Source organism: Paenibacillus sp. sgz302148 (assembly GCF_056120465.1).
The window spans coordinates 172090-229760 of the sequence record NZ_JBVYOJ010000004.1; the positions used below are offsets into that span (position 1 = coordinate 172090).

At 52.3% G+C, this 57671-nt stretch carries 48 protein-coding genes and 1 other annotated feature (2 of these 49 only partly in view); of the genes, 11 read left to right on the forward strand and 37 right to left on the reverse strand.

The features are described from left to right. From priA to AC0LWM_RS07960, 7 genes are all read right to left on the reverse strand, one after another. Positions 1-2009: the 5' portion of a primosomal protein N' gene (gene priA, locus AC0LWM_RS07930; RefSeq protein WP_474674545.1), read on the reverse strand. Its footprint begins 580 nt before the window's first position; the window shows 2009 of its 2589 coding nt (coding positions 1-2009); the start codon lies at positions 2007-2009; the stop codon falls past the left edge of the window. Then, positions 2009-3256 carry a bifunctional phosphopantothenoylcysteine decarboxylase/phosphopantothenate--cysteine ligase CoaBC gene (gene coaBC / locus AC0LWM_RS07935; protein WP_474674371.1) on the reverse strand — a complete coding sequence of 416 codons (1248 nt, stop codon included), beginning with the start codon at positions 3254-3256 and terminating at the stop codon, positions 2009-2011. Before coaBC ends, priA begins: the two co-directional genes overlap by 1 nt. Before the next feature lie 81 nt (positions 3257-3337). Further along, positions 3338-3535 carry a DNA-directed RNA polymerase subunit omega gene (gene rpoZ, locus AC0LWM_RS07940; RefSeq protein WP_474674372.1) on the reverse strand — a complete coding sequence of 66 codons (198 nt, stop codon included), beginning with the start codon at positions 3533-3535 and terminating at the stop codon, positions 3338-3340. 2 nt (positions 3536-3537) lie between these two features. Beyond that, a complete protein-coding gene (gene gmk, locus AC0LWM_RS07945) occupies positions 3538-4146 on the reverse strand; it encodes a guanylate kinase (protein ID WP_474674373.1) in 609 nt (202 codons plus the stop codon). Positions 4147-4173: 27 nt separating this feature from the next. Next, positions 4174-4434, reverse strand: coding sequence for an extracellular matrix/biofilm regulator RemA (gene remA / locus AC0LWM_RS07950; RefSeq protein WP_027084220.1), 261 nt, complete (start codon positions 4432-4434; stop codon positions 4174-4176). A 22-nt stretch (positions 4435-4456) separates the two neighbouring features. Continuing rightward, positions 4457-5341, reverse strand: coding sequence for a YicC/YloC family endoribonuclease (locus tag AC0LWM_RS07955; protein WP_474674374.1), 885 nt, complete (start codon positions 5339-5341; stop codon positions 4457-4459). Positions 5342-5370: 29 nt separating this feature from the next. Continuing rightward, positions 5371-7296 carry a bifunctional homocysteine S-methyltransferase/methylenetetrahydrofolate reductase gene (locus AC0LWM_RS07960; RefSeq protein ID WP_474674375.1) on the reverse strand — a complete coding sequence of 642 codons (1926 nt, stop codon included), beginning with the start codon at positions 7294-7296 and terminating at the stop codon, positions 5371-5373. A gap of 163 nt (positions 7297-7459) precedes the next feature. Between AC0LWM_RS07960 and AC0LWM_RS07965 the strand changes: the two genes are divergently transcribed. The 4 genes from AC0LWM_RS07965 to AC0LWM_RS07980 are packed head-to-tail and all read left to right on the forward strand — an operon-like array spanning position 7460 to position 11833. After that, positions 7460-8470 (forward strand): ABC transporter transmembrane domain-containing protein, encoded by a 1011-nt coding sequence (locus tag AC0LWM_RS07965; RefSeq protein WP_474674376.1) that lies wholly within the window; start codon positions 7460-7462, stop codon positions 8468-8470. After that, the gene (locus AC0LWM_RS07970) at positions 8439-9245 is read left to right on the forward strand and encodes an ABC transporter ATP-binding protein (RefSeq protein WP_474674377.1); all 807 of its coding nucleotides are present in this window, start codon (positions 8439-8441) and stop codon (positions 9243-9245) included. The genes AC0LWM_RS07965 and AC0LWM_RS07970 overlap by 32 nt, the downstream gene beginning before the upstream one ends. Continuing rightward, positions 9232-10935, forward strand: a complete 1704-nt coding sequence (locus tag AC0LWM_RS07975; protein WP_474674378.1) for an ABC transporter ATP-binding protein — start codon at positions 9232-9234, stop codon at positions 10933-10935. The genes AC0LWM_RS07970 and AC0LWM_RS07975 overlap by 14 nt, the downstream gene beginning before the upstream one ends. 19 nt (positions 10936-10954) lie before the next feature. Continuing rightward, positions 10955-11833 (forward strand): phosphotransferase family protein, encoded by an 879-nt coding sequence (locus AC0LWM_RS07980; protein WP_474674379.1) that lies wholly within the window; start codon positions 10955-10957, stop codon positions 11831-11833. 490 nt (positions 11834-12323) lie between these two features. Here AC0LWM_RS07980 and AC0LWM_RS07985 read toward each other — a convergent pair whose 3' ends face one another. The 3 genes from AC0LWM_RS07985 to AC0LWM_RS07995 form a co-directional block, all read right to left on the reverse strand. Continuing rightward, on the reverse strand, positions 12324-12872 hold the full coding sequence (locus AC0LWM_RS07985; protein WP_474674380.1) for a superoxide dismutase family protein: 549 nt from the start codon (positions 12870-12872) through the stop codon (positions 12324-12326). A 179-nt stretch (positions 12873-13051) separates the two neighbouring features. After that, positions 13052-13885, reverse strand: coding sequence for a diaminopimelate epimerase (gene dapF, locus AC0LWM_RS07990; protein WP_474674381.1), 834 nt, complete (start codon positions 13883-13885; stop codon positions 13052-13054). 139 nt (positions 13886-14024) lie between these two features. Continuing rightward, positions 14025-16808, reverse strand: coding sequence for a calcium-translocating P-type ATPase, SERCA-type (locus AC0LWM_RS07995; RefSeq protein WP_474674382.1), 2784 nt, complete (start codon positions 16806-16808; stop codon positions 14025-14027). A 306-nt stretch (positions 16809-17114) separates the two neighbouring features. Between AC0LWM_RS07995 and AC0LWM_RS08000 the strand changes: the two genes are divergently transcribed. Then, on the forward strand, positions 17115-18917 hold the full coding sequence (locus AC0LWM_RS08000) for an Rqc2 family fibronectin-binding protein (RefSeq protein ID WP_474674383.1): 1803 nt from the start codon (positions 17115-17117) through the stop codon (positions 18915-18917). A 74-nt stretch (positions 18918-18991) separates the two neighbouring features. Here the strand turns inward: AC0LWM_RS08000 and galU are convergent, their stop codons facing one another. The 9 genes from galU to AC0LWM_RS08045 all read right to left on the reverse strand — a co-directional run bounded on the left by galU (position 18992) and on the right by AC0LWM_RS08045 (position 27014). After that, positions 18992-19876, reverse strand: coding sequence for a UTP--glucose-1-phosphate uridylyltransferase GalU (galU, locus tag AC0LWM_RS08005; RefSeq protein ID WP_474674384.1), 885 nt, complete (start codon positions 19874-19876; stop codon positions 18992-18994). 27 nt (positions 19877-19903) lie between these two features. After that, on the reverse strand, positions 19904-20761 hold the full coding sequence (locus tag AC0LWM_RS08010; RefSeq protein WP_474674546.1) for a PHP domain-containing protein: 858 nt from the start codon (positions 20759-20761) through the stop codon (positions 19904-19906). 24 nt (positions 20762-20785) lie between these two features. Beyond that, on the reverse strand, positions 20786-21709 hold the full coding sequence (locus AC0LWM_RS08015; protein WP_474674385.1) for a selenium metabolism-associated LysR family transcriptional regulator: 924 nt from the start codon (positions 21707-21709) through the stop codon (positions 20786-20788). Between the two features lie 113 nt (positions 21710-21822). Then, a complete protein-coding gene (locus AC0LWM_RS08020; protein ID WP_474674547.1) occupies positions 21823-22260 on the reverse strand; it encodes a hypothetical protein in 438 nt (145 codons plus the stop codon). A 224-nt stretch (positions 22261-22484) separates the two neighbouring features. Next, positions 22485-22748 (reverse strand): YlbG family protein, encoded by a 264-nt coding sequence (locus tag AC0LWM_RS08025; protein ID WP_474674548.1) that lies wholly within the window; start codon positions 22746-22748, stop codon positions 22485-22487. 61 nt (positions 22749-22809) lie between these two features. Then, on the reverse strand, positions 22810-23256 hold the full coding sequence (locus AC0LWM_RS08030; RefSeq protein WP_474674386.1) for a YlbF/YmcA family competence regulator: 447 nt from the start codon (positions 23254-23256) through the stop codon (positions 22810-22812). A 5-nt stretch (positions 23257-23261) separates the two neighbouring features. Beyond that, complete coding sequence (locus AC0LWM_RS08035; protein WP_474674387.1) at positions 23262-25109, reverse strand: helicase-associated domain-containing protein; 1848 nt, start codon at positions 25107-25109, stop codon at positions 23262-23264. Positions 25110-25272: 163 nt separating this feature from the next. Then, positions 25273-25716 carry a CBS domain-containing protein gene (locus AC0LWM_RS08040; RefSeq protein ID WP_474674388.1) on the reverse strand — a complete coding sequence of 148 codons (444 nt, stop codon included), beginning with the start codon at positions 25714-25716 and terminating at the stop codon, positions 25273-25275. A 110-nt stretch (positions 25717-25826) separates the two neighbouring features. Further along, on the reverse strand, positions 25827-27014 hold the full coding sequence (locus AC0LWM_RS08045) for an amidohydrolase (protein ID WP_474674389.1): 1188 nt from the start codon (positions 27012-27014) through the stop codon (positions 25827-25829). Between the two features lie 284 nt (positions 27015-27298). Here AC0LWM_RS08045 and AC0LWM_RS08050 point away from each other — a divergent pair, with 284 nt between their 5' ends. Both AC0LWM_RS08050 and ftsW read left to right on the forward strand, forming a co-directional pair. Further along, positions 27299-27643: a YugN family protein gene (locus AC0LWM_RS08050; protein ID WP_474674390.1), complete on the forward strand. Its 345-nt coding sequence runs from the start codon at positions 27299-27301 to the stop codon at positions 27641-27643. Positions 27644-27658: 15 nt separating this feature from the next. Then, a complete protein-coding gene (gene ftsW / locus AC0LWM_RS08055) occupies positions 27659-28852 on the forward strand; it encodes a putative lipid II flippase FtsW (RefSeq protein ID WP_474674391.1) in 1194 nt (397 codons plus the stop codon). Positions 28853-28926: 74 nt separating this feature from the next. Here ftsW and AC0LWM_RS08060 read toward each other — a convergent pair whose 3' ends face one another. Then, positions 28927-29313: an Asp23/Gls24 family envelope stress response protein gene (locus AC0LWM_RS08060; RefSeq protein ID WP_474674392.1), complete on the reverse strand. Its 387-nt coding sequence runs from the start codon at positions 29311-29313 to the stop codon at positions 28927-28929. A 135-nt stretch (positions 29314-29448) separates the two neighbouring features. On the opposite strand from AC0LWM_RS08060, the gene cax reads away from it, so the two are divergent. Beyond that, positions 29449-30507, forward strand: a complete 1059-nt coding sequence (cax, locus tag AC0LWM_RS08065) for a calcium/proton exchanger (RefSeq protein ID WP_474674393.1) — start codon at positions 29449-29451, stop codon at positions 30505-30507. A 270-nt stretch (positions 30508-30777) separates the two neighbouring features. Beyond that, entirely contained in the window at positions 30778-35421 is a 4644-nt protein-coding gene (locus AC0LWM_RS08070; protein WP_474674394.1) for a glycerophosphodiester phosphodiesterase family protein, read from the forward strand. Between the two features lie 129 nt (positions 35422-35550). On the opposite strand, the gene AC0LWM_RS08075 is transcribed toward AC0LWM_RS08070, so the two are convergent. The 5 genes from AC0LWM_RS08075 to AC0LWM_RS08095 all read right to left on the reverse strand — a co-directional run bounded on the left by AC0LWM_RS08075 (position 35551) and on the right by AC0LWM_RS08095 (position 40500). After that, the gene (locus tag AC0LWM_RS08075; protein ID WP_474674395.1) at positions 35551-35838 is read right to left on the reverse strand and encodes an Fpa/YlaN family protein; all 288 of its coding nucleotides are present in this window, start codon (positions 35836-35838) and stop codon (positions 35551-35553) included. A 158-nt stretch (positions 35839-35996) separates the two neighbouring features. Beyond that, a complete protein-coding gene (locus AC0LWM_RS08080; RefSeq protein ID WP_474674396.1) occupies positions 35997-36236 on the reverse strand; it encodes an HPr family phosphocarrier protein in 240 nt (79 codons plus the stop codon). Between the two features lie 123 nt (positions 36237-36359). Beyond that, positions 36360-37475: an aminopeptidase gene (locus AC0LWM_RS08085; RefSeq protein ID WP_474674397.1), complete on the reverse strand. Its 1116-nt coding sequence runs from the start codon at positions 37473-37475 to the stop codon at positions 36360-36362. Between the two features lie 74 nt (positions 37476-37549). Beyond that, entirely contained in the window at positions 37550-38362 is an 813-nt protein-coding gene (locus AC0LWM_RS08090; protein ID WP_474674398.1) for a hypothetical protein, read from the reverse strand. A 176-nt stretch (positions 38363-38538) separates the two neighbouring features. Further along, complete coding sequence (locus AC0LWM_RS08095; protein ID WP_474674399.1) at positions 38539-40500, reverse strand: sensor domain-containing diguanylate cyclase; 1962 nt, start codon at positions 40498-40500, stop codon at positions 38539-38541. Positions 40501-40916: 416 nt separating this feature from the next. Here AC0LWM_RS08095 and rpsD point away from each other — a divergent pair, with 416 nt between their 5' ends. Next, positions 40917-41516, forward strand: coding sequence for a 30S ribosomal protein S4 (gene rpsD / locus AC0LWM_RS08100; protein WP_474674400.1), 600 nt, complete (start codon positions 40917-40919; stop codon positions 41514-41516). A 102-nt stretch (positions 41517-41618) separates the two neighbouring features. Here the strand turns inward: rpsD and tyrS (AC0LWM_RS08105) are convergent, their stop codons facing one another. Continuing rightward, positions 41619-42872 carry a tyrosine--tRNA ligase gene (gene tyrS / locus AC0LWM_RS08105; RefSeq protein WP_474674401.1) on the reverse strand — a complete coding sequence of 418 codons (1254 nt, stop codon included), beginning with the start codon at positions 42870-42872 and terminating at the stop codon, positions 41619-41621. Positions 42873-42969: 97 nt separating this feature from the next. Further along, the gene (tyrS, locus tag AC0LWM_RS08110; protein WP_474674402.1) at positions 42970-44223 is read right to left on the reverse strand and encodes a tyrosine--tRNA ligase; all 1254 of its coding nucleotides are present in this window, start codon (positions 44221-44223) and stop codon (positions 42970-42972) included. A gap of 65 nt (positions 44224-44288) precedes the next feature. Beyond that, positions 44289-44552: a binding site (T-box leader), on the reverse strand. Positions 44553-44659: 107 nt separating this feature from the next. Here tyrS (AC0LWM_RS08110) and AC0LWM_RS08115 point away from each other — a divergent pair. Then, entirely contained in the window at positions 44660-47788 is a 3129-nt protein-coding gene (locus tag AC0LWM_RS08115; protein WP_474674403.1) for a transglycosylase domain-containing protein, read from the forward strand. Between the two features lie 175 nt (positions 47789-47963). On the opposite strand, the gene AC0LWM_RS08120 is transcribed toward AC0LWM_RS08115, so the two are convergent. From AC0LWM_RS08120 to acsA, 10 genes are all read right to left on the reverse strand, one after another. Beyond that, complete coding sequence (locus AC0LWM_RS08120; RefSeq protein ID WP_474674404.1) at positions 47964-48206, reverse strand: hypothetical protein; 243 nt, start codon at positions 48204-48206, stop codon at positions 47964-47966. A gap of 6 nt (positions 48207-48212) precedes the next feature. After that, positions 48213-49178: a D-alanyl-D-alanine carboxypeptidase family protein gene (locus AC0LWM_RS08125; protein WP_474674405.1), complete on the reverse strand. Its 966-nt coding sequence runs from the start codon at positions 49176-49178 to the stop codon at positions 48213-48215. A gap of 203 nt (positions 49179-49381) precedes the next feature. Beyond that, a complete protein-coding gene (locus tag AC0LWM_RS08130) occupies positions 49382-50470 on the reverse strand; it encodes a sensor histidine kinase (protein ID WP_474674406.1) in 1089 nt (362 codons plus the stop codon). Further along, a complete protein-coding gene (locus AC0LWM_RS08135; protein WP_474674407.1) occupies positions 50460-51149 on the reverse strand; it encodes a response regulator transcription factor in 690 nt (229 codons plus the stop codon). The genes AC0LWM_RS08130 and AC0LWM_RS08135 overlap by 11 nt, the downstream gene beginning before the upstream one ends. A 111-nt stretch (positions 51150-51260) precedes the next feature. After that, positions 51261-52100, reverse strand: a complete 840-nt coding sequence (locus AC0LWM_RS08140; protein WP_474674408.1) for a PRD domain-containing protein — start codon at positions 52098-52100, stop codon at positions 51261-51263. A gap of 23 nt (positions 52101-52123) precedes the next feature. Beyond that, positions 52124-53548, reverse strand: coding sequence for a PTS transporter subunit EIIC (locus AC0LWM_RS08145; protein WP_474674409.1), 1425 nt, complete (start codon positions 53546-53548; stop codon positions 52124-52126). Positions 53549-53619: 71 nt separating this feature from the next. After that, positions 53620-54465, reverse strand: coding sequence for a carbohydrate ABC transporter permease (locus AC0LWM_RS08150; protein WP_474674410.1), 846 nt, complete (start codon positions 54463-54465; stop codon positions 53620-53622). A 12-nt stretch (positions 54466-54477) separates the two neighbouring features. Then, positions 54478-55392, reverse strand: a complete 915-nt coding sequence (locus AC0LWM_RS08155) for a carbohydrate ABC transporter permease (RefSeq protein ID WP_474674411.1) — start codon at positions 55390-55392, stop codon at positions 54478-54480. A 77-nt stretch (positions 55393-55469) separates the two neighbouring features. Beyond that, complete coding sequence (locus tag AC0LWM_RS08160) at positions 55470-56795, reverse strand: ABC transporter substrate-binding protein (protein WP_474674412.1); 1326 nt, start codon at positions 56793-56795, stop codon at positions 55470-55472. Between the two features lie 260 nt (positions 56796-57055). After that, positions 57056-57671, reverse strand: the 3' end of a protein-coding gene (gene acsA / locus AC0LWM_RS08165; protein ID WP_474674413.1) for an acetate--CoA ligase. 1109 nt of this gene lie beyond the right edge of the window; the window shows 616 of its 1725 coding nt (coding positions 1110-1725); its start codon lies beyond the right edge, outside the window; the stop codon is at positions 57056-57058.

Genomic DNA, 57671 nt, shown 5'->3' on the forward strand with positions numbered 1-57671 from the left:
TTGGCGACCATTTGCGTGCCCAATAGGACATCCGCCTGGCGGTTGCGGAACAGCTCCAGCCATTTTTCGTGCGAGCCCTTCTCCGTTGTCGTATCGACGTCCATCCGAATGACGCGAATGCCGGGAAACAGCTTGCCTAGCTCCTCCTCCACGCGCTGGGTGCCCGTTCCGAAATAACGGATATGCTCGCTGCCGCAGTCGGGGCACGTTTCCCTTTCCCGCTCGGCATAACCGCAATAATGGCAGCGAAGCGCCCGAGATTTCATATGGTAGGTGAGCGAGATGTCGCAGTGCGGGCAGCCGGCGACGTAGCCGCAGGACCGGCACATGACGAAGGTGGAGTACCCTCTGCGGTTGAGCAGCAGCACGGTTTGTTCTCCCTTGGCGAGCCGATCGGCGATCGCCTGATGCAGCGGTCTGCTGAACATGGAGCGGTTGCCGCCTTTCAGCTCCTCCCGCATGTCGACGACTTCGACGCTAGGCAGCGGACGGCCTTCGACGCGCGACGGCATCGGCAGCAGCTCGATCGGACTTGCCCCCTCGAGCAAAATTCGCGCCGGGTCGGCCTGTGAATCATAATACGTCTCGAGCGAAGGCGTTGCCGAGCCTAAGACGACGGCGGCGTTGTTATATCGAGCGCGCCAGATCGCCACATCCTTAGCGTGGTATTTCGGACTTTCGTCCTGTTTGTACGAAGTTTCGTGCTCTTCATCGATAATAATCAACCCGATGCTCGTAAAAGGCGCAAAAATCGCCGAACGCGCCCCGATCGCCACCTTCACGCGCCGTTCCTGGATTTTCCGCCACTCGTCGTATCGTTCGCCATGGGACAAGCGGCTATGCAGCACCGCAACCAAGTCGCCGAAACGGCCCTTGAACCGTTCCACCATTTGCGGCGTCAATGAAATTTCCGGCACGAGCACGATCGCCTCACGCCCAAGATCAAGACAACGCTGAATCGCTTGCAAATACACTTCCGTCTTGCCGCTTCCCGTAACGCCATGGAGCAGAAAAACGCGATGCTCCGCGCCGTCGATCGAAGATTGCAGACACGCATATACGGATTGCTGTTCCGGCGTAAGCGGCAGCGGCGTTGTCGGGCGGAACGTCCGGCCCGCGTAAGGGTCTCGGAACACTTCGACTTCCTTCAAGCTGATCCAGCCTTTCTCCGCCAAACCTTTGACCGTTCCGGCGCCAACCTCGAGCGTAACCATCAGATCGGCTAGCCGAACCGGCTCCGGATGCTCCAGCAAGTACTGCAGCACTTCCTTCTGCCTCCGGGACTGTGCCGACAATCCTTCCATCCGTTGCCTTAACAGCACATGATCTTCCGGCGGAAATACGGTCAGCGCCTTTTTCTTCGCCAGCCGGTCTTTGACCGTCTGCTGTTCCACGAGTTCGCCCCGGCCGATCATCTGTTTCACGAGAGGAGCATCTTCCGCAAATCGGCTCAGCAGCGATTCCAGCAGGACAGGGGAATGCTTGCGCACGTAGTCCAAGATCGTCGGGCGGCTATCGATCTCCAAAGTCAACTGGACCTGCGCGAGCACCGATCGTTGGCTTTCCCGTTCTTCCCCTTCGATCGCCGCTGCGATCTCTTGGATCGCGGGATTTTCTTTGCCGTTCTCCGAGTCGTTCAATGCTTCCGGATCGTCAGGCAATGTAATATACCGTTCGTATTTCGCTTTCAGTGCGCTCGGAATCATCGCCTGCAGCGTCGCGATATCGTTGCATACATACGTTTCGCTCATCCAGCGCGACAAAGCGACAAGCTCCTTCGTCAGCGGCGGATGAACGTCGAGCACTTGCTCGATCGGCTTCATTTTGCCGGAGGCGACCTCAGGCTCGTCGTGCAATGCGACGACGAAACCTTGAACCGTCCGCGGTCCGAACGGCACGCCGACGCGGCTGCCGACCTCGACCCAATCGCGCAGCCGATCCGGCACGATATAATCGAAAGGACGATTCGTCTGCTTGGCAGGAACGTCCACGATAACTTTCGCGTAGATCAATATGCGTCCCCGCCTTTGCCGCCCGTTGTCGTACCGCTATTGTCCCGGGCTGCCAGACGGTCTGCTACGATGTGAAGCAGCTTGCGCGCCACGTCCTGCTTCGACATCTGAGGCAGCGCCGCAACCAGTCCGTTGCGGTCGTAAATGGACACGATGTTCGTCTCGGTGCCGAAACCGGCGCCGGGCTGCGTAACGTCATTCGCGACTACAAGATCGCAATTTTTGCGGGCCAGCTTGTCCCTCGCGTGTTTCTCGACTTCGTCGGTTTCCGCTGCGAAGCCAACGACAAACTGTTTTGTTTTCCGTTCGCCGATCGATTGCAAAATATCCCGCGTCCGCACCAGCTGCAGGGTCAGCGATTCGCCGCTTTTTTTGATTTTGCGCTCGGCGATTTCCGCCGGGCGATAATCGGCGACCGCGGCCGATTTCACGACGACGTCGGCCCATTCGAGCCGATTCATGACCGCTTCGTACATGCTGTCGGCGGACGTCACCTGCACCGTCTCGACGCCTTCCGGCTTCCGGCTTACCTGATTGCTGCCGGCAACAAGACATACGTTCGCGCCCATCGCCCGAGCCGCCTCGGCGATCGCGTATCCCATTTTGCCGGAGGAATCGTTCGTAATGTACCGTACCGGATCGATCCGTTCGATCGTTGCGCCAGCGGTCACCAGCACGTTTTTGCCTTGCAGCGGCCTGGACGGAAACAGCATGTCCACGATGCGTTCGAAAATCTCTTCCGGCTCCGCGAGCCGGCCCTTGCCGACATAACCGCACGCCAGCTGTCCGACGCCGGGCTCGACAAATTGAACGCCCCGTTCGCGAAGCTGCGCCATATTGTGTTCCACCGCAGGGTGTGCGTACATATGGACGTTCATCGCCGGCGCGATCAACACCGGCGCCGTCGCCGCGAGCAATGTCGTGCTGAGCATGTCGTCGGCGATGCCGTGCGCGAGCTTGGCGATCGTATTGGCCGTTGCCGGCGCAACGACGACAAGATCCGCCGAATCGGCCAGATTGATATGCGATACGACCGACGGATCGCGTTCGTCGAACGTATCGGTGTATACCGGATTGCGCGAGATCGTCTGCAATGTCAGCTCCGTAATAAACTTCGTCGCCGATTCCGTCATGATGACGCGGACGTCAGCCCCGCTTTGCGTCAGCTTGCTGCATAACGACGCCGCCTTATACGCGGCGATGCCGCCCGTTATGCCGAGAATGACCGTTTTTCCTTGCAGCATGCGGATTCCTCCTTTGGACAAAGCCCCTCTTAGAAAAAAATAACAACCACGCGGGTTGTTACTGTCAATTCGGTCGATAAATTATTTAACCCGTTCGAATCTCACGATATCGTGATAAATTTCTTCGAGCGCTACGCCGACATATTTGTGTGCTTTTGGGGAGCGAAGCTCGCTCTTGGCGCCGTCTCTCAGCGCTCTCGCCCGTCTCGATGCGGCAACGACAAGCGAATATTTGCTGTCCACTTTGTTCATCATTTCGTCAATCGAAGGATATAACATCGTTACACCTCTTTCAGCCAATGGTTTAGAATCGGTAATACGCGTTCTCTTCGGCAATGCTCCGCCGTAATAATGGACCGGATTCGATCGCATGCGCATTCGATCTGGTCGTTGACGACGGCATAATCGTAATGGCGCATTAAATTGATTTCTTGGGCGGCAACCGACATCCGGTCGTTGATCGTATCCATGCTTTCCGTACCGCGTCCGACGATCCGGTTCTTCAGCTCGCCGAGCGAAGGCGGCATCAAGAAAATGAAGATGCCTTCCGGGAACGTTTCCTTTACCTTCAGTGCACCCTGCACTTCGATCTCCAGAATGACGTCCTTGCCTTCAGCAAGCGTCCGGTCGACGAACTCCCGAGGCGTCCCGTAGTAATTGCCTACGTACTCCGCCCATTCCAGCAGTTCGTTATGTTCGATCATGTTCAAAAACGTTTCTTTGCTTTTGAAAAAATAGTTGACGCCCTCGACCTCTCCTTGTCTCGGCTTGCGTGTCGTTGCCGATACCGAATAGACGAGGTTGGCCATTTGTTTCCTTAACGCGGAACATACCGTGCCTTTGCCGACGCCGGAAGGTCCGGATAATACAATGAGTAAACCTTTTTCCATGGTACGCTCCAATACGATTGTTGTTCGTTATTCGTCGTGTTCGTCGTCTTTAGTGGACAAGCGGTGAGCTACCGTTTCCGGCTGCACGGCGGAAAGAATGACGTGGTCGCTGTCCGTGATGATGACGGCGCGCGTGCGTCTTCCGTACGTGGCGTCGATCAGCATATGACGATCTCGGGCTTCTTGAATAATCCTTTTGATCGGCGCGGATTCCGGGCTTACAATCGAAATGATACGATTCGCGGATACAATGTTACCGAATCCGATGTTGATCAATTTAATGGCCATTCTAGGCTTCTCCCCCTACTATTCACTCCAAGTTTTGAACCTGTTCGCGGATTTTCTCTAGTTCCGCTTTCATATCGACAACTTTATTGACGACCGCCAAATGATTGGCCTTGGAGCCGATCGTGTTCACTTCCCGATTCATTTCTTGAATCAGAAAGTCCAGCTTGCGCCCGATCGGTTCCTCTGCCGTAAGCAGTTGCCGGCACTGGGACAAATGACTGCCCAGCCTCGTCAGCTCCTCGTCGAAATTGCATCGTTCGGCGAACAGCGCAATTTCCGCGGCTAATCTCTGTTCGTCCACCACAACCGCCTCGGATTTCCATTCGGCCAGCTTACGCTTCAGCTTGTCCGCATGTTCTTCCACCACTTTCGGCGCAAGAACGAGCAGTTCGGCAAGCGCCGATTCCAGGATGGCGATTCTTGCAGTCGTGTCGGCGGCCAAATGCTCCCCTTCGGTCCGCCGCATTTGTTGATGTTCGGCAAGCGCGTCGGTCGCGCAAGCGATCAGCTGATCCTTAAGCGATTCATCCGCGAGTATCGGTTCGTCGCGTACGACGATGACATCGGGCAACGATAGCACGTCCCGAAGCGCGAGCGCATCGTTGAATTGATACTGCCGCTTGAGCTGATCGACCGCTTGCAAATAGGCCTCTATGCCGTTCCAGTTGACAACGGCGGCCTGCTCCTTGCCCGGATCGCGTTCCCAAGAGACAAACACGTCCACCCGGCCACGTTTTACGGTTTGTTGGACGGTCCGCTTCAGCGAATCCTCGAAAATCATCCATTCTCTCGGCAATCTGCATACGATTTCGCAATACCGGTGGTTCACCGATTTGATCTCGATCTGCAGCTTGCCGCCATGGATGACCCGATTCGCCTGACCGTAACCCGTCATACTGTAAACCATCGGCTTCACATCCATTACCCTATTTTAATTCATTTTGAAAGTGGGTACAAGTGGAAATCACGCCGTCTCGATTTTTCCCAGACGTATTCCGTCAGCTTTGCTGTCATCTCATACATTAAGAAAGGCGTAATCAAATAAATGCCGTTAAAATATTGCATCGCCGTATCGAGCAGCTCTTTGGCGATTTCTACGCCCATGCTTCGTCCGGCTTCGCCTTCGAGCCCGGACATCCGCTTGCGAACTTCGTCGGACAACTGAATGCCGGGAACCTCGTTGTGCAAGTATTCGGCATTGCGTCCGCTGGCGAGCGGCATGATGCCGATAAAGATCGGAATGCTCAAATGCTTCGTCGCCTCGTATATTTTGACGATCAGCTCCGCGTCGTAAACCGGCTGGGTCATAATATAATCCGCCCCGGCTTCGATTTTCCGCTCCAGCCGCTGAACCGCCTTCTCCAAATATTTGACGTTCGGGTTAAACGCCGCTCCGACCGAAAAGCTTGCTTTTTGCTTCAGCGGCTTGCCGGAGAAGGCTATCCCTTCATTCAACTGCTTGATCATACGGATGATTTCGAATGATGTCAAGTCATAAACCGAGCTCGAGTCCGGCAAATCGCCGAATCTGGCCGGATCGCCCGTTACGGCGAGCACGTGATCGATACCGAGCGCATCAAGGCCCATCATGTGGGACTGCGTCCCGATCAGATTCCGGTCACGGCATGCAATATGAATGAGCGGGCGAATGCCGAGCTTCTCTTTAACAAGATAGCCCAGCGCGAGGTTGCTCATACGTGTGACCGCAAGCGAATTGTCGGCCAACGTTACGGCGTCGGCCTTGGCATCGCGCAGCGCTTCCGCTCCCAGCATAAATTTGGCGATATCGAGATCGCGCGGCGGATCCAGCTCTACGATGACCGTATGCCGCTGCTTGACCAGCTCGACGAGCGTCGGCTCCTTCGCTTCATTTCCGTCCGCGGATTGTGCCGCCGAGCCGGTCCCTTCGATGACCGTAAGCTCCGGCGCGGGCGCGGCTTCGGCAACGGGCGCCTTGGCTGCCTGAGCCGCCTCGGCAGCGCCTGCGGCTTGAGGCCGATAGCCGCGGAGAGCGCCGGCGATCGCCGCGATATGCTCCGGCGTCGTTCCGCAGCAGCCGCCGACGATCCGTGCTCCGCGATCCGCGAACTTGAGCGCGTTTTCGGCAAAATATTCCGGAGTCGCCATATACGTATATTTTCCATCTACATAATCGGGAATACCCGCATTCGGAAAAACCGACAGCGGAAGGGTGCCGCAGTCGGGCAGCTTGTCGATGGCGCGCAAAATGCCGTTCGGGCCTACGCGGCAGTTGAAGCCTACGATATCGGCGCCCTCCGCTTGCACCCGCGCAAACGCTTCGCTAATCGAATAGCCGTCCAGCGTCCTGCCGACTTCCTCGACGGCGAATTGGGCGATAATCGCCACATCGCTCAGCTTGCGCGCGATTTTGATCGCGATGAGCATTTCCTCAAGATCGTAAAACGTCTCGAACAAGATGCCGTCCGCTCCGGCCTCGATCAGTGCCGTGATTTGCTGCTCGAAATCTTGTTTGATTTGGGACGTCAATATATTTTTCCGTTTGCCGGATCGGATCGAACCAACCGCCCCGACGACATAAGCATCGGGACCAACCGCACGGCGGGCGATTTCAACGCCAGCCCGGTTGATCGCTTCGACTTCCGCATCCAGCCCGTATTTGCTCAGACTCTCGCGATTGGCGGAAAACGTGTTTGTTTCGATGACCCGCGCCCCCGCTTCGTAATAACGGCGATGGACGTCGGCAATGACGTCGGGCTTGAGCAAATTAAGCTCCTCGTACGAAATGCCGACCGGAAACCCCATCTGATATAAATAAGTGCCCATCGCTCCGTCGCCGGTCAATATGTCCTGGCTGAGCGCCTGGCGCAGATCCGCCTTCATAAACAACCCCACCTAACAAAAATAGTACATCTACTTTACCATAAATCGATCGGAAAGATAAGTATGAATGCCATAGGCTATTCAAACCGTACTGACAACCCCGAGAAGACATGGTAAAATAAGGTTCATTTGTAGATCAAATCATGGAAAAGGGGGAGTATCATTGAGTGCCGCAATGGATGCGACGGTAAACCGCAGTCAACCGTTAAGCTTTTTCAAATTGTATTTGTGGTGTCTTTCTTATTTGAAGCCCTACGCGAAGTCGTTTATTTTGTTTTTATTTTGCGGTCTTTTCGGCAGCATAACGACGATTCTGATTCCGAAGTTCGTTCAAATTTTCGTGGACTCCGTTTTACCGAATCACGATACACGGCAATTCTCGTGGATTGTCGGGATCATTGCCGTCATGGTTGTGCTCATGCTTATCGCAAACGCCGCAAAAAACACGATTTCGCAAATATTTCAGGAGAAGGCCGCGCGAGATTTGCAAATATCGATTTTCCGCAAAATGCGCGAGCTTGGGTTCGCTTATTTCGAGAAACATTCCGTCGGCGAAACGCTCTCGTTTTTTCATACCGATATTCCCGCCGTTCAGGAAGTATACAGAAATCATATGCCGAGAATAGCCGAATCTCTGATCACACTTGTATGTTCGTTCGTTTTTTTAACGACAATTAACGGCACGCTCGCTCTCATCTTTATTCCTTGCACGATCTTTTACGTTATTGCAGGCCCTTACTTTGAAAAAAGAGGCGTTGAGTACATTCGGGAACATAACGGTTATGTCAAAGAAATCGACAAAAAGCAATACGACAGTTTGGCCGCTTTGCTCGAGCTGCGCGTTTACGGGGCGGAACAATGGGATCTCAGGAAGCTGTCTGCGCTAATGGCCAAAGCATCCCGAGCCTTGTTCCTGCATTTCGTCCACATTAATTTGTACGCCGTCATGCGCAGAATCGCCGTATATGGAGGCGCCGTTCTGCTGTTCGTATTCGGATGGATCCTTATCCGGCAAAATGCTTTGACCGCAGGCGAATTGGTCGCTTTCGTCATGCTCTATTTCCAGCTTATGTTCGGTATCACCTTCCTCGTCACGCGTTGGTCACAGCAGAAGGTGCAAGTTCGCAGCGCGGAGAAGCTTTATGATTTCATGTCAAACGGAACCTGCCGTTAAAGAACATGTCTCCCCGATATTACTGCAATCTGTGCTTGGAAAAATCGAATTTCGGGACATCCGCTTTGCGTACACTTCCTCCTCCCATGTTGTCAACGAATTTTCTTTGACGGTTTCTCCCGGCCAAAAAATTTGCATCGCCGGAACAAGCGGGAGCGGAAAATCGACAGTACTGAAGCTGCTTGGGCGCTTCTACGATCCGGAACATGGCGACATTCTGCTGGACGGCGTGTCCGTATCCCGCTTGTCGTTCAAGCAATTGCGCGAGTCGATCGGTTACGTTTTTCAGGAAACGTATTTATTCGGCGCTTCCGTTACGGACAATATTCGATTCGGCCATCCGGATGCGACCGACGAGCAAGTCATTGCCGCAGCCAAAGCGGCATACGCTCACGACTTTATCATGGAGCTGCCTGACGGCTACGAAACTTTGCTCGGAGAAAGAGGCAACAAGCTGTCCGGAGGGCAAAAGCAACGGATCGCCATCGCCCGCATGTTTGTGAAAAACCCGAAAATCGTTGTGTTGGACGAAGCCACATCGGCGTTGGATCATATGAGCGAACACGAAGTGAACCGTGCCTTGGAGCAGCTTCTTCACGGACGTACGACGATTTGCGTCGCCCATCGCTTGTCGACGATTCGCCAATATCAATCGATCGTGGTCATGGAGAACGGCAAAGTCGCGGAAAGCGGTTATTTCGATGAATTGATGCAGCGCAAAGGAAGATTGTACGAGCTGATGCAAGGGAAGGAGGATGAACTTGAGGCGGTTTAGCTGGATCATTCATTATATTCGGCAGTGCAAAGGGCTTTATTTTCTGGCCTTATTGCTGCTCGTCGTTTCCGTCATCACGTTTTTGGGGATTACCGGCATTCAAAAGTTCATAATCGACGACATTTTTTTGAATGGCGAACACGATAAGCTAGTGCCTTACGTGCTTCTCTTTTGCCTGATTGCGTTTACGTATCTTTTTTCGTGGGTAGCCAAAGACATGCTGTTTGAACGCGTAGACACCAAGCTGAAAATTCTCTTGCGTCACGACTTTATGAATAATATCTTTCGAATGCCGGTCCAAAATTACCATGGCGAACGGATCGGCAGCATCGTATCGAACTTGAACGAATTGCTGCGCACATCCTCGGTTTTTGCTTACCAGATTCCGAGCGGTATCGAGCATCTATTCAATTTGATTATTTTGGGGACGGTCATCGGGTACGCGAATCCGCTTTTACTATTAGCCCTCGTCGTGTTTGGCATCGGTTATATTGCGGCCGGCAAATACTTCGCTCCGAAAATCAACAAAATGGCGGGCGAGATCCAGCAGCAGCGCTCCGATCTAAACGTACATATCGAGGAAGGCATATCCTCCACCCGGGAAGTCATTGCATTTCATAGAGAAGAATGGGAGAAGCGCAAAATCGATCTTGGATTTCAGCGTTACTTCATGAAATTGATGGACAACGCCAAGCTGAAAAACAAGCAAATGTTCTGGACCGATCCTCTCAGTTGGGCGGGAAATCTGTTAATCCTCATCATCGGCGGCTATCAGGTCCTCGAAGGCCGGCTCTCGATCGGGCTGTTTATCGTAGTTTATCAGTTCGCCAATCAATTGATCGGCTCGTTCCAAGGCTTATACGGATTTATACTCGGAATGAACGAATCTTTCGTTGCGATCGATCGAGCCAAACAATTGCTGGAGACGAAGCATATCAACGATGGCGGCGTCAGGTTAACGCAGCCTATCCAATCTTTGCGGCTTGAACATATCCGATTTCGTTACTCATCGGACCGAACCCCGATCTTGGACGGACTTGACTTGAACGTTCCGATCGGGCGCAAGACAGCGATCATCGGCGCGAGCGGCGGCGGAAAATCAACCATAGCCCAGCTTCTCGTACGATTTTACGATCCCGAAGCAGGCGGTATCACGGTCAATGATGTTCCGCTAACAAGCATAAACCGGCGTGATTGGACTGCCAAAGTAGCCATTGTATTTCAAGAGCCTTATTTATTTCCCGACACGGTGAAAAACAATATTTTGATGGGCCGCGAATTCACGGATGAGCAAATAGCGGAAGCTTGCAGGATCGCAGAAATTCATGAAACGATCAACGGTCTGCCCGAAGGCTTCGAAACCGTCATCGGCGAAAGAGGCATTACTTTATCCGGCGGACAAAGACAACGATTAGCTATCGCGCGCGCCGTGCTCGGCAATCCGGAAGTTCTGATTCTCGATGAAGCCACTTCGGCCCTTGACCAGGAAACGGAAAGAAAAGTACAGGAGCATTTGGATTCGAGCCGCAAAGGGAAAACAACGATCGTCATCGCGCACCGTCTTTCGACGATCGAAAATTCCGATTCGATTTACGTTATCGATCAAGGAAAAGTGGCTGCCAGTGGAAACCATGAAGTTTTGTTGGACGGCGATAAATCTTATCAAAAGCTGGTATCTGCAGGCATGTAGAGGCCGAAAGGAGCTCCACTTGGACAAGAAACCGTTGTATAAGCAGCACATTGAAGAAGAATTTCCTAATCTTTCGATTCATTCGATCGAACATAACGAGATCGGTCAAAATAACGATGTGTTTATCGTCAATCGCGAACTCGTTTTCCGTTTCCCGAAATACGAAGCCGGCATCCGTGAACTGGCGGAAGAAGTTCGGATATTGCGCACTGTTCGGGAGCGCGTGTCTCTGCCTATTCCGGAGCCCGTTTATTGCTGCTTTTCTGCTAATCGAGTCGGACATGTTTTTGCGGGATATCGGATGATTCCCGGCGAACCTCTCTGGCAATCGGCGATGCAGAGTATCGGCGACATTCGGGTGAGGCGGCGTTTAGCCGTCCAACTTGGAACTTTTCTAAGAGAGCTGCATTCGATCCCGAACGACGATCGGCACCAATTTGCACAGCCCCGGCACGGCGGCATTTCCGCCTGGTCCAATTTATACGAGCGCATTCGCGGCAAGCTGTTCCCTCATATGAGAGAGGAAGCCCGGCTGGACGTTGCGAACCATTTTGAACGTTTCCTGGGCGAGCCGAAGCATGCGGCTATCCCCCATGTTCTTATTCACGGCGATTTCGGCACCTCCAACATCATTTGGGATCCGGACAAGCAATCGATCGCCGGCATCATCGACTTCGGCGGATCTTGTCTGGACGACCCGGCGGTCGACTTTGCGGCTTTAGCGGGCTCTTACGGCATTTCTTTCGTACGAATGACTGCCGAAGCTTATCCGAATCTCGAGGCGCTATTGCCCAGAGTCGATTTTTATGCAGGGACGTTCGCTTTGCAGGAAGCATTGTTCGGGTTGGAAAATCAGGACGAGGAAGCCTTCAAGAGCGGCATCGCCTCGTATAAGTAGAGGCGCTCATGCAGTCGACCATTGGATGTATGCATCGGTTCCATCCGTTTACCGTTCGAAGATGCGGAGATCGATCCACTTTATCGGATGACGGTATGCTCGAGTTCTTCGATTTGGTCGTTCGTTCCGATGAGCATCATGGTTAGAAAATAGATGCGATAGTGCAGTTATCCCGGGCCCGTGCGTACTGTAGGAGGCAAAGCCTGCAAAAGTGCATCTATTTCAAGCCCTCTCGTCCAAAACGAGTCATTTTGCTACGAATAAATGTACATTCGCATCTATTATACGATTTTGCCAATTGGTTAGGGAAAATAGATGCACAATTGCAGTTCTGACTCGTTCATACTCTCCCGGCACTTAACCTTGATCCTGCAACCGAAGATACACAAAAAAAGCAGACGGTACCGTCTGCTTTCGTACAATCTAACCGAGTTAATTTGACTCATTCTAACGAACACCCGAAATGACCCATCAAATGTCCGATACTGGTTTAACGAATGACCGCGCAGCCGATCCGATCGCCGGAATTGCCGGACGGGTCGGATTTCAGATCGTCTTCCTTCTCGTGGATGACGAGTGCCGTACCGCCTTCTTTTAACAAGGAATTCGGCTTGCCCTTCTCCAGCGTGACGCTCGAATCGAAAAACTCGGCCCTGGCGCTGCCGTCCGGCCCAACGACCAGATTGGACAAGTCGCCCGCGTGAAAACCGCCCGGATTGTCGAAGCCGTGATGCTTCGAATTCGGATTAAAATGTTCGCCGGCGGACTTGAAGTCCGGCGCTACGCATTTGCCGATTTCGTGGAAGTGAATACCGTGCTTGCCCGGCTTCAGATGATTCACTTCGACGTCCATCGAAACGCCGAGTTCGACTTGCCGCAGCTTCGCCTTCCCTACCTTCATTCCTTTGGCGTTCATAATATCGACCGTCAGCTCGACGCTTGCCGGCGCATTCGCCTCCACGGCAGCCGGCTCGTTTCCGTAACAGCCCGTCGTCGCAAACAGCAGCAAGCATGCGGCAAAAAGCAATGCTTTTTTCATTTTGTATACACCCCTTAGTTGAAATGGTACTGCTATATTGTTAACGACTTGGTACCATTCTAAACGTCGATTCGCCGTTCCTGCATGCTATGCGGCAACGCATTTAAGACGCCTCCAATGAAAAAACGGCAAAGAGTTTCCTCTCTGCCGTTCCCGTTCCTAGATTTCATTTCCGTTAATTAAGCAAGACTGCCTCGAAACACGACCTGGGCAGACCCGGTCATATAAACGTGGTTGTCTGTTTCGCTCCACTCGATGTACAGATCCCCGCCCTTCAGGGCAACCGTCGCCTTGCGATCGGTATGGCCGTTCAATACCGACGCCACAAGCGTTGCACATGCTCCCGTACCGCAAGCAAGCGTTGGTCCTGCTCCGCGTTCCCATACCCGCATATCCGCGTAGTCACGCGATTGGACCGTAACGAACTCCACGTTGATTTTACGCGGAAACATAGGATGCGTCTCCAGCTTCGGCCCCCAGGTTGCCAAGTCGAAGCCCTCGGCATCGTCGACGTAGATAACGCAATGCGGGTTGCCCATCGAAACCGCTGTAAAACGGAACTGCCGCCCGTCTACCTCGATCGGATAATCGATGACGCGGTCCTGGTCGACGATCGTCGGCACTTGAAGCCCTTGCAGGATCGGCTCACCCATATCGACGCGCACCGTCGCGACTTGGCCGCCTGCGACGTTCAACTGCACTTTTTGCACGCCGGCGCCAATCGTTTCGATCGTAATTTCCTCGCGGTCGATTAAACCGTTATCGTATACGTATTTGGACACGCAACGAATCGCGTTGCCACATTGCTCCGCCTCCGAGCCGTCGGAATTCATGATCCGCATCATAAAATCGGCTTTGGCGGAAGGCAATATATAGACGAGCCCGTCAGCGCCGATTCCGAAAAAACGATTGCACAGCTCTATCGCAAGCTGGGACGCATTGCTTGGCAGTTGCCGCTCTCCGGCGACGACGATAAAATCGTTGCCTAATCCGTGCATTTTGGTGAAATTCATCTAGAGGCCATCTCCCTTTACTTTGTATCATTTTGCATACCGCCCGTCCTGCGGGACAGACATCAATTAGCTCAATTTTACAGTAAATGGAGCACCAATTGCATTGACTATCCCGATGAATATTTGTACTATTTGACGATTAACGAACCATCGGTTTGGAACCGAACTTGACGGCTCCTTTGCCTTTGCGGGTTGGCTGAAGCACGCTGCCGAGCCCCATCAAGAATGTCGGTATGCCTGCGGCGACAAGAACGATGATCCAGTCTTGTAGACCAAGCGGAACGGTTTTGAAAATCGGCTGCAGCGCTTCGATATACAATACGCCTATCATCAGTAGCAGCGATGAAATGACCGCAAGAACAAGGTAGCGGTTTTGCAGCGGATTGCGATGGAAAATCGACCTCGAGCTGCGGCAGTCGAACACGTGGATCAACTGTGCCATAACGAGTGTTGCGAATGCGACCGTCTGCGCTTTCGTCAGTTGGGCGGAATCGCCGTTCGGCCCTCCTTGCAGCACCAACCAGAACGCCGCCAGTGTGCAAACGCCGATTAATATGCCCCGGCTAATGATTTTCCAGCCTAAGCGACGGGCAAAAATATTTTCTCTGGCCGGACGCGGCTTCTGCTGCATCAAGTCCTTCTCGGCCTGGTCGATGCCAAGCGCCATCGCAGGCAATCCGTCGGTGACCAGGTTGACCCACAAAATTTGAATCGGCACGAGCGGCAGCGGCAGCCCGGCGATCATCGCCAGGAACATCGTCAATATTTCGCCGACGTTGGAAGCGAGCAAATACCGGATAAATTTGCGGATGTTCTCGTAGATGCCGCGTCCTTCCTCTATGGCGGCCACGATCGTTGCGAAATTATCGTCGCCGAGTACGAGCGCGGACGCTTCTTTCGAGACGTCGGTTCCGGTAATGCCCATCGATATGCCGATGTCCGACGCCTTGATCGCCGGCGCATCGTTGACGCCGTCGCCGGTCATGGCGACAATATGGCCTTTGCGCTGCAGCGACTTAACGATTCTCAGCTTGTGCTCGGGCGAAACGCGAGCGTATACGTAAATATCGTCGACCTTCGCATCAAGCTCCTCATCGGACATTAACGCAAGCTGCTGACCGTTCAGCGACATGCCGCCCCGTGGAATGATGCCAAGCTGACCTGCGATCGCTTCCGCCGTCGTCTGGTGGTCGCCCGTAATCATGACAGTTTTGATGCCGGCCTTGCGGCAGGTGGAAATCGCTTCGCGCACTTCCTTGCGCGGCGGATCGATCATGCCCGTCAAGCCGACAAAGACGAGATTGCATTCCACATCCCCTTCATCCTCGCGCCGGTCCGTCGCTTTCAGGTCCCTGTAGGCCAAACCCAGCACCCGCAGCGCCGACTTCGCCATATCCTCGTTGGCGGCAAGCACTTTCGACTTGAGCGTATGCGTAAACGGCACGACTTTGCCATCCCAGAGGATGTATGCGCATTGGTTTAGAAGCATGTCGGGCGCGCCCTTGGTGCAAACGAATTGCCCGCCTTGATGCTCCACGAGAACGGACATCCGCTTCCGATCCGAATCAAAAGGAAATTCGCGCAATCTTTTGTATTGCGGCTGCAGCGACTTTTGCGTGACGCCCAGCTTGGCCGCCATAACGACCAGCGCGCCTTCGGTCGGATCGCCGTCCACCTGCCAAATCGCCTTCAGCGGCTCCTTCGTTTTCTTTTTCCGCTGCTCGGCAGGAAAAGCTTCGAACAACGACGCATTGTTGCACAATGCGGAGATTTGCAGAAGCCGGCGCAATGCCTGGTCGTTGCGAACATCTACCGATTTGCCGTTAGCAAGGAGTTGGCCCGTAGGCTCGTAGCCTTCGCCGGTCACTTCCAAATGCGAGCCGCCGATCCATAAATCGGTAACGGTCATTTTATTTTGCGTCAGCGTCCCCGTTTTGTCGGAGCATATCACCGATGCGCAGCCTAACGTTTCCACGGAAGGCAGCTTGCGCACGATCGCCTTCCGCTTGATCATCCGCTGCACCCCGAGGGCGAGCGCGATCGTAACGATGGCGGGCAGCCCTTCCGGTATCGCAGCGACGGCAAGGCTGACCCCGGCGAGGAACATCCCGTAAGCAGGCTGTCCGTGCATGATGCCTGCAATGACGACAACGATCGTCAGCGCGATCGCCACGATGATCAATATTTTGCCCAGCTGTTCGAGCCGGTGCTGCAGCGGCGTTTCCATCGATTCCGTATTCTGAATCAAGTCGGCGATTTTGCCCATTTCGGTTTCCATGCCGGTCCGAACGACGATGCCTCGGGCCGTTCCGCGCGTCGCCATCGTCCCCATGAATCCGAGATTCCGTTGATCGCCCAGCGGGATATCTTGCTGCGTCAGCGGCTCCGCATGCTTGTTGACCGGCACCGACTCGCCCGTTAATGCCGATTCCTCGACATAAAAGCTGTTCGTCTCGATCAACCGGATATCGGCGGGAATCCGGTCGCCGCTTTCCAAGATGACGATATCCCCTTGCACCAGCTCGTGCGCCGGCAGTTGGCATACCTTGCCGCCCCGGACGATTCTCGCCGTAGGTGCGGACAGCTCCTTCAAGGCGCGCAGCGAGCGTTCGGCGCGAAATTCCTGAATAAAGCCCAGAATGCCGTTAATTACAATAATCGCCACAATCGTGATGGCGTCGAGGTACTCGCCGAGCAGCCCGGAAACCAATGTCGCTCCCATCAGCACAAGCACCATAAAGTCTTTAAATTGATTGAGCAACAATGTAATCGGAGAAACCCGTTCCCCTTCCGACAATTCGTTCGGGCCGAATTGCTCCAGCCGCTGCTTCGCTTCATCCGCGGAGAGCCCTTGCTCCGAATGCAGATTCACTGCCGGCAGAAGCTCCTCCAGCGTCATTTGGTGCCACATTTTCCGATCCATTCTCCGTTCCCCTCCAGACGGAATTGCATTGTGACAAGCTATTCATCACTTAGGACAAATCTATTCAGACAAGCCGGAAAATATCCCAAAATAAACCCCACAAAGTGTAGTTTCGCTCCGTAGTGGATTCAGGTACTTTGCGGGGACCCCAGGAAACCTTAAACATCCCCCACAAAGTGTAGTTTCGCTCTGTAGTGGATTCAGGTACTTTGGAGGCTATTTTAACTTGTAACGAAACTTGCCCTTAAGTTTTGGCGGAAAGTATGGCATCATAGAGATGACTTAGATTGGCTTGGAGGAGAAAACATGGCTTTAGACGGAATCGTCATTCGTGCCGTCGTACACGAATTGCAGCAATGCGTCGGCGGGAGAATCAATAAAATTCATCAGCCGACTAACAACGACATCGTGATGCAATTACGCGCCCAAGGCGCAAACCATAAGCTGCTGCTGTCGGCTAACCCGACTTATCCGCGGGTGCATCTGACCCAGCAGCAGTTCGTGAACCCGCTGGAAGCGCCGATGTTCTGCATGCTGCTGCGCAAACATTGCGAAAACGGCGTTATCGAAACCGTCGAGCAAGTCGGCATGGAGCGCATCATCCGAATGACCGTCCGCCAGCGTGACGAGTTAGGCGATATCGGCGTCAAAACGATCATCATCGAAATGATGGGCAGACATAGCAATATCATATTGATCGAGCCGGCCACAGGCGTTATTCTGGACGGCATTCATCACGTAACGCCGGCGATCAGCAGCTATCGCGTCGTTATGCCCGGGAGCTTATACGTATCGCCGCCCGAGCAAGGGAAGCTGAACCCGCTTCATATTAAGCTCGATGAACTTGAATCGCTGCTTCGCGACAAAATTGTTGCCGGTCTTGCAAATGAGAGCGAGCAAGGACCAGTCAAGCTGGATTCGCTGCTCGTCCAATCGTTCAGCGGCATGAGCCCGCTTGTGGCGTCGGAATTGATCCATCGCAGCGACGCCCAGCGCCAGATAACGGCGGAAGCGAACGACGACCGAATTCGCGAGCACGCTCACGCCATCGCGCGCGTGTTCGTTTCGGTCATGCACGCCGTATCCGAAAACCGTTTCGAGCCGACGCTAATCCACGATGAAACAACCGGGAAGGCCGTGTTCTCCGCACTGGCGCTCACTCATCCCCGTGGTGAGACCGAAACGTTTAGCTCGATCAGCACCTGCCTGGAAGCTTTCTATGGGGATAAAGCGGAACGCGATACGGTGAAGCAGCGGACCTCGGATTTGCTTCGATTTCTGCAAAATGAAAAAACAAAAAACATCAAAAAGCTGGACAAGCTGCGCGAAACGGTCGCAGAAGCCAAGGATGCCGATAAATACCGGATTCTCGGCGAGCTGCTGACCGCATCCTTACACCTAATCAAGCGTGGCGATAAGCAGCTCGAAACGATCAATTATTACGACGAGGAACAGCGGACGGTCACGATTGCGCTCGACCCGCTGCTGAATCCTTCGGAGAACGCCCAGCGTTATTTCAAGCGCTACACGAAAAGCAAAAACAGCCTGATCGTCGTCGGCGAGCAAATCCAAGCGACTCACGACGAGATTGCATATCTCGATTCGCTGCTCCAGCAGCTCGACCATGCGTCGCTCTCCGATATTGACGAAATTCGGGAGGAGCTGATCGGACAAGGCTATATCCGCGACCGCGCCAAAAAATTGCGCAAGAAGAAAAAAATCGACCGCCCGGCGCTGCATTGCTTTACGTCCAGCGAAGGCGTGCCGATTTATGTAGGGAAAAACAACACGCAAAACGAATACGTAACGAACCGTCTTGCACAAGCAAACGATACGTGGCTGCATACGAAAGACATTCCCGGCTCCCATGTCGTCATCCGCAGCATCGAGTTCGGCGACAAAACCCTGGAAGAAGCCGCTCAGCTTGCAGCTTATTACAGCCAGGCGAAAACATCGAGCCAGGTTCCGGTCGATTACACGTTGATCCGCCACGTACGCAAGCCTAACGGAGCCAAACCGGGCTTCGTCATTTACGATCATCAGAAGACGCTGTTCGTCACGCCCGACGAATCGCTTGTCAAGCAATTGCCCGTTGTCGTGAAGCAATAAAATACGCCGTAAAAATAAGAAGCCCCCGCTCCACTTCATAGTGGCCCGGGGGCTTCATCATACCTTTATTCTTATCATGAGTCCCAGCGGCGCATCAGCGACCGCATATATTCCTTCAATTGCGGAGCCAATTCTTCGCGCTCCAACGCAAATTCGATCGTCGCCTCGATATACCCCAGCTTGTCTCCCACATCGTATCGTTTGCCTTCGATGCCGTAAGCAAGCATCGGATGTCTCCGATTCAGCTCGCGAAGCGCGTCGGTCAGCTGGATTTCGCCGCCCCGTCCAGGCTTGCACGTCCGCAAAATATCGAAGATTTCGGGCTGGATAATATACCTCCCGATTACGGCCATATTCGACGGCGCCGACTGCCGGTCCGGCTTCTCGATCAGGTCGGCGATATATCGATGTCCATGGACCGTCTCGGCTTGCGCGTCCGGCGAAACAATGCCGTACCGGTGCACCTCTTCCCATGGAACCTGCTGCACTGCAACGACGGATGTTCCGGTTTCGTTATGCAAATCGATCATGCGCTTCAAGCAAGGCGGCTCTGACGAAATAATATCGTCGCCGAGCAGCACGGCGAACGGTTCGTTGCCGATGAACTTGCGCGCGCAGTAGACGGCATGCCCGAGTCCCAGCTGCTCTTTTTGCCGGATATAGTGGATATCGGCCATATTGGATATGCCGCGCACAATGGACAGCAGATCATCGCTGCCTTTGTCCTCAAGAATCGCTTCGAGCTCCAGCGACTTGTCGAAATGATCCTCGATCGCCCGTTTATTCCGACCGGTAACGATAATAATATCTTCGATGCCGGAAGCGATCGCTTCTTCCACGATATATTGAATCGAGGGTTTGTCCACGACCGGCAGCATTTCTTTGGGCTGCGCCTTGGTCGCCGGCAAAAATCGGGTTCCGAGCCCTGCCGCGGGCAATATTGCTTTGCGTATCGCCATTCGTCCCATCCCCGGTATCAATTGTCATTATGTATTCTTGCGTTTGTTCAACTGCTTCAATATATCGATGCCGGTCTTGCGGTCCCCGATATACGCATGGAATAATTCGCCGCCGCGCTCCCCGTGGAAATCCGAGCCCGCCGTTGCGATCAGCCCGTGCCGGGCGGCCATTGCCGCATATCGGGATTCATCCTCCGCCGTATGGTCGGAGTGGTAAGCCTCAATGCCGTCGACGCCATACCTAATGATCTGCTCCACCAGTTCATCGTCATGGTATAGGCCCGGATGGGCGATCACCGGCGTCCCTCCCGCTTCCCGAATCCAATCGACGGCCTGAAAAGGCGTGATGCGCGGGGGGTTAATATAGGCTTTGCCGTCGCGACCCAAGTACTTGTCGAACGCTTCGCTAACGGAGCTGACATATCCTTTGGCAAGCAAAACGGCGGCGATATGCGGCCTTCCGATCGTCTCCCCCTTCTCTTGCTCCTTCGATGGATCGGCTTTTCCCGCATGCTCGATCACTTCGGAAAGCGTCACGTCCAGACCAAGCTGCTGCAGCTTCTCGATCATCATCTCGTTTCGGCGGTCGCGCGTATCGCGCAATTGTTTGAGCCGTTGCAAAAAAAGCTTATCGCGATAATCTATGTAATAACCGAGAATGTGAATGTCTTGTCCGTTCGCCACCGTGCTGATTTCGACGCCGGGCACGATTTCGATGCCGAGCTTCTTGCCGGCTTCCATCGCTTCTTCGATGCCTGCCACGGTGTCATGATCCGTAATCGCCAGCGCGCTTAATCCAACTTGCGCTGCAAGCTTGACGCTCTCCGACGGCGCATGAACGCCATCCGATGCCGTCGTGTGCGAATGCAAGTCGACATATCGCATCGTATCCATAAACTCCTCCATTTGTCATAGCCACTGGCTAATGTCGCGTTCGCGCAAAAACGATAAAAACGTCACCGCCGAGATCGGCAGTATCGTTGTATTTAAATAAATAGCGTAAAATTTCCGTGTGAACGAAAACCCGTCGATCGAAAGCACCCGAACAAGCCCTAAGGCAACCTCATGCTTGACCGAGGACGGCGAAATAATGGAAATGCCCAGCCCGGCTTCGACCGCCGATTTGACAGCGCCCGTACTGCCCAGCTCCATAACGATGTGCATCTGCCGCGGATCGGTTTCGTTGCGCATCAGCTCCTGTTCCATCACCTGACGCGTTCCCGAGCCTTGCTCGCGCAGCACAAACGGGTATTTGAGCACATCCTCGATCGAGACGACGTCTTCCGGCGTAGCTCTTTCGGCCAGCGGATGGCTGGACGGGACGATCAGCTTCAGCTCATCGTTCAAAACCGCTTCCAGGTGAACGTCGGGATGCTGGACCGCCGCTTCGATCAATCCGAAGTTAAGCTGATGGTTTAATATATCCTCCAAAATTTGCGAAGTATTCATCACTTTCATGCTGATCGAAATGTTCGGGTACTCCTGGCCGAACGGCCCTAACATCCGCGGCAAAATATATTCGCCGATCGTTAGGCTGGCCCCAAGCTGAAGGCGCCCTTTCAGCATCTTCGTAAATCTGGACATCGATATGTCCGCTTCTTTAATCAACTCGATGCTTTTGAGCGCATACGGCATTAGCGTCTTGCCGGCCTCGGAAAGCTCGATTTTTTTCGTGGAGCGGTGGAACAGCTTCGTCCCGAAATATTCCTCGAGCGCCTGCACCTGCATCGTCACCGCAGGCTGCGTCATGTGCAGCGATTGTGCCGCGGCGGAGAAACTGCCTTTTTCGGCAACCGTATAGAAGATGTGAAGCTGATGAAAACTTAGCGCCATTTCCTGCTCCTTCCTTCAGCTCCGCTGAAAACTTAATCTTTCAAATATTATATCAAAACAAAACAAAAAAGGGGATGAAGCCTAATGACTGCATCCTCTTTCTTCCTAATGCTTCATTTTCTTTTGCGGCTGTTTTTGATCAATGTCATTCGCCTGGAATGGCGCAGCCATGAATAATACGATTTCAAATCCCGCAATTCAATCGTTTCCGACATACGGCCGAGAAAAGTAACGATAATCATTTTGTGCAGCGGATTGCCGGCAATATCGAACTCATTGTCCAGCATGGAGAACTCGGCGACGACAACGAGATCGTCCTCGATCAAATAAACATCCTGCTCATTGCGGTAATAGGATTCGATCGTTCCTTCCCGCAGCTTCTCCCATAAAAACGCTGCAATGTCCTCATAACCGGTTTTTTCGCTCTCCACCCGGTCGGCCCACCTGCTTCTGGCATGGTTGGTGATGACAATATCCGCGACTTTTTTGTCTCCTAAGACGACGTAAAACGGCTCATACGTATTCCAGCGCTCCATCATTTTGTCCTTCATCATCATACCTCTCTTTCACCCTGAAGCAGGTCTTTATACCTAATATCGCTATGTATATATACCTAAATATATATTACATCATTTCAATAATTTTTCCAACAGAAACAAGGTGATCTTGCATCGGCGAGCGAATATCGCTTCATATCGTGTTGCCCATGCCTCGGCACCGAACAAAAAAACGCCCGCCGGCCACAAGGCCAGCGAGCGATCGTTCAAGTCATGTTCTAATACGTATAAAACCGCGTTTTATCTGCAGAATCGCCGTCATATTCGGTCGGGATTTCGTTGCGGTATGAGCGCTCGACTTTTTTGACAAAACCGAGTCTTTGAATATTGCGTATCGTATCTTCCGCACGGTCTGCATTAACATACATCGCGACGTAATGCATTTTACGCGACATGTAATGAACGGAGCCGTATTTCTCCAAGTTCCGCGCCGCCTTCAAGTCGCTGACCCATACGATGAGTCCTGTCCGTTCAACAATCATGTAAACCCTCTCTTCCCCCCATGCCGCGATGATTCCTAAACCGGGAGCTTTCCAGCGGTCATTACCCGCAGTTGCCGCTGCAGCCTCCGCCGCTGCCACAACCTCCGCCTTTCGGATTAGGATCGTTGCTTGGCACTTTTATCGATTCGGATACGGCATATGCAATCGTTTCCGATACGCCGTGAAGCAAATTGTCGAGAACTTGTTCGGCCATCTTGAACCGGCGAACCTCTTCGAATTCGGCCAGTCGTTGTTCCACCTCTTTCACAGCATCCTTCGCCTTGTGATATTCCGGGTGGAAATGGCCGAAGCGCTGGCACTCCTCGAACATCTCTTTTTTCTTCTCGAACAGTTTGGTAAGCTGCTGAATGCTTTCGTTCTGCTCCACTTGCTGTTTCCAATATAAATAATCGGAAACTTCCGTAGAACCGTTTATTAAATCGCCTAGTTCATAGGCGTTTGATACTAACGACACCATATCGATCGTATAGTTGTCGGCAATATGCATAACGATCATCCCTTTTCGTTGATTCCCGGCAATACGAGCTGCATTTCCTCCCACTCGTCGGGCATCAGATTGCGCTCCTCCGCTTGCAGCATACCGGATACGCTCCATGCACCGGACTGCTCGTGCAGGCGCGTCGGCACGAACTTGATGTCGTTTCCGCTCATCCTCAGCTTCAAGTGCGTTCTCCATTCGATCGCTTTGCGGATCAATTGCTTGCGGGTCGAATGATGATAAGTGCGGCAATCTTTCAACCAGGCGGATGGCAATGCGTCGTACTCAGGATATATTTCATCTAAGCTTGGAAACTTAGTCTCAATATCATAATACTGCACCGCACATTTTGTGTAAACAATCGCTTTCATCTCTTGGCTGTTTATTTCATTGAAATTTTTCCCCCGCCCGCCTGCACTATGATGCAATTCATCCAGGTTCGGGTACAGATTCTGAGATGAAACGTCATTCATAACATCCTGTTGCGTAACCTGCGCAACCCATTCCCCCACAGTCGCAAGGACATTGTCGGGAACCCCGTATTTGGCGTTCGCCGTCAACAACGCCAGTATATGATGAAGTGTACGACCGTTCCTTACAGCACGCTGAATGCTATCCTTCGTCAGCCGGTACGTTACGGCGTGATCGACCGCAATGCGTTCTCCGATCAATTCCAGCTCCCATTGGATAAAATAAGAAACCCCGGGCGGAACGATAATTTCAAAATCCGGTTGAACGAAAAGTTCGTCCTTCTTGTCGGCTTCCTTAAGCGGCGCAATATACCTAAATACTTGTATCGGCTTACCACCGTCCTCCGCCGGAGCATATCCGAGTTCCGCCCACCCGAACGATGCCAATTGACGCAACCAGCCAAGCATCAACTCGAGTAAGGCATCTTCCTTTATTTCCGTCGACAGACCGTTTATCCGATGCCAATCCATTAATCGGCTGACCGGCGTCCAATCCGCTCCCAACCCGTCCACTGAGGCAAAGGCAAGCGGTTCGAGCCCGGGCGCCGCGTATATTCTAGCGTACAGCAGGTGCAGCTCTTTGCGCATCTGCTCAGGGGTTAAACGCATCCACTCGCATAGCGCCGCCGGATTTATGATAACGGCATCCTTCGCTTGCTCTGCAAGCTCAAGCTGAAAGAGTACTTCGCATACGAAGGCAACCGCGGAATCATTGCTATACTGCAACTGCGCATTCGATGCCAACATGACGCAATCTTTCTCTTTCAGCGCCAGCTGTTCGGCCAAACGTTGCACGCCTTTTTTGTTGAACGTACCTTTTTGCGTGAAGGGCAATCCTTTGTTCGCGATCCATACCAACGTATAAAACAGTTCTTGCTCGAGGCTGCGCTTCGGCTGATCGGTTACCGTAACGCTGCGCCAATGAAGCGCGAGCGCGTTCGGCTCTTCGGGCTGCGCCACAGGGTTACCTGCCAGGAGCTTTAGCATAATTGCGTACGTATCGGTCGGGAGCACATACAAATATTCTCCCCACGATTTGCGCAGCGCGAACAGGATACCGTGACGCCTAAGCCCGGCAAGACCGACTTTAAGCTCCGCTCCGCTTAGCAGTCCGTCGGTTTGTTCGAACATTTCATGATCTTGTTTCTCTAGCTGACGCATTTCAAAAGGGCGCGGACCGAAGCGTTTCACGATCCGTTCCAGCGTAAGCTTCTCCAATTCGCTTATCGTAGCATAGATGGCTCTCAGCCGGCCCTCATCTCCTACAAGTCGCTCAAGCGAAATATCGGAGCTGTCCGGCTCGGCCAATTCCACATCCGCATAACAAGGCGATTTCGCGATAACCGCTTGCGCACGCATCGGCAGTCGCCGTATAAATTCATAACTCTTCACTTTTGCCAACCTGCCTTTTTATCGTTCAATCTTGCAAAATAACCCCACAAAAGTGGGGTCTGAATTCGAGTGGATGCGGAACCTTGCGGGATACGAAGCGATCTAAAAAAGAAGTCCATTTTCACGAAAGTGAAAACGAACTTCTTCGCCGGATCGGCTGCTTTTATTGCATTGTCGCAAACGTTTTGTCGCTCTCGGAAATTTGACTCAGCGCTTGTCCCGCTTCATCCTCGAATTTCGAACGAACGGCAAGGTCTCCGATCGCCACGACGCCGATCAATTCGCCGTTATCAACGACCGGCAAGCGGCGGATTTGCTCTTTGGCCATCAGCTTCGCGGCCTCTTCTACGGTAGTGGAAGATGGAACTGTCTTGATGTCCTTGCTCATGACTTGTTCCACGGCGCCTGAGCCGGAGCGCTTCTCGGCATACCCGCGCACGACAAGGTCGCGGTCGGTTACGACGCCGATCAACTTTTTACCTTCAACGACGGGAATAAATCCGATATCATGCTGCTTCATTTTAAGAGCGATTTCGTAAATATTATCTTGTGTCGTAACCGTCACGCAATCGGTTGACATGATTTGTTTCAACGTTAATCCTGACATGGGGTTCCCTCCTGTTCGAGATGGATCCGAAGAGGACTCGCTTCGGAAGCTCATACAGGAATAGAATTGCCCTAAATTCATCAACTCATGCGGCGCGGCGCTGGCAATTGTTACGAACGGCCGCTTTTGCCCATGTAATCCAATGCCATTGCCATTAATAATTTGGCGGCATTCAGCATGGCGCGCTCATCGATATCGAACCGCGCATGGTGATGGCCGTAAACCGCTCCGATATCCGGGTTGCCCGCTCCGACGAACATGAAGCACCCCGGCACACGCTCCAAGTAATAGGCGAAGTCTTCGCCAGCCATAATGGGATTTGACTCTAGAACGTCCGAAGCGTCGAACAGCGAAGGCGCTACGCGGAAGAAACGTTCGGCCTCCCGCGCATGGTTGATGACCGGCGGATAACCCATCCGATAATTCAAGTTGTACTTTGCGCCGAACATCGCGCACGTTCGGTCGATGGTCTCTTCTACGCGCGAACGAAGCAACTGCCGAACCGGCTCCGCGAATGAGCGGACCGTCCCGCGCAGGATCGCCCGTTCGGCGATCACATTAAACGCCGCGCCGGATTGGAACGTCCCGACCGAAACGACTGCAGGGTCAAGCGGGTTGATGTTGCGGCTGACGATCGTTTGCAGGTTGACGACGAGGTGGGAGCCGATCACAATGCTGTCGGTCGTTTCGTGCGGCAGTCCGCCGTGTCCGCCCTTGCCGAGTATTTCGACCTGAAATTCGTCCGCTGCGGCGAAGAACGGTCCCGGTTTTGTACTTACCTTGCCATAAGGAATCGGTGTCCACAGATGAACGCCATACACGGCGTCCACGCCCCCGAGAACGCCGTCCTCGATCATTGAAATCGCCCCGCCGGGGCTAACTTCTTCGGCGTGCTGGAATATGAATACGAGTTGTCCGGGCAGCTCGTCCCGCAGCTCTGCGCAAATTTTGGCGACTCCGAGCAAGGTCGCGGTATGGGCGTCATGTCCGCAAGCGTGCATGACGCCGGGAACGGTCGATTTATATTCGCATTGTTTCTCGTCCTGGATCGGCAGCGCGTCAAAATCGGCTCTCAGCGCGACCGTCGGCCCAGGCAGACCGCCCTGAAGGCGGCCCACAACGCCGTTGCCGCCAACGCCTTTCTTGACCTCGATCCCCCAATCGGACAAGAGGCCGGCTATCGTCGCGGGAGTGTTCACCTCTTGAAACGAAAGCTCCGGATATTGATGGAAATGCCGTCTCCAAGCAACGATTTGCGGAAACAGTTCTAACAACTTCGCTTCAAAATGTCGAATCATAATATACCTCCGGTTTCACGGTTACGTACATTTTAACAGAATGACGGACCTTTTAGGAAGCCGTGAACATGACATAAAAAAGTCATAAATCGTCCCGAATCGAATTTGCTTAAGGCTTGCACTTGTTGGGGAAACATACTATCATGATTAATGAAGAATTGCCCAATACGCAAGCTTTTCAGGCATATTCGCATTCGCTTGGAGCCTGATCTTTACACAACAAGCGTAGGCCTTGCCGATGCAACCGAGGCGTACGTTCATTACATTTTTTAGGAGGACTCTACATGTTAATCGAAAACACTGGACTTGTCGGATTAAAAAGCGAGCTGTCCGATTTGGACGATGCGGCTGGAAAGCTCGGTTTCGTCCGCTGGCAATGGGAATATTACAGAGCTACGTACGATTTGAAAATCGAAGACCATTCCACGAAAAGCGAATATTTCGCTCGCTTCAGCACTCGTGCCGTCGAAGGCAAGCTGGAGCAGCCTCATGCGGTGCTTGCGATCGAAGCGGTTTACATCGGCAAAGCGACTTTCCCGCACGGTTTGGAATACGAATCGCCGGTGCCTGAGCAAGTACTGAAGATCGCCAACCAGAAGCTCGCCGCGCTGAAAAACGAACTGAGCTAGATCAGGTGGAAACCGATGAATCCGACGCGAAAAGGTACGCCGGATTTCCTCCTGCTCATTCTGACCCTGCTTCTGGTCGGATTCGGCTTGGTTATGGTATTTAGCGCAAGCTCCAGCATTACGGTCGCTGCGGAAAAATACCGGTACGACGCCCTTTACTTCACGAAAAAACAGATGACCTGGGCGGCGGTCGGCATGGTCGTCATGTTCATTTCCATGAATGTGCGGTACACGTTATTCAAGAAGCTCTTTATTCCCTTTTTTGCCGTTGTCGTGATCATGCTCATCCTTGTATTGATTATCGGCGAAACGAGAAACGGGGCAAAAAGCTGGTTCGGCTTCGGCGGATCGCTCGGGGTTCAGCCGACGGAATTCGCGAAGCTTGCCATCATTTTATATTTAGGCGCATTGATCAATAAGAAAGGCGAAAAATTCCGCGACTTCAAGAAGGGGCTCATCCCCGTCATGGTCATCGTCGGTTTTGTCGCCGGGCTTATTATGCTGCAGCCCGACCTCGGCTCCTGCATTATTCTTGTCGCGTGCGCAGGGGTCATTATCGTTGCGGGCGGCTGCAATCTTAAGCATTTATTCGCTTCGATGGGCGTCATTGTCGCCATCGCCAGTATATTTATCAGTATTTCGATGCTGCTGCCCTCTTCGGATGAGAAGAAAGAGGAGAACTACCGGGTCAGCCGGTTTACCGCCTTTCTAAATCCGCTGGAAGACGAGCAGGGCTCGGGTTATCAGCTCAAAATGTCGCTTGAAGCGTTCGCTCACGGCGGCGCGACCGGCGCAGGCTTCGGCAAAAGCGTACAAAAGCTGTTTTATTTGCCCCTAGCCTACAACGATTTTATTTTCGCTATTATCGCCGAAGAGTTCGGCTTTATAGGCAGTATGTTGTTTATATTGACTTACCTGTTGTTTCTGTGGCGAGGACTTATCGTCTCGTTGCGATGTCCCGACCCGTACGGGACCTTGGTCGGCGTCGGCATCATCGGTCTGTTCGGCATTCAAGCGCTGATCAATATCGGCGGCGTATCGGGCAGCATTCCGATGACGGGCGTTACGCTCCCGTTCATTAGCTACGGCGGATCATCGCTTCTGATTTCGATGTTCAGCATCGGCATCTTGCTCAGCATTTCCAGGGAGTATAACCGCGAACCGCAGCAGAAAAAAACAACCGGGCAACGCCGCCCGCTTCACGGCTAAAGCTTACATAAGCATAAAAAGACTGCATGTCGCTCGGGCAGGAGGACATGCAGTCTTTTTATGCGGCGAAAAGATTATTTGACCCGGTGCTGCGGGTGGACTTCGTCCGTTTCTTCTTCCTTGAAAGCAACGCCTTCGACTTTAACGTTCACTTCCACTACGTTCAGGCCTGTCATATTTTGTACCGATTCGCGGACATTATATTGCAAATCGTGGCATACCTCTTGAATTTTCGAGCCATAATGTACAATAACACGCAGATCGATAGCCGCTTCCAGCTGGCCTACTTCAACGGAGACGCCTTTTTGCACGTTTTTGCCGCTTAGCCGCTTGGCAAGGCCTTCGGATATGCCTCCGGACATCGCTGCGATTCCTGGGGTTTCCAAAGCTGCCAAGCCTGCGATCGTTGCTACGACATCATCGGATATGCGAATTAAACCTGTTTGAAGCTCTTCGGACATACTTGTCACTCCCCTTCTTCCATATAACTTTATTGTAATCGGAAAGCTATATGGGCGCAAGTTTACATTCTTTTTCATTTTCGATATAGTATTAAAGTGTTCAGTGAGAAATCATTAATTGGAGTGTGTGTCGAATTGAAGCAGAAATTGTTTTATCTTGTGCTCATCGCATCCTTCATCGTGAGCGGTATCGCTCATTATGCGGGATGGAACACGATGCTGCAGTTCGTTTTTTCCGCGATCGCGGTTATTTTCGTAGCCGGATTTCTCGGAAAAGCGACGGAAAGCGTATCGCATTACGCAGGACAGCGTATGGGGGGATTTCTGAACGCAACGTTCGGTAACGCGGCTGAGCTGATCATCGCGATTTTCCTTGTCAAAGAAGGCCTCTACGACATGGTAAAAGCGAGCATCACCGGCTCTATTATCGGCAATATGCTGCTTGTGCTCGGATTAAGCTTGTTTCTGGGCGGCCTGAAATTCAAGGTACAGAAATTTAACGTCATGCTCGCTGAGCACAATGCTTCGCTCATGGTTCTGGCCGTCATCGCACTGTTCATCCCTGCCGTCTTCGTATTTTCCGGCAAGCTGGATGTAAGCAAAACCAATTTCCTCAGTTTGACGGTAGCAGGTATTCTCATTCTGGCATACATACTATGGCTTGTTTTCTCTATGATTACACATAAGGCCCATCTCTCGGATGAAGAAGCATCCGCCGATCACGGCGAAGAACCGATGTGGTCGAAGGGCAAATCGATTATCTTCCTGTTTGTCGCGACCGCTATGGTTGCCTTCGTCAGCGAGTGGCTCGTAGGCACGCTTGAGGAAGTTTCCCATACGTTCGGCATGTCGGAATTGTTCGTCGGCGCGTTTCTCGTTGCGATTGTCGGCAATGCCGCGGAGCATAGCGCTGCGGTGATGCTGGCGATGAAGAACAAAATCGGCGCCGCCGTCGAAATTGCGATCGGCAGCAGCTTGCAAATTGCGCTATTCGTCGCCCCGGTCCTTGTCATCGTCAGCTGGCTGTTCGGCAATACGATGAATATCGTTTTTACGACCGTTGAATTAGCCGCGATTGCGGTGAGCGTGTTCATCGCCAAGTCCATTTCGCGCGACGGCTCGACGAACTGGTACGAAGGAGTCCTTCTGCTTATCGTATACGTCATCCTCGGCATCGCCTTTTTCATCTATTAAGAATAAGCATTCAAGAAGCATGTTCCGCGAAAGAGCAGCCCTATCGGCTGCTCTTTCGTTTTGTCCAGAACTCCTATTTCTACGCGAATTATTTTTTTAATTTTCAAATTATTAAAAATTATTTTACTATTTTTCAACCTTATTCATGGACCCTTATGGTAAAATTAACTTGCTTCGAACGATTATTCAAAAATAAGGAAGGGAGGCGAAATGATACCAGAAAGGTAAGTCCGTAATCAAATTCAATATCGAACGAAAGGAGCCGTAAGAATGAGGAGGAAAATTATCGCGTTTTTGTTAATTGGAGCTTTAATCGGAGGCTTATTCAACTTGGGTACTGCCGGAGCAGCCGGCAATTCGGACAACCCTGCCGAGCGGATTTCGCTTGGCATAAGCAAGACGTTAACCGCCCCGATCATCGACGGTTTGACCGAAGAGTCCATGTGGAACGTATCGGAGCCTTTGACGGTTCAATCCGGAACGGGAACATTTCAACCATCCGCATTCGGCATGCTGTGGGACTATTCTTATTTGTACATAGCGGTGAAGGTCGAGGATGATTCCCTGATTCACGATGGAAGCGGTTATTGGTTCGAACAGGATAGCGTCAACTTGTTCTTCGATCCGACGCTGCATCAATCAGCGCCATACATTGGCGGCGATATGCAGATCGGACTCGTCTACCAGCCGAATACGACGACGCCCGCCTTCTACTTTGGCGCCGCTCCCAATCATGCCGGCAAAGACGAGAAAAGAATTTTGCGCGCCATTCGCACGACCGAGAACGGATGGTCGGCGGAAATCGCCGTTCCGTGGGATATGCTAGGCTTCGATCCGATCAAGCAGCACGAGCTTGGCATGCAGGTCGGGGTGACCGACCGCGATTCGAAGGAAACGGCCGGAACTAGCAGCATGTGGAGCAATTTCAACGATGTGGGCACGTTCTGGAACGATACAAGCGGTTTCGGCACAATCAGACTCGAAGACGATAACCCTGCCGTCGGCCAAGTAAGCGACTTGCTGCTGGATGAAAGCTTCGACGGTTATGCGACGGGCGATACGCCCTTCGGTTGGATATCGGATACGAATGCCGGAAGTTCGCCGATGACCGTAGTTCAAAACACAGACGGTACGAACGGGGTGCTCGTGTTCAATGGCAATGCCGCCGGTAAGCAGGCGCGGATATCCGCTCCGGTGCAATGGGACAACTATATAGTCGAGGCTGACGTTACGTTCCAGGCGGTACTCGACGATTCCAGGTGGGCGGCTATCATGTTCCGCGTACCGGCGAATGGCAAGCAGCCATACAACCAAATGGCGGTCAGGAAAAACGGCGCTTATGAAATCGCTTACAGAAAGCCGGACAACAGCTGGTCCGTTCCGGTGAAAGGAACTTGGGGCAAGCCGCTCGCCGCGAATACGGCCTATTCGTTGAAGGTTCGCGTATTCGACAACAACGTAAAGGAATATATCAAAGCGGCGAACGATCCGGATTATACTTTGCTGACCGACCAAACAATGAATAGCGAATTGCTGTTGCGCGGCAAAATCGGATTTCAGGCCGATCAAAGCAAAGTTGCATTCGATCATGTCAAGGTGACCCGGGTTAGCGCCACGCAGCTCGACATGAATGTTCCGGATACGCTTGAGGCTTTGAGCGGACCGGCTACGGCGGACTTTACCGCAACGTTCTCCGACGGCATTACGGAGCCGGTACCTGCGGATCGCGTGAAGCTGATCTCTTCGGACGAGAACGTCATCCGGATTGTCGACAACCGGATCGTGCCTTTGAACGAAGGACAAGCGCGAATAACGGCAATTTACTCGAACAATGCAGCAGCCGAACGAACGATCACGGTCACGCCGTCCGCGACAGGGGCTCGGGTCGTCAAATTATATCATGACAAAGGCTATTTTCTCACCGACGCGGGCGAAGCCATCGATCTTGCCTCGCTTGTATTCATGGCAGAGTTTAACAACCTGACTTCGGGCACGCTGCAGGGCAATGCACTGAATTGGAGCTCGAACGATGAAGGAGTGACAATTTCGGACGGCAAGCTGACCGGCGTGGACAGACCTGGCGTATTCAACGTCGCCGCGGAAAAAGACGGCGTTACCGCTACCGTCGTCATTGTCGCGAAAAACAAATCCGATTCGGAATATGTGCTGTATGAGGAAAGCTTCGACTCCGTACCGGACGGCGCGATGCCGCCGGGTTGGGCCCGGATCGAAGGCGCGACGCCGGCCAAAGCGGCCGTTCGGAACGGCGCATTCATTCTTGATGCATCGGCAAACCCCGATAATCCGTCGCGCGTGCTGCTGCCGAGCTATCTAGGATTGTTCGGCGATTACCGGATCGAGGCCGATGTCACGCACGAAGCCGCCAACGAGCCGACACGCTGGCATTCGATCATGTACCGGATCCAGAACAACAATTATCCTTATTACCAAATGGCGGTCAGGCAAGGAGCGACAGCTGCGAACGGCGTCGAGTTTGCGGAGCGGACGCCCGCGAACGAATGGAACGTCATCGATCGTTCCGCCTATTCCGAACCGATCGATGCCGGGAAAACGTATCATTACACGGTGAAAGCACTCGGTAACCGGGTACATCAGATGATCGACGGAACGATTGTCAACGATACGGAATATGCGACCGCCTACAGCTTGGGGAAAATCGGTTTCCAAGCGAACGGCAGCCGCATGAGGGTGGATAATGTGAAGGTGACGCTGCAACAAAACGCGCTTCCTCCTCTACCCGCCGATCGTTTCGTAAACGTTACGGAGCCGCAAACGGCGATTGCGCTTGCGCCAACCGTCGCCGCGACCGTTAATAGCGCTGACGACTTATCCAATGTCGTCGGAGCGGCATCGCCGCCTGCTACCGTTGTACTGCATGTCAATGAGCAGCTCGAGGTGACAAGCGCGTCCGGAGACCGCATTGTCGGTCCGCTGCCCTCCGTTCTGGATACGATCGGTACGCGGAGCATGCCGGCTTTTTACGTGAAAGATGAACAAACCGTTCTTCGTCTGGTCGCCTGGTTGAAGGAAGTCCGGCTTGAAGACGCGTTTATCGTTTCCAACCAGGGGCAGCTCGTGAAGAAAGCGCGGGAAGCTTACCCCATCATCCGCGGCATCGTCGATTTTGAGTCAATCGGCGAATGGACGAAGGAAAAGCTGATGGACATCCGCCGCCAAACGAACGCCAGCCTCGCCAAGATCGCCCTTCTTCCGGCGAATGCCGCTTCCCGGGCGAACGTCGCTTATTTGCAGGAGCGGCTGATCACCGTTTGGGCGAAAACCGAAACCGCATCGGATGTAACCGTAGGCGTGAATGGCGAATCCGATTCGTTGGCCATGCACCGCCTAATTACTGCAGGCGTTAACGGCATCGTCACGGACAAGCCGGATGCGGCGCTTCAAGCGCTTGGTCTATATTCGAACAATACGACGCTCATACGCAAGCCGCTTATCATCGGCCATCGCGGCATTCCGGCCATGGCTAACGAAAACACGCTGGAGAGCGCGTTATTAGCTGCCCAATACGGCGCGAACGTGATTGAAAACGATATTTATTTGACCAAGGACGGCCAAATCGTTATCATCCACGATCCTACGCTCGAACGGACGACGAACGGCACGGGCAACGTGGAGGACTACACTTTGGCTGAGCTGAAAGCACTGAAGGCGAACAAGCAGTTCCCGGCGGAATACCCGGATGCACGAATTCCGACGCTTGCGGAATTTTTCGACGCGTTCAAAGGAACGAACATCCTCCATTTCGTGGAAATTAAAAGCTACAAGCCGGAAATCGTCGATGCCCTCGTGAAGCTGATCGGTGAAAAAGGAGTCGAAGATCAAGTCACGGTCATTTCGTTTAGCGACCAGCAGCTCAAATATTTGGGCCAAAAAATGCCGGGTATGTCGCTTGGTTTCCTGACTGGCGGATATGCGAACGAGGACAATATCGGCAAAGCGCTGCGCGCTTCGCTCATGGCCATCCAGCCGATTAATGCGACGTTTAATACGAGCTATCCCGGACTTGATAAACTGTTCATGGAAGCTTCCAAACATCGAGGGATTTCGATTTGGCCGTGGACCTTCCGTGACAAGGGTACATTCGTTCATTATTATCAGCTGGGAACATACGGATTAACGACCGATTATGCGAATTGGGCGGCAGACTGGGCTGCAAACATGGAGCCGCTGCAAGAGCAGGTCAAGTTGACAGTCGGCGATAGTGTCGATCTGGCCGCTGTCATTGAAACCTACAAAGGGGACAAAACGGAGGTCGCACCTACCCTCGTCGTACTGGACGGCCAACAATCGGTCGAAGTCGCAGGCAACCATGTCACCGCGATTGCGCCGGGCACTGTCCACATGCTGCTCCGTTATACGTTCGTAACGGATGCCGGCAACAGTTACGATCTATACACGCAGCCGGTTTCCATCGAAATCGCGGAGAAACAGCCTGAGGCGAAGTACACCGCAATCGGCACGATCGTCGTGCCGGAGCAGCATGCCCTTCAGGACTTAAGCGGATTTACCGTCCAGCTCCTAAGCGGCAACCGCGTCATCGGTGAGACGGTGACCGATGCGCAGGGCAAATACGCGATTCCGTTCAACGACCGGCATGCATACAAGGTTGTCGTGACGGCCGATGCGTACGTAACGAGCAGCCAGGTTGCCGTACCGTCAGCTATTCAGGACGCGATCCTAACGGTGAAGTCGATCACGATGTATATAGGCGATTTCGACGGCAATGGCCGCATCAACCTTGCTGACGTAAACCTGATAACCGGAGCGGTTGGGCAACTACCCGAAGGCGACAACGCCCGGTATGATACGGACAAGAACGGCGATATCGACCAAACTGATGTGGACACGGTCGTCGGCAACTTAGGCCGGAAGTAGCGAATCTCCAATAGGATATATACCTCACATAGTCTATTGACGAATAAGAGCAGCCTCTTCAGAGGCTGCTCTTATTGCCAACATATAGATTCATTCCAATGTATCTTCATTGAAGAAGCAAATCTGTGATCAGACACTCTTCTGATCGAGTGCTTCGTAGAGTTGCGCCAAATTCCGTTCCAGCTTGCTGACGAGCAGCTTGCCCTCATGCTCGGTAACCAATCCTGCACGAACGGCAAAGTCAACCTCGCGCGAAAAACCGTACATTTGCGTATCCAGAACTTCCTCATACAAAGGGCATTTCCGGGTTGCGAGATTTTCCATTTGTACTGCAATCAGCTTTTCAATTTTATCGGCATCTTCCTGCAGAAGACTTATCGCTTTTTCGTTCAAGCTCATCAATTCAGATGAAGACATTTGCTTCCCCCCTGTCGTAATCCTCGCCATATCCTTATATGAATTATATTAGACGAAAATCAAAGATTACACAAGAAATTAACGGAAGCCAGGCAATAAAAAAGTATCCGGCGACCGACATTGCCGGACGGGATACCTTGCTTACTCCGCTTGCGCGGTTAGCCGATGACGTTCACTTGCAGGTTATGCTTGGTGAATACTTCGGCGATTGCTTTTTTCGCTTCTTCTGCATCTTCGCCGTTAACGTGCAGATCATAGGAATGTCCGCTGATCAAAGTCGTAAACAAGCCAAGGATGCTTTTCACATCGATATACGTATTTTCGGTGCGCAAAACGATAGAGGATTTAAATTTGTTCGCTGTTTGAGAAATTTCGACAATTGCCGCATTGCTGGACATGAAAACCCCTCCATGATAACAATTTCGGATACGTTTCTATGATACCTTGGATTACCATGCCTGCGCAAGAGAAATCTCACATGAGCGCTCTGACCCAGGAGCAATGCGCATAATGCCGTGAGCTTATTTAAGCCGGTCCGGGTTTAACGCAAGCAGTTCGTCAATGACGAACAGTCCGTCTTTCCTAATCAGCACATCGTCGAAATAAATTTCCCCTCCGCCGTATTCCGGGCGCTGGATCAGCACCAAATCCCAATGCACGGCCGAACGATTGCCGTTATCGCAATCCTCATAAGCGTTGCCTGGCGTAAAATGAAGGCTTCCGGCGATTTTTTCGTCGAACAAAATGTCCTTCATCGGATGCATGATATACGGATTAAAGCCGATGCTGAATTCGCCGATATACCGGGCGCCTTCGTCGGTATCCAATATGTCGTTCAGCCGTTTCGTATCGTTACTCGTCGCTTCGACGATTTTGCCGTTTTCGAACCGGAACGCGATATTTTCGAAGGTTACGCCGGAATAAACGCTAGGCGCATTGTATCGGATCGTGCCGTTCACGGAATCGCGCACCGGAGCCGTGTACACTTCGCCGTCCGGAATGTTGTTTTGCCCGGAGCATTTGATCGCGCCGATATTTCGGATCGAAAACGTCAGATCGGTCCCCGGAGCAACGATCCGGACTTTATCCGTTCGTTTCATCAGTTCCGCAAGCGGATCCATGGCTGCGTCCATTTTGCTATAGTCCAAATTGTACACGTCAAAATAAAAATTTTCGAACGCTTCGGTGCTCATATTGGCCGCCTGGGCCATGGACGCGTTCGGATAACGAAGGACGACCCATTTCGTATGCTTGACGCGCTGCTCCGTATGTACCGGTTTGCGATGCAACATTTCGTACATTCGCATATTTTGCTCGGGAACGTCGGCAAGATCGTTCAGGTTGTCTCCTGCACGGACCGCAATGTATGCATCCATCTTCTTCATCCGGTTCAAATCCAGCTCGGACCATAATTCGATTTGCTCCTTCGTCGCATTCATGAGCAAGGAACGAAGCACGGTACGGTCGTTCAGCTCAACGAACGGACGTCCGCCGCGTTTCGCCACTTCCTCGACCAGGCATTTGGCCAGCTCTCTTTCGGTACCGATCATATCGATCAGGACGTTGTCGCCAGGCTGAACTCTCACCGAATAACCGGTTAAATTTTCAGCTAGCTTTACAAGTCTCGGGTCTCTCATGTCCTATTCGCCTCTCTTTGAAAAAATCATATATGATTTATTGTACCACAAGTACAGAGAAGATTTGACCAATCCTATTCCGGGAGGGTCGAATCGACTTTCCCGTAGTCGCGGAACGTATAATCCATGAGACGGGTTTCTTCACGCCGCTTGCCGTCTCCCTCATAACTTAACAAAGTTTCCGAGTGCAGCTGCAGCGGCAAATAGCTTTTGCGGTCCATTGTCAGGATCATCCGCTCTTCGGCGGCGAGCGATTGTTTGACCTTCTCCCACTTTTGTTCCGACTGCTCAATGATCCGCGCAAGCTCCGCGGTTAGCTTCGCCTGATCGGAGGGGGAGAGCTGCAATTTCGGATTGGCGTTTGCAATTTGCTGCTCCGGGGTAATGCGGCTCAGCTGACGGTCCATCTCTTGTACGATGAAATGCTTGGACTGCTCCTTATCCGGATAAATGTGCAGTACGAGCTTGTCGCCTTGCGAGGCGTCCCGGTCCAGCAATACCGATTTATCCATTCGATTCAACCGTTCCAGCAGCGATACCGGGTTCCAGCCCGACATCTTGTCTTCCGCGCCCTCCGCTTGTGCTCCGCTGGCCATCCACTTCCCCATCTGGCGAGTATAAACGACTCCGGCAGACCGGATATACAGTGTATTATGCGAAACAACGGAGCCCTCAACCTTTTCTTCGTTGTACCGCTGCCCGCCGCCTTTCAGGGCGGTTGACGCCGAAAAAGCAAAATGGTCTTCGCCGGCCATACTGGATACTGCGTAAGACAGCAGCTTGTTCGGATTATTCGGACCGGCCGTCATGCAGCTTTGACATAAGATTAGCAAGATAAGGCAACCCACATATAACAATCGTACTCGTCGACGATACCGCTTGCTCATGTGCGCACTAACCTCCTGAATTCAGCTTATCGACTCTGATTCCATAGTCCCAACCTAACGTGTAGCGTCCCCCTCCCTTGCTTTCTTCATACCCTGGGGTACGACTTGCTCCGTCTTCGACGGCAAATTCGTAATGTACGAAAAAAGACACCTCCCGTATGGGGCAGTGTCTTCCGTCAGCCGATTTTCACTTGGTTCTTGCCTGTATTCTTCGCTTCGTATAGCGCCATGTCGGCACGATAAAACAGCGATTCGACGCTAATTTTGTCATCTTCCCAATTCCATTCCGATACGCCGCACGATACCGTCACCTTCGGATGAGTTTCCTTCTCCACCCGATAGCGAATCCGTTCGGCAACCCGCATCGTTTGTTCCAAGGAGACCTGAGGCAAATATACGGCGAGCTCCTCCCCGCCCCATCGTGCGGCAATATCCGTCTCCCGGATACTTGAACGTACGATGGAACTGACCTTCACCAGGATTTCGTCTCCGACTTGATGGCCGTACGTATCATTGATCCGTTTGAAATTATCGATATCGACGACGATCAGCGAGCCGCAGAAATCTTTTTTCTGCTGGTAATTGATTTGCTCGTTCAAATAATGACGGGCGTACAAGCCCGTCAAATTATCGGTAATGACCATCCGTCGCACTTCGGCGTGTAAGGAGGCGTTTGCTAACGCAAGCCCGATATGAGACGACAGCACTTGCAGCAGCTTGTAGTTGTCGTATGTGAAATAATTCGCTTTCAGGTGCGTTATCAGGATGGTGCCGACTACAGTCCCGTTGTCGATAATCGGCGCTGCCATGAGCGACCTGGAATTGGTTATCCGCATAAGCTTCGATTCGACTTTGTCATACGACCAATAGTCGGAGACAATAATCGGCTCCTTCGTCGCATACATGACACCGCAAAATCCGTAATCGGTCGAAAAGGTGTCGTTCCCCATCATCGGCATGTTGCCTGAAGCGACGACGAATCGGTTAGCCGCCTGATCCAGCTGCAAAATGCAGCAATAATCCGCATTGAAGATTTGCAACAGCTCCGAGGAGGCAAAATGCAAAATATCGTTCAGCTTCAAGCTTTGGTTCAGACGCTTCGTTATTTCGTTAATGAGCCTGAGCTCGTCGATCAGCACATTGGATTGCTCATACAGCCGCGCTTTCTCGAAAGCGGTACCCGCAGCTTCGGCCAGCATGGAAATCATCTTCATGTCCAGCTCTTCGAATTGCTTGTCGTTCACGGTCAGCTGCAGCACGCCGTAAATGCCCTGTTTGCCGACAAGCGGTACCGCAGCCGACAGAGTCGCATCATCGATCCGCTCCGTCATCACTTTCCCTTCAACAAAAGTGCGCGTGCACAAATCTTCTGTTATACTATGAAAAACAAGTGGTTTGACATAGGGATTAGGACTCCGGTTGTCTTGGGAGACGAACAAGGACGCATGTACCGAAGGATACAAGTCCTCGATGCACATCATCATTTCCGTCAACACGGCGTCCACGTCGATTTGGTCATACAGCTTCTGCACCGACCGGAACAGCGTTTTCTGTTGGACCGATTCCTTGCTTATCTGCTCTTGCAGCAGGAGCATGTCCTGAACGAACAACCGCTCGAATAACATATAAAAACAGCTGCGATAATGCTGAGCCGCGGACCGGAGCCATTGCAGCAATGTGCCCTGCTCTCCGGCCGGGCTATCCGCGAATGCGCCGATAACCGCAAATAACCGCTTGCTGTCGCGCGTAAATATCGGAACCGCAAGCGACGTATACTTCCGCAGCGGGAAAGCGTCGTGAAAAACGGCGTCCGTCTCGGACGGCCGTCCCAGGTCCAGAGAAGCCCCGACGGCATTGCTGCCGAAACGGCTTGTTCGCCAGGATTCCGCATGGGACAACATCGCCTCCAACTCGGGAGCGCCTGCCGCGGCACTCGTTCTACGCCACGCGAGCGGCTTGCCGTCCGCGCTGAAAACGGCTAGGTATGCGACATGCGGCATTGCGATTTCTTCCTGCTGTTGAAACCATTCTTCAAAGCTATCTTCCAGCATCGGATGTATATATTCAAAGTCTTCCTCTGTTAGATCGACCCGGTGAAACCATTTCGCATCATCAGCTGCTGCCACCCGTCCGGTCATAATTTGCTCCTTCGCCAGATTAAGCTTCCGTACTCTTGTTGCAATGCGCAACTATACAACCATCATACTATTTTTTGCAAGAAAGTGCACTATTTTTTCCTTTTGTTTTGTAAATTGCGCAAAATAATGTCGAAATGCGCTTATATGTATTTCGCATTCGCGCATTCCTTCCTTCGAATTCGGAACATCTCTTGACAATACGTATGATTTTCTTATAGAATTTATAGTTGAGTGGAAAAAAGGATAGCCGTTTTGGGCGTCACGATTGTGTTCACCCTCACGGATTTTGTTGCTGACAGGACAGCGGCTGAACTTTCCTGTCAGGTTCTTAACCCGAGCTATCCCGGTAAGAGTAAACAAAGTCCGGCACAATACAAGCCCAGCGTCAAATTACAATTTAAAGGAGTCAATCATACATGGCACGTTACACAGGTCCTAAATTTAAATTAAGCCGCCGTCTTGGCATCTCTCTTAGCGGAAACGGCAAAGATTTGAAGCGCCCGTTCCCTCCAGGTCAACACGGCCCGGGACAACGCAAAAAAATGAGCGGCTACGGCGTTCAATTGCAAGAAAAACAAAAGCTTCGCCACATGTACGGTTTGGGCGAGAAGCAATTCCGCAACCTGTTCGACAAAGCTTCCAAAATGGCAGGCATCGTCGGCGAAAACTTCATGGTGCTGCTTGAAAGCCGTTTGGACAACCTTGTTTACCGTCTAGGCCTGTCCAACTCCCGCGCTGGCGCTCGTCAGCTCGTATCGCACGGTCACGTAACGGTTAACGGCAAAAAAGTCGACATCGCTTCGTACCTTGTTAGCACGAACGACGTCATCGGCCTTCGCGAAAGAAGCCGCAACCTTTCCGTCGTGAAAGAAGCTCTGGCTAACCGCGTTCACGTTCCTGCATACCTGGACTTTAACGAAGGCGCAATGGAAGGCAAATTCATCCGTTTGCCTGAACGCGCCGAGCTGCCTAGCGAAATCGATGAAAAACAAATCGTCGAGTTCTACAGCCGATAATCGGGTAAACGATACAGCAAAACCCTTGGACTTTTGTCCAAGGGTTTTAATTTATTACTTATAAAGTTTTACTCATAACGTTCGAGTTCGCTTTAACGCTTGTTACACCAGCTTAATTTTGGCGAATTTCCGTTTTCCTACCTGAATGATATCCCCGGTTTGAGGAGCGATATCGGCATTCGGGTCTTCTTCCTTCCGCTCGTTGATTTTGACGGCCCCCTGCTGAATGCTTCTTCTCGCCTCGCTGTTCGATGTCTGCAACCCAAGTATAATCAGCAGCTTGCTGATCCGGATGCGCCCTTCCTCCAGCTCGTTTGCCGATAATTCAACCTCTTCAATCTCCTCCGGCAGAGCGCGCTGCTGGAAAACCGTAATAAAGTGATTTTGGGCGTCATCGGCCTGTCCGGCTCCATGGTACATGCGAACGAAGGTGTGCGCCAGCTTCATCTTCGCATCCCGCGGATGAACCGAACCGTTGGATAACCCGGCATCCAGCGCTGCGATTTCCTCGTTCGGCAGATCGGTTGCAAGCCTGTAATATTTCAGCATCAGTTCATCCGGCACGGACATCGCTTTGCCGTAAATCTCGTTTGGTTCTTCATCGATCCCGATGTAGTTACCCAAGCTTTTGCTCATTTTGTTCACGCCGTCCAAACCTTCGATGAGCGGCATCATGATCGCCACTTGCGCAGGCATGCCGTATTCCTTCTGCAGCATCCGGCCCATCAGCAGATTAAACTTCTGGTCGGTGCCGCCGAGCTCGACGTCGCTTTTCAGCGCAACGGAATCGTATCCTTGCATGAGCGGGTAAAAAAATTCATGGATGCTGATCGGCAAGCCCGTGCTGTACCGTTTCGTAAAATCATCCCGTTCGAGCATGCGCGCTACCGTCATTTTCGAACCGAGCTTGAGCACTTCCTCAAACGACATGGCTCCAAGCCATTCGGAATTGTAATAAAGCTTCGTCTTCTGCGGGTCAAGCACCTTGTAAATTTGCTTCTGGTACGTCTCCGCATTCCGTTTCACGTCTTCCTCGCTCAGCTGCTTGCGCGTTTCCGACTTTCCGCTTGGATCACCGATTCTTCCCGTAAAATCGCCGATCAACAGCTGCACTTGGTGGCCGAATTGCTGGAACTGGCGCAGCTTATGCAGAACGACCGTATGGCCGACATGAATGTCCGGCGCCGACGGGTCAAGCCCCAACTTGACGTTAAGCGGCGTACCGGTCGCCACCGATTGAATCAATTTTTCTCTGAATGCGTCCTCCGGTACGATTTCCACCGTTCCTCGCGAAAGAACCTCCCATTGCCGGTTCACTTCTTGCTGTTGATCTAGTGTTAATTGCTCCCATTTCATCTTATTCCATCCCCTCTGCCCGAATTTGGCTAGAACAAAGCCCCGGCTCCGCACGGACCGGGGCAGTTTCTGTGATGCTCGATTACGTTAAAACCTTTTAGACGAGCTTTGCCAAATAATAATTTTTTTTGCCGCGGCGAATGACGATGTATTTGCCTTCCAGCCGGTCTTCCGCCTGCAGCGTTTTGTTCAGGTCCGTTATGCGCGTTCCGTTGACCGACACGGCTCCGCTTTCGATGTCCTGCTTCGCCTGCCGCTTGGACGGAGCCGCCTTCACTTCGATGAGCAGGTCAATCAAGCCGATGTCGCCTTGAATTTCCGCCGAAGGCACATCCTTGAACGCTTCCTCGATTTCGCGGCCGGACAGCGCACCTACGTCGCCGCTGAACAGAACCTCCGAAATTTTGATCGCGCTCGCTACCGCATCCGCTCCATGCACGAGCTCCGTCACTTCTTTGGCTAGCACGCGCTGCGCTTCGCGCTTCTCCGGGCTTTCCTTCACCTGCTGCTCCAGCGCTTCGATTTCGTCCGGCGCAAGGAAGGTGAAATATTTCAAAAACTTGACGACGTCGTTATCGTCCGTATTGATCCAGAACTGATAGAACTGGTACGGCGACGTTTTGTTCGCGTCAAGCCATACGGCGCCGCCTTCGGTTTTGCCGAATTTGCTGCCGTCGCTTTTGGTGACGAGCGGCACGGTCATGCCGAAAGCATGGTTGCCGTTCGTCCGGCCGATCAGCTCGAGGCCGGCTGTAATATTGCCCCATTGATCGCTGCCCCCGATTTGCAAGGAGCACCCCGCTCGCTCGTTCAGCATGAGGAAATCGTAAGCCTGCAAAATCATGTACGTAAATTCGGTAAACGAAATCCCTTTGCTCAGCCGGGAATCGACGGAATCCTTAGCCAGCATGTAGTTGACCGAGAAGTTTTTGCCGATGTCACGCAAAAATTCAATGATGTTGATGCTAGAAAGCCAGTCGTAGTTGTTGACGGTGCGAGCCGGATTGTCCTTCGCCTCGAAATCGAGAAATTGGGACAGCTGGGTGCGCAACCGCTCGGTCCATTGCTCCACGACTTCCTTCGGGTTCAGCGTCCGCTCCGACGCCTTGCCGCTCGGGTCGCCGATCAAACCTGTTCCCCCGCCCACCAGCGCGACCGGAATGTGGCCCGCCATCTGAAAACGTTTCAGGCATAATAGCGGCAGCAAGTGGCCGATATGGAGGCTGTCCGCAGTCGGATCAAAGCCGGCGTACAATACGACTCGCTCCTCGCTTAGCTTCTTCTCCAGCCCTTCGCGGTCGGTAAACTGGTAGACCAAACCGCGATACTCTAAATCCTGCAAAATATTCATCCTTGCGACTCCCTTTCTTCATATGACTCCGGTTATGGAAACACAAAAAAACCTTCTGCATCCTCAAAAGGGACGAGAAGGTTAACCCGCGGTACCACCCTTGTTAAAGCGACTAGAACAACACAAATTGTCGTAGCATCTGCCCAAAAACAGAGTACGCCGCTTTCACTTCATGCATTAACGGAACAACCGGACTCGGGCTACTAGCGTATCGTTCACCCGATCAGCTCCAGGCGGTAATTCAAACGGGACAAGTACCGGTTCACACCAACCACCGGCTCTCTTGAAGCTGTGCCTTCCGTTCTACTGCGGCCTTTCAACGCTGTTCGCGATATGAGATTACGTATTTTATAACACAACCGCAAGCGAAAAGTCAAACGATATGGTATAATGAACCTGTTTGTGCCGCAATTATCGTCATATCGGAGGACACGAAATGAATGAAGAACAACCAAACGAGAAAAACGCGCCACCTTCCAAGCAACGCGGAGTTTGGAAAACAATAGGTCTTGTCACCTTAAAAACAATCAAATGGCTATTTATACTTGGCATTATCGTTGGAATTTTCGCCGGAGGCGCCGTCGCCGGCTACGTAGCATCCTTCGTGAAAGACGAGCCGATCCGCACACGGGCCGAGATCGAAGCCAAAATGGCGGAAAACTCAATAACCGGCTTCGTTTATTTCAACGACGGGACGCAGATCGGGCAGCTTCGTACGGAGGAAGACCGCCGGCTCATTCAATGGGAAGAAATTCCCGATCTTGTGAAAAATGCCGTTCTCGCGATCGAGGACAACAATTTCAACGAGCATCCCGGCGTCGACATGAATGCTTTGCTTCGCGCAGTCAAGCAAAAGCTTCTGAACGAAACGGTGCAAACCGGGGGAAGCACGCTGACGCAGCAGCTTGTACGGCGCGTCTTCCTTAATCTGGACAAGACAGACAGCCGGAAGGTCAAGGAAATCTTCCTGTCGCTGCGGCTTGAGCGTTACATGTCGAAGAATCAGATTTTTACCGCATATCTGAACAAGGTTCCGTTCGGCAACGGTTCGACTGGCTACAATTTATATGGCATCAAAGCGGCAGCCAAAGGGATTTTCAACATCGATGATCTCAATAAATTAAATGTCGCGCAAGCCGCCTATTTGGCGGGCTTGCCGCAGCTGCCGTCGCGTTATTCCGCTTTTAACGGCAAAGGCGAATTCGAGGAAAAAGGCTTCAAGCGCGCGCTGGAACGGCAAAGCCTCGTGCTCAAGCGTATGCTGCAGGAGCAAAAAATTACGCAGCAGCAATACGACGAAGCGCTCAAATTCGATATGAAGAGCTCGCTCGCCAAACCGAACAAAAAAGCATACAATACTTATCCTTATCTCATGCTCGAAGCCGAGCGCCAAGCCGCGGAAGTGCTGCTGATGCAGCAGGATCCGAAGCTGACGCCCGCCGACATGCGGAAGAAAGAATACAGCGATGCGATTCAGGACGCGCGGGAGCACCTGCTGCGCGCCGGCTACAAAATCCATACGACGATCGACAAAACGATCTACGATTCGATGCATGCGGTGTCCGGCAATGCGGATAACTTCGCCAAGGACGACAAAGTGAAAGGCGTTGAGCAAACGGCCGCGGTCATGATCGACAACCGGACCGGCGCCATTCTTGGCATGATCGAAGGACGCGACTTCAATATCGAGCAAATGAACTATGCGACGCAAATGCTTCGCCAGCCGGGGTCTGCGATGAAACCGCTCGCCGCGTATTTGCCGGCGCTGGAGAAAGGCCTCGTCCAGCCGGGAACGACCGTGGACGATGCGCCGATCGTACTGAAAGACGGCGGCAAAGGGTTCCATATTCCGAAAAACTCGACGAACGATTACAAAGGTCTCGTCACCGCTCGCGAAGCGTTAAATCGTTCCTTGAACTTGCCGGCGCTGAAGCTGTTCAACTATGATGTCGGCATCGCCGAAGCATGGAGCTTTGTCCGCAAGCTCGGCATCACCTCGATTCAGAAGCAGGACGAATATGCCCAGACCGGCGTCATCGGCGGTTTAAGCTTGGGTACATCGGTCGAGGAATTGACGAACGCGTACTCGACGATTCCGAACAAAGGGGTGTTCAAGGACTCCTACATGATCGATCGGATCGAGGATTCCGAAGGCAAAATTATATACAAGCATGATCAGCAGCCGGAAACGGTATATTCCGAGCAAACGGCTTACCTGATGACCGACATGCTGCGTACCGTTATTGCCGGAACGGGAGGCACGGCCGCGAAGCTGAAATCGCAGTTCAAGCATTACAAGAGCGTGCCGATCGCAGGCAAAACCGGTACGACGCAAAATTACGGCGACGTCTGGTTCGTCGGTTTCACGCCGGATGTGACGCTTGGCGTATGGACGGGTTACGAGAAGCCGGTCAACACGTTGTCGAAACCGAGCCGCGATCATGCCAAGAGCATCTGGGCTCAAGTGATGGACGCGGCGATCGAGAAAAAACCGGAGCTGTTCGCGACGAAAGAGTTCGAGAAGCCGAGCGACATCGTCAGCATGACCGTTTCCAGCGTTTCCGGCAAGCTGCCGAGCGAATTAACGAAACAAACGGGAAGCCTCGTCACCGATATTTTCAATAAAAAATATATTCCGAAAGAGGAAGACGACGCATTGGTGAATGCTAGCTACGTCACCTATAACGGGGTTAACTACATTCCGAACCCATCTACCCCGGCGGACATGGTGAAACAGCAAATCATGATCAAGCGCAAGCGTCCAATTCAGGAAGTTCTCGAGGAGATTAAAGCCGCACAGCAAAAAATGTCGTCGAAGGACATCAAGGCGCTTGAGCGATACATTCCGCCGGACGCCAAGATGGATGCGCCGACGCAAAACGACCCTAGAACCGACGATGGTGCCAAACCGGCGCCGCCTGCTTCGCTCAAGATCGAGCCTGTCGGCAGCGCAGTACGCATCATATTCGGGGCAAGTACCAGCCCGGACGTCGTCGGCTACCGGATGTACCGCTCCGTGAACGGCGGTGCCTATACCAAGGAAAGCGGTTCTGTATTAGCCGGGGATGAGCTCAAGTTCGTGAATTACATTTCGACAACGAACAGCTATAGCTATTACGTTACGGCAGTTGACGTCGCAGGGAACGAATCTGCGCCGTCGGCGTCGATCAGCACGGACGGTACGGGCGGCACCGTTCCGACCGATCCGGGAACGCTCCCTGGCGGAGACGGCCAAACTCCGCCTGCCGGCGAGGGGGGCTCGAATGACGGGCAAGGGAACGGACAAACGATATTGCCTTCGAGCCCGACCCAGCTAAGCGTATCCAGCCGCGATCTCGGCTTAAAACTCGTCTGGAACGCAAATCCGCAAAGCGAGGGCGTAACGAGCTATACCGTCTATTACAGCGATGCGGAAAACGGCGAATACAAAAAAATAGATATCGTGAAAACAAACGCATTCGAGTACATTTCACTAACATTAACCGGCTGGTACCGGGTTACCGCGCTGAACGGCGTCGGCGAGTCCCCGCCTTCGGCAGCCGTCCATTTCCAAGAACAGCAATAGCGAATAAGCCGCGGCAAGCGTACCTAGGTATGCTTGCCGCGGCTTTTGTCTCTACACTTAAAGTTATACGAAGCAAAACAGCCCCCGCACGAGAAACACTGGCGGAGGCTGTTTTTGCTTATATTGCTGTTTTGCTTATATTGCTGTTTTGCGTTTATGCATTATATATGGAAGCCTAGAGGCTGTAATTTAATGAATACCGTATCGCCGTCTTGCGGACGATTTCCAGCTTATCGGGATCAGGCTTGCAGAAGAACGCCGCATCGCGGATCAAATGATCGATGCTGGCTAGCGCCGCTTGCAGCGCCTTGGCCTCGCTTTGAAGCAAATAATAGCAAATTTGATAACAGTGGAGCTCATATCGCTTCAGAACCGCCGCTTTTCGCTCCCATTCCTTTCGAATGCCGCTTGATAACATTCCGTCTTACGCTCCTTTCTTCTCCGCCGTTTCCTGCGACGCGGTCATGGACAATTGATCAAAACCGAGGTCGAAGAGCTTGCGCGAATCGAGCCATACATCCGATTCGGTCGAGTGCAGCACGATGCTGATCAAATTTTTGCCGCCTTTGTTGGCCGAGGCGACGAGACAGTAGCCCGCTTCGTTTGTAAACCCGGTTTTGATACCGTTCGCGCCTTCGTAATAATATTCGTTGCCTTGTTGAAGCAGCTTGTTCCGGTTCCAATAGGTCCATGCCGACTGAACCGTGACGGTACGATGCTTCGGCTGCTTGACGATTTGCCGGAACGCATTGTTGCCCATCGCTTCTCGGGCGATCAATGCCATATCGTAGGCCGTCGTATAATGATCGCGATCATGCAAGCCGTGCGGGTTGACGAAGTGCGAATCGTTCGCGCCGATCTGCCGGGCCCGCTCGTTCATCAACTCGGCAAAATATCGAATGCCGTCCTCTGCCGATAGCTCGTTCCCTTTATCCAAGCGGGCGACGTATATCGCGATCGTTCTAGCGGCATCGTTCCCGGATGGAAGCATCATCGCGGCCAGCAGGTCCCTCAGCCGCAGCGTCTGGCCTTCGATCAGCCCGGCCGAGCTTTCGTCGCTCGTGCGCATGCGGGCTTCGTCGCCCACGGTAATCTTATCGTCGGGATTGCCTTTCTCCAGCGCGATCAATGCCGTCAATATTTTCGTCGTACTGGCGGGATACATCCGCTTGTGTTCATTTTTGTTAATAAGGATTTCACCCGTATCTCGGTCCATCAAGACGGCCGCTTCTCCTTGAATTCCCGCTCCGGGGATCGGTAGCACGGAGTCCGCATATACTTGCTGCCACAACGAAGACAAGCGCAGCTGAAGGCCGTTCCAGTGGGTAACGACCCATATTACGCCAAACAGTCCGCATAACAATACAAGCTGATTCAATCGTTTTTTCATCGCACGGGGCTCCTATCATTCATCGTTCATCACCTATACATCCCATTCTACCCCCCAATATTTAAGTACCGAGTAAGCAATCTTTAAGAATTCATTAAGAACTATTAAAGCTGTCTAAGAATATGCGGATCCGCTCCCTTCATAGGGACTGAAACGAAAAAACCGCTTCGCAAAATGCGAAACGGTTCAACTGGACCAAATGGTTAAACAAGCGGCAATCTGACTTCAAAAACGGTCTCATTCACGTCGCTTGTCACCGAAATGGTGCCGTTATGCAATTCGATGATGCTCTTCGCTATGGCGAGTCCAAGCCCGGTGCCGCCCGTTTCATCCGAACGCGACTTATCGACGCGATACAATCGGTCGAATATAAAAGGCAGATCCATCGCCGGAATCGGCGTGCCGTAATTGACGATTCGGACGACCGCTTCGCGGAGCTCCTTGCGAACCGACACATCGATTCGCTTGCCGATTTTGCCGTATTTGATCGCATTCGACAGCAAGTTTTCGAACACGCGCATGAGCTTGTCCCCATCGCCTCTGACGATAATTTTGTCCTCGGAAAATTTCGTTTCGATCTCCATCTGGACATCCTGCATCTGCACGGAATATTCCACCGACAGCTGGCCGAGCAGCTCGACCAGGTTGATGTCCATCTGCACTAGCTTGACGTCGCCAAGGCTGACCCGTGTAAACTCGAATAAATCTTCTACCATCCGGCCGAGCCTTCTTGATTTCTCATAAGCGACGTTTACGTAGTGCCTCAGCTCGACCTCATCCTTATAGCGATCCTCTTCGATCAAGCGCAAATACCCGATAATGGACGTTAGCGGCGTTCGCAAATCGTGGGAAACGTTCGTAATGAGCTCATTTTTCGTTTGAACGGCGATTCGTTCTTCCATGATGGACGATTTCAGCTGCCGCGACATCCGGTTAATATTTTCGGCGAGATCTCCGATTTCGTCCATCGTGCGCACCGGAATGGCGACATCGAAGCTGCCGCGGGACAACTGCTGCACCGCCTTCGTAATTTGTCCCATGTAAGCGACCGTATTCCAGCTCAGCAGAACGACGTAAATGACGAAACAAACGATGCCGGTAATGGAAAATATGGCGGCCAGGCCGACTTTCTGGTACAAGGTGAAAAACAATGGCCGCAGCTCGGGAAAATACGGCACGATTAATTGATCGACGAGAAGATAAAGAACGATAACGGTACAAATGGACAGGAATAAGCTGAGAAAGAACAGCATGATCACTTTCCAGCGTATACTGAACGGATTAAACCTCAATTTTGTAGCCGACCCCCCACACCGTCTGGATCAGTTTGTATCCCAGCTCCTTCTCCAGCTTGTCGCGCAGGTTGCATATGTGCACCATGACCGTATTGTTCGAGGCAAAATATTTCTCCTTCCAGACCAGCTGGAAGATTTCTTCGGCACCGAACACGCGGCCGGGGTTGTCCGCCAGCAAAAATAAAATATCGAACTCCCGCGACGTCAACGTAATCGCTCGGCCGTCTACCGTCACCGTATGCGCGGTGCGGTTGATCTCGACGGAGTGGATCTTGATCGTCTCGCCCGCCTGCGATTTCGAATCGGCATTGTATTGGAACGAGCGGCGCAGCAGCGACTTCACCCGGGCGATAAGCTCCAGCGGGTTAAACGGCTTGATCAAATAGTCGTCCGCGCCGGTCATGAGCCCAAGCACCTTGTCCATATCCTCCGCCTTGGCGCTTAGCATCAGAATCGGGATCGTCTTCGTCTCCCGAACCTTCCGGCACACTTCCAGCCCATCCACCTCGGGCATCATAATATCCAGCACGATCAGATCCACTTCCGTATCGGACAGCAGTTCAAGCGCTTCCCGGCCGTTCTGACGCTTGATCGTATGGTATCCTTCGTTTTCCAAGTACAGCGAAATGAGGTTAGCGATTTCTTTATCGTCGTCCACGACAAGAATGGTTCTCATAAGCTCCTCCATTCAACGATTAGATTACAATAAATGCAAAAATCCCGACTCCGCTTCATGGTTATGTACGGAAATCGGGAGCTATGGCACAGTGTAATCGATAAAGCCGCGTTAGTCAATCGTGTTGCGCTGCTGCATCCGTTCGAGATGCATCGCCAGAAAGCCGATTTCGTCGTCCGGCACCGGCGCCCGCAGCGAATCTGCCAGTATGATGCCCAGTATGACGGCCCGCTGATACGTTTCGGCATACTCTTCCTGGATCTTGCCCAGAAGCGGATTCACGATCGTTTTTCTTTGTTTGATCCGATCGATCAACGCCTTCAGGTGGCTAATAAACCTTAAGGTAGAAAACGAATTGTCGAACAAATAACCGACCGCTCTTGCTTCCTCTATGATCTTCGACACGAGACGCACCTCGGCGAGCGATTCCGAGCCCTTCGATTTGTTCCTCGACCCGTGAAAATGCATGGCCAGGAATGCAATTTCATCCTCCGGGAGCTTCACGTCGTCCAGATGGCTGTTCAGGAAAGCGACGGCTAGCTCGGCCACTTCGTAATCTTTTTTGTACAAATGCTGGATTTCGAACGCAAACGGGTTGTTGATACAAATTCCCCGCTTGCACCGTTCGATCGCAAAGTTAATATGATCGACAAGCGCGGAATGGATCGTATCGGAAAATTCCCCTTCCAGATGCGCTTGTGCGAAAGCGATCACTTCTTCGACGATGCCGATGATTTTAAAATCGACCGCATTCAAAATCTGCTCGTAATGCTCGAGCACTTCCGAGGTATGCAGCAAAAACTCTTGCGTGATATCCGCCTCGTTAACCGGCATGCCGGTTTTTTTCTGAAAACCGATGCCTTTGCCGAATACAATGGAGTTTTTGCCGGTCGAAAGCTTCGCCATAACGACGTTATGTGATAGCACGTGGATGATTTTTCGTTCGATCATACAACCCCCCGCACCGCGCCGTTTTAGTTCGGCAGCATCTTTTTAATCGATTCCTTGATCAATTCCGAATCGGTCCCGAAGACAACGTGAACGTTGCCTTTGCCGATACGCATCGTGCCTACGGCCCCTAATCTCTTCAGCTCCGCCTCGTTAATAACGGTTTCATCTCGAACAAGCAGCCTAAGGCGCGTGATGCACGCATCGATCGTTACGATATTGGAAGCGCCGCCAATTGACTCTAGAATAAGGCCGGCGCGATCAAGCTCCTTAGGTTTCGGAGCAGCGACAGGCCCGGGGGCCTTGCCCGCTTCCTCTTCGCGCCCCGGCGTTCTTAGCTTCATCGAACGGATCAATCCGTAGAACACAAAATAATATACGGCAAAATAAACCGGACCTAACGCCAGCATCATCCACGGACGTTCCGACCAATGCCATGTGAGCAGCAAATCAAAGAATCCGGCCGAAAAACCGAAGCCCAGCCTCACGTCCAAATAGTACATGAGCGCCATGGACAAGCCGGTTAATACGGCATGGACGACATATAACAACGGAGCCGCGAACATAAAGGCGAATTCGAGCGGTTCCGTAATCCCCGTCAGAAAACTGGTAAGGCCGCCGGACAGCAGCACCGAGAGGATGATCGCTTTGCGATGGGAATAAGCCGTACGGACCATGGCCAGTGCGGCGCCGGGCAATCCGAACATCATGACAGGGTAAAATCCCGTCATGAACATGCCCGCCTGCGGATCTCCGGCATAATAACGCGCCAGATCGCCGTGAACGATTTGCCCGGTCTCCGACGTAAATTCTCCGATCTGCAGCCAAGCGATATTGTTAATGATGTGGTGCAGCCCAGTCGGGATAAGCAGCCTGTTTGTTAGACCATAAATGCCGACCCCAATGCCTCCGGCCGAAACGATCCATAGTCCGAAAGCGCGAATCGCTTCCTGGACGGGAAGCCATATCATTCCCATTATAACACCAAATACTACCATCGTAATAGAGGTAATGATTGGGACGAATCGTCTCCCGCCAAAAAAACCGATCGCCATCGGCAGCTTGATGTCTTTATATTTCTCGTATAAGAAAGCGGTGATCATCCCGCATAATATTCCGCCCAAAACCCCTGTATCCAAATGCTCAATATGACCGTCTGCGGAGAGCGTGTCGAAGTTGTTCAGCACTTTAACGAAAACAAGGTACCCGACGGTTGCGGCGAGCGCAGCTACCCCTTGCCCCGCCGTCAATCCGATCGCGATACCTATGGCAAACATTATCGGCAAATTATCGAATATGGCTCCCCCGCCCGCTTTGCATACGTTTACGATCAGCTGCATAACCGGGTTGTCGGAATGCGCTTCGCCCACTCGCTTCAATATGGAAGCGGCAGGCAAAACGGCGATCGGAATCATGAGAGAGCGACCTATTTTCTGTAAATAGTGCAGCACATTAATGGGACCCACCCGCTTTTATTCAACATTACTTGAATAGTAATCGAAGACCGGACGCACGTAAAGAGTTATTTGACGGCGCCGGCGGTGATGCCTCCTGCGATTTGCCGCTGGAAGATGAAGTAAAAAATCAATACGGGAATCATCGAAATGAGCAGACCCGCAAACAGCGGTCCCCACTCCGTACGGTATTGCATCTCCGCTTGCATGACGGCAATGCCGACAGGAAGCGTATATTGATCGGGATCGTTCGTCAAAACGACCGCCATAATATATTCGTTCCAAATATTGAGTACGTTCGAAATCGAAACGGTTATGAGCCCTGGCTGGGATAAAGGCAGCATGACGCGAAAAAACGTGCCGTAATGCGACGCTCCGTCGATGACGGCCGCTTCTTCAAGGTCTTTGGGCAGCGCCTTGTAGAAGCCGACGAGCACGAAGATGCCAAAAGGCAAAATACTTGCCGTATATACGAAAATCAAACCCCATTTGTTATTGATCAAATTCAGATCGTTCAACAGGAAAAATAACGGGATCAACGCCAGCACAAGCGGAATCATCATCGCCGAGATGTACGTCAGATAAAGGAAGTTGCTCCCCTTGAATTTGTATCTGCCCAGCACGTAAGCGGTTGTCGCCGACAGGATGAGCGCAAGAAACGTACTGCCAATCGTCACGATCAGAGAGTTGACGAAATATTTGCCGAAGTTGTACTTTTGCCAAACGTAAGAGAAATTTTCCCAGAGCAGCGGCGTTTTCGGCAGGTCCCAAGGCATCCCGCGCATAAACTGATCGTTATTCTTGAGCGAGTCGAATATGCTGAACACGATCGGATAAATGACGAGCACCGACCAGATGAGGAGGACCGCCCAAAACAAAATGCGAAGCAGCGGATTGTTTATTTTCTGTTTCATCTCTTGTTCCCCCTAGGACAATTCTACCGTATCGCGCCGCATAATCCGCTGCAATACAAGCGTCGTGATGAGTGTCAAAATGAGAATCATGACGCCGATCGTTGCGCCGTAGCTGAAATGATATTGCCTAAACCCGATTTGGTACAAGTACGAGCCCATGACGTGTGTCGTATTGTCCGGCCCGCCTTCGGTCATCAAGGACACGATGACGAACGAACCGTTCAGCGTCGTCATGACGATCGACAGGATCGAAATTTTCATCTGCTCCCAAATAAGCGGTATCGTAATTCGCCACAGCTGCGTCCATTGCGTCGCGCCGTCGATGTTCGCCGCTTCGTACAGCGACTCCGGTATATTCAAGATTGCCGCGATCATTAGAATCATATAGAAGCCGATACCGGCCCAAATCGTTGGCGGCAGAAACGTCCATATCGTATGCACGGGGAAGCCGAGCCAGGCGATATTCACCTTTTCGCCGGTGAGCACGGTCAGAATCGAGTTAATGAAGCCGATCTCCGGGTTATAGATAAATCTCCACAACACCCCGATAATAACGACCGATATAATATTCGGGATAAAGAAGATCGAGCGGAAAAATCCGGCGCTGCGCAGCCCGAACCGGGTAAGCGCTACAGCAAAGAAAGTCGCCAGGATCATAATGCCGATGACCTTGCCGACCACGAGGAAATAGTCGTTGCCGATCGAAGTATAAAATATCGGATCGCTCAGCAGCTCCTTGAAATTGTCAAAGCCAACGAAATTCATCGTTTCCGAGCCGCCGGACCAGTCAAAGAACGAATAATAAAGTCCCTTGAACACCGGGTAAATCATAAACAACAAGAAGAACAGGAAGGTAGGAACAACAAACGTAGCGATAAACATGTTGCGTTTCCATTGGGCCGTTCTAATTCTCCCGCCTGAACTCATCAAGCTTCACCGTCTTTCTCAGTAAATTGCGGAGGGTTGGGCATCCCCACCCTCCGCTGAAATCCGCTACTTCGACGTTATTTTTTCGCTTTCGTGATCGCGTCTTTGACGCGCGTGATCCATTCGTCCGGCGTAATTTTGCCGATTGTCACCGCGTCGGTGGAGTCCATCATCACTTTCTCCACGTCGGCGTTCAGTGTAATGCTCGGAACGACGATCGTATTTTCGGAGGACAATGCATTAGCTGCGTCCTTCACATAGTTCGGCGCTTTGGACGAGCTGATGTCGCCTTTAATGTTGGATGGCGCACCGCTCAGCTCCGCCCATTGCGAAGCTTGCGCTTTCGAGAAGATGAATTGCAGGAAAGCTTTTGCCGCTTCTTTGTTCTTCGCTTTTTTGGCAATCGCAACGTTGGAAACCGATGTGTTGGCTACCATTTTGCCGCCCGGTTCCTGCGTTATCGATGGCATGAAGCCAAAATCGAACGTCGGAGGCACGTCTTTCGCCATCTCGTTCGGCAGCCACAAGCCGTTGACGATAAAGGCGTCCTTGTGCTGCAGGAACAACGACTGCGAATCGGTATGGTTCAATTGGATCGCACCCGGATCGATAAAGCCTTTATCGCGAATCTCGACGATTTTGCCCAGTGCGGTCTTGATCGCCGGATTGTCCAGCGCTTCGACCTTCAAGTCGGCAATGTCCTGCAGGATGTGCCAGTCGTTGTTGTTCGCGGATACGATCGCCGGGAACAAGAAACCGCCGTGAATGTAATACGGGTACATGCCGGTGTGGATAAACGGATTGATGCCGGCTGCCTTAATTTGCTCGCTGACTTTCAGGAACGCCTGATAGTCTTTAGGCACTTCCCAGCCTTTTTCTTTAAACAACGCTTTGTCGTAAAAAATACCCCAGGAGTTCAAAACGAGCGGAACACCATAAATTTTGTCGCCGTCGAATTTCTCGGGTGCGGATGCAAGCAGATCCAAAATTTTATCGCCGTCGATATTGGTTGCCGAGCCGATCCAGTCCGTCAAATCCTCGAGCTGGTTGTCCTTTACCATCTGGCGGATGTTCGAGCCTGCACCGTCGATATAGACAAAATCGGGCGGGTTGCCTTGAATCCACCGCGGCTTCATTTGATCGTTGATTTTAGGGCCGGCGCTCTCTTTGATGTTCAGATCGGGATGAAGCGCCGCAAAGTCGGCAATAACCTTCTTCCACCATTTGTCGCCGTAACCGCCTACAAAATATTGAATTTCAAAGTCGCCAGTCAGCTTTCCTTCTTTGCCGGTATCTGTCGTTGTGCCTGTTTCCGGCTTGGCCTCTTCCTTCTTGCCCGCGCAACCTGCGGCCAACGTTAAAATAAGCACGAATACGGAAATCATAGTGATCAACTTCTTCATCTCTGATTACCTCGCTCCCTTTTTTGTTGATCTTTCGTCATCATTCCCAAGATCTAGCTGTTTTATGAGCTTGCTGTTTGGCCCCCTCTCCTCCTGAAAGCACGAATGAACAACAAAAAAAGGGCATCGTTATAGAAGCTTGTTAAAGCTTCAATAACGAATGCCCTTTCGGTAACATGTTATTGTCCGTGCTTATTCAATTATCCTTGACAAAGTCGATATTACAAGATTCACGGAGAAACGTCAACACCAATTTCGGATTAATCTTCGATTGTGGACAGGTCTCCCGTCGGCAAATTCAATTCCCACGCCTTCAGCACGCGGCGCATAATTTTGCCGCTGCGCGTTTTCGGCAGTTTGTCTTTGAATTCGATCTCTCTTGGCGCCGCATGAGCGGACATTCCTTCTTTGACGAACTTGGCGATCTCCGCTTTCAGCTCCTCGGAAGGCTCGAACCCTTCACGCAAGGAAATAAACGCTTTAATGATTTCGCCCCGGATCGGATCCGGCTTGCCGATGACGCCCGCTTCCGCAACGGCCGGATGCTCGACGAGCTTGCTTTCGACCTCGAAAGGACCTACCCGCTCACCGGCGGTATTGATGACATCGTCAACTCGTCCTTGGAACCAGAAATAACCGTCTTCATCCATATAAGCGGAATCTCCCGATACATACCAGCCTTGAAGGCGGAAATATTCTTCATATTTGGACGGATTGTTCCAAATTTTTCGCATCATCGACGGCCATGGCGTTTTAACGGCCAGGTTGCCCATGCGGTATGGAGGGAGCACATTGCCGCTGTCATCGATAATAGCAGCTTGTACGCCTGGAATCGGACGCCCCATCGATCCCGGTTTGATCGGCATGCATGGATAA

What these genes read in the sequence shown, in the direction of transcription:
- AC0LWM_RS08030 (WP_474674386.1), bottom strand. Translation starts at nt 23,256, where the DNA reads ATGCATATTGCCGACAACTATACGATCGATATGGTGTCGTTAGTATCA.
- AC0LWM_RS08140 (WP_474674408.1), bottom strand. Translation starts at nt 52,100, where the DNA reads ATGATCGAACGAAAAATCATCCACGTGCTATCACATAACGTCGTTATG.
- AC0LWM_RS08010 (WP_474674546.1), bottom strand. Translation starts at nt 20,761, where the DNA reads ATGCGATATGTCGACTTGCATTCGCACACGACGGCATCGGATGGCGTT.
- AC0LWM_RS08060 (WP_474674392.1), bottom strand. Translation starts at nt 29,313, where the DNA reads ATGTCCGAAGAGCTTCAAACAGGTTTAATTCGCATATCCGATGATGTC.
- AC0LWM_RS07985 (WP_474674380.1), bottom strand. Translation starts at nt 12,872, where the DNA reads ATGAAAAAAGCATTGCTTTTTGCCGCATGCTTGCTGCTGTTTGCGACG.
- AC0LWM_RS08150 (WP_474674410.1), bottom strand. Translation starts at nt 54,465, where the DNA reads ATGAAACAGAAAATAAACAATCCGCTGCTTCGCATTTTGTTTTGGGCG.
- AC0LWM_RS08095 (WP_474674399.1), bottom strand. Translation starts at nt 40,500, where the DNA reads ATGACCGGACGGGTGGCAGCAGCTGATGATGCGAAATGGTTTCACCGG.
- AC0LWM_RS08085 (WP_474674397.1), bottom strand. Translation starts at nt 37,475, where the DNA reads ATGAGAGACCCGAGACTTGTAAAGCTAGCTGAAAATTTAACCGGTTAT.
- AC0LWM_RS08000 (WP_474674383.1), top strand. Translation starts at nt 17,115, where the DNA reads ATGGCTTTAGACGGAATCGTCATTCGTGCCGTCGTACACGAATTGCAG.
- AC0LWM_RS08075 (WP_474674395.1), bottom strand. Translation starts at nt 35,838, where the DNA reads ATGTCTTCATCTGAATTGATGAGCTTGAACGAAAAAGCGATAAGTCTT.
- AC0LWM_RS07995 (WP_474674382.1), bottom strand. Translation starts at nt 16,808, where the DNA reads ATGGATCGGAAAATGTGGCACCAAATGACGCTGGAGGAGCTTCTGCCG.
- AC0LWM_RS08120 (WP_474674404.1), bottom strand. Translation starts at nt 48,206, where the DNA reads ATGTTATCAAGCGGCATTCGAAAGGAATGGGAGCGAAAAGCGGCGGTT.
- AC0LWM_RS08135 (WP_474674407.1), bottom strand. Translation starts at nt 51,149, where the DNA reads ATGAGAACCATTCTTGTCGTGGACGACGATAAAGAAATCGCTAACCTC.
- galU (WP_474674384.1), bottom strand. Translation starts at nt 19,876, where the DNA reads ATGGCGATACGCAAAGCAATATTGCCCGCGGCAGGGCTCGGAACCCGA.
- AC0LWM_RS08015 (WP_474674385.1), bottom strand. Translation starts at nt 21,709, where the DNA reads ATGGCGCTAAGTTTTCATCAGCTTCACATCTTCTATACGGTTGCCGAA.
- AC0LWM_RS08115 (WP_474674403.1), top strand. Translation starts at nt 44,660, where the DNA reads ATGAATGAAGAACAACCAAACGAGAAAAACGCGCCACCTTCCAAGCAA.
- remA (WP_027084220.1), bottom strand. Translation starts at nt 4,434, where the DNA reads ATGGCCATTAAATTGATCAACATCGGATTCGGTAACATTGTATCCGCG.
- dapF (WP_474674381.1), bottom strand. Translation starts at nt 13,885, where the DNA reads ATGAATTTCACCAAAATGCACGGATTAGGCAACGATTTTATCGTCGTC.
- AC0LWM_RS08080 (WP_474674396.1), bottom strand. Translation starts at nt 36,236, where the DNA reads ATGTCCAGCAATGCGGCAATTGTCGAAATTTCTCAAACAGCGAACAAA.
- AC0LWM_RS08025 (WP_474674548.1), bottom strand. Translation starts at nt 22,748, where the DNA reads ATGATTGTTGAACGGACAGGACTCATCGTATGGGTCAGCGACTTGAAG.
- AC0LWM_RS08125 (WP_474674405.1), bottom strand. Translation starts at nt 49,178, where the DNA reads ATGAAAAAACGATTGAATCAGCTTGTATTGTTATGCGGACTGTTTGGC.
- AC0LWM_RS08045 (WP_474674389.1), bottom strand. Translation starts at nt 27,014, where the DNA reads ATGATTCGACATTTTGAAGCGAAGTTGTTAGAACTGTTTCCGCAAATC.
- AC0LWM_RS08020 (WP_474674547.1), bottom strand. Translation starts at nt 22,260, where the DNA reads ATGAAGGACAAAATGATGGAGCGCTGGAATACGTATGAGCCGTTTTAC.
- AC0LWM_RS07960 (WP_474674375.1), bottom strand. Translation starts at nt 7,296, where the DNA reads ATGAAGGCGGATCTGCGCCAGGCGCTCAGCCAGGACATATTGACCGGC.
- AC0LWM_RS07970 (WP_474674377.1), top strand. Translation starts at nt 8,439, where the DNA reads ATGATTTCATGTCAAACGGAACCTGCCGTTAAAGAACATGTCTCCCCG.
- ftsW (WP_474674391.1), top strand. Translation starts at nt 27,659, where the DNA reads ATGAATCCGACGCGAAAAGGTACGCCGGATTTCCTCCTGCTCATTCTG.
- AC0LWM_RS08040 (WP_474674388.1), bottom strand. Translation starts at nt 25,716, where the DNA reads ATGTCAGGATTAACGTTGAAACAAATCATGTCAACCGATTGCGTGACG.
- AC0LWM_RS08155 (WP_474674411.1), bottom strand. Translation starts at nt 55,392, where the DNA reads ATGAGTTCAGGCGGGAGAATTAGAACGGCCCAATGGAAACGCAACATG.
- AC0LWM_RS07955 (WP_474674374.1), bottom strand. Translation starts at nt 5,341, where the DNA reads ATGGTTTACAGTATGACGGGTTACGGTCAGGCGAATCGGGTCATCCAT.
- coaBC (WP_474674371.1), bottom strand. Translation starts at nt 3,256, where the DNA reads ATGCTGCAAGGAAAAACGGTCATTCTCGGCATAACGGGCGGCATCGCC.
- AC0LWM_RS08070 (WP_474674394.1), top strand. Translation starts at nt 30,778, where the DNA reads ATGAGGAGGAAAATTATCGCGTTTTTGTTAATTGGAGCTTTAATCGGA.
- AC0LWM_RS08090 (WP_474674398.1), bottom strand. Translation starts at nt 38,362, where the DNA reads ATGAGCAAGCGGTATCGTCGACGAGTACGATTGTTATATGTGGGTTGC.
- AC0LWM_RS08050 (WP_474674390.1), top strand. Translation starts at nt 27,299, where the DNA reads ATGTTAATCGAAAACACTGGACTTGTCGGATTAAAAAGCGAGCTGTCC.
- AC0LWM_RS08160 (WP_474674412.1), bottom strand. Translation starts at nt 56,795, where the DNA reads ATGAAGAAGTTGATCACTATGATTTCCGTATTCGTGCTTATTTTAACG.
- rpsD (WP_474674400.1), top strand. Translation starts at nt 40,917, where the DNA reads ATGGCACGTTACACAGGTCCTAAATTTAAATTAAGCCGCCGTCTTGGC.
- tyrS (WP_474674401.1), bottom strand. Translation starts at nt 42,872, where the DNA reads ATGAAATGGGAGCAATTAACACTAGATCAACAGCAAGAAGTGAACCGG.
- rpoZ (WP_474674372.1), bottom strand. Translation starts at nt 3,535, where the DNA reads ATGTTATATCCTTCGATTGACGAAATGATGAACAAAGTGGACAGCAAA.
- tyrS (WP_474674402.1), bottom strand. Translation starts at nt 44,223, where the DNA reads ATGAATATTTTGCAGGATTTAGAGTATCGCGGTTTGGTCTACCAGTTT.
- gmk (WP_474674373.1), bottom strand. Translation starts at nt 4,146, where the DNA reads ATGGAAAAAGGTTTACTCATTGTATTATCCGGACCTTCCGGCGTCGGC.